The organism is Actinoplanes couchii, from assembly GCF_016862075.1.
GTDB classification, from domain to species: domain Bacteria; phylum Actinomycetota; class Actinomycetes; order Mycobacteriales; family Micromonosporaceae; genus Actinoplanes; species Actinoplanes couchii.
The window spans coordinates 115,344-165,707 of record NZ_BOMG01000055.1 but is presented as its reverse complement, the minus strand read 5'-3'; the positions used below and the strand labels follow the sequence as shown (position 1 = coordinate 165,707).

The following is a 50,364-nucleotide window of genomic DNA, read 5'->3' as shown; positions in this document are numbered from 1 at the left end:
CGTTTCCGCTCGCCGCGTTTCCGCTCGCCGCGTTTCCGCTCGCCGCGTTTCCGCTCGCCGCGTTTCCGCTCGCCGCGTTTCCGGCCTGGCTTTCCGGCTCGTCGTTCGGTTCGCTTTTCGGCCGCCGGGCTTTTCAGGTCATGGGGTCATGGCTTCTCTCCCAGGGTTATCCGGGCCATGGCGTCCAGGGCGGGGCGGTCCTCGTCCCAGTAGCCCAGGTGGCCCGCGTCGGGCTGGCTGGCGAACACGCGGCCGCCGAAACTCGGATGGCTCGGGTTGCGGCCGAACCAGAGCTCCCGGTCGGGGCCGAACAGCTGGTTCGGGACGATGCCGCCGGGCAGGAAACCCTTCGGCTCCTTCGCGAACTGGATCACGTCGGTCCGGGACGTGGTGGACCAGACCTGGTCCGGTGGCACCCCCAACAGGGTGGCCGAGTCCACACCGACCCCCGGCGAACCGACGAAGACCAGGCCGTCGGCCTCCAACCGGCCACCGGCAGCCGCCGAACCGACCACCAGCGAGCCGTAACTGTGGCCGAGCACCGTCTGCCGGGCCGGATCACCCTCGTGTGTGGCCCGCAACCCCTCCTGGAACCGCCGCAGCTCGCCCGCACCGTCCCGCGCCTGCTTCGGTGACCACGCCTCGTGCAGGAAATCGGGAGCGTCGTAGTCCAGCCACAGCACCGTGCTCGTCGAACCGGCCGGTCCCAGCTCACCGGACCGGACCGCCACCCGCTCGGCCCGGGACAACTCGCCACCCAGCGACCGCAGATCCGACGTCATCCCGGGAACGTGGGTGAGGACACTCGAGGCCCGGTCCGGATCGCCGAGCGCCACCACGGCCCGGCCCTCACCGTCGAGACCCAGGCCCACCAGATAGGCGCGCGGTCCGGAGTCGTCGGCCAGCCGGGAGCTCAACCGGTCGATGCCCTCCCGCAGGTCCCGGATCCGGTCCGGGTCGGCGCCGCTCGCGGCCATCGCCTCCAGCCCTCGCCGCTGCTCCTCCAGCAGCAGCCGGTTGGCGATGTCCCGGTCGGCGATCGGGATCCCCTCGGCCCCGGCCAGCGCCCGCGCGTCGGTGACCAGCAGCCAGTCGCGCTGCGCCGGGGTGAAGCCGGCCCACCAGCGCCGGACGTCGCCCGGATCAGCGGTGCACGCCGGGAAGGAGGAGACGGCCGGCACCTCGGGAACGTCAGCGAGAGCCGCAAGCCGCGCCGACGCAGCCGCGTCAGCACCGGCGGCCACCTCCAACGCCGCGGCCAGCACCGCCGCGACCTCGGCCGCGGCCTGCGCCTGGGCTTGGGCCTGAGCTTGAGTTTGGGTCCGGGCCTGCGTTTGGGTCTGCGCCGAGGACGTGCTGCCTCGCGATGCCGAGGACATGCTGCCTCCCGACGCTGAGGGCGCGTTGCCGCCCGAGGCCGAGGGCGCGCCGGCTGCCGGCACCGAGGAGGCGCCGCCGGCAGAAGACAGGCCGCCGGCCGAGGACGGGCCGGTGACGGCTGCTCCGGGCGTGGTGGCAGCCCGCACCACACCGTCGTCGTCGATGATCAGGCCTGCGCTGCGGGCCGCGGCTCGCGCCTGGTCGAGCAGTGCTCGGGCCCGGGTCATGGCCGCCGCGAACTCGCTCAATGCCTGGTCGGCCCGCCAGCAGAAGACGCGGAAGTACGTCAACCGGCGGCCGAGTGCGGTCAGCCGGGTCACCGCGGCCTCGGCGGCTGAACCGGACCACGACGTTCTCAGCCTGGTCAGGAGCGGGCCGACCTCGGCGCCGAGCACGCCGGCCAGGGCCGCCAACCGGCGCCAGGTCAGGGCGGTGGCCAGCCAATGGGCCGGGTCGGTGACACGCAGCCGGGAGTAGACGACGGCGGTCGCGTTCATCGTGTCGCCCGGAGACGGCCGGCCACACGGACGTCGGCCTCCGCGTAGTCGTCGGCGACGGCCCGGATCCGGTCGCCGGTGTCGGCGATGTCCTGCCCCAGCCCGGTGAGAAGCCGCCGCGCGGTGTCAGCGGCCAGGGTCGCGGCCCCGGTGGTCGCCCACCGTGGCGCCGGGTTGGGCCGTGGCATGCGCCCCGCCACGGCGGAGACCCGCCCCGCGAACTCGGTGACAGCGCCCGAGTCACCACGGAGCCCCTCACCGTCGACCCGAAACCCGGCCCCACCATCGGCCACCGATCCATTACCGGCTGAACCGCTGGCAGCCGCTCCACCGGCTGCTGAACCGTTGGGCATCGAACTTCCGGCCACTGGTCCGCCGGCCGCTGAGCCGCTAGCCGTCGAACCGCCTGCCTTCGAGCCATCGGTCACTGAACCGCCAGCCGTTGAGCTGCCTGCCGTCGAAGCGGCGGAGTTGGTCGGTGGGCTGGACGTGCTGCTCAGCGGGGTGGGTGAGGTGAGGGGGCTCGGGATTTTGGTGGTCAGGGCTGATGAGTTGGGCGCGTCGGCGTGGGGTGTGGGCTTTGGGGTTGTGGCGCTGGGTTGGGGGCTGGGGACGCTTGTCTGGGGAACGGGATTCATGGGCGCGACCTCCGAGCTGACGACGGGGATGCGCTGACGTTAGAGGTCCGGAAGCGGTCGTGGGCGGGCCTGTGGACAGGCTGTCCACAGGGCTTGCCGGAGGTGTGGTGAGGGTGCTGGAGTTGGTGGGCGTACCGGCGGAAGGGGGTTGACCTTGACCTTGGGGTGGTGACCGCGTGCACCGATAGGGTGACCGTTGTGATCGTGTCTGTCGGCATCGACGTCGTCCTGGTGGAGCGCTTCGGCCGGGCTCTGGAGCGGACTCCGCTGCTTGCGAACCGGCTCTTTACCGAGGAGGAGCGGCTGACCGGGTCCGGGAATCCGCGTTCGCCGGAGTCGCTGGCTGCCCGGTTCGCGGCCAAGGAGGCGGTGGCGAAAGCGCTCGGGGCGCCGGCGGGGCTGCGCTGGCACGACTGCGAGATCGTCGCCGATCCGGACGGGCGGCCGTGGTTGACCGTCTCCGGTACGGTCGCCGCCGCGGCGACCGCTCGTGGCATCGCCCGATGGCATCTCTCGCTGTCCCACGACGGCGGCATCGCATCGGCGATGGTCGTCGCCGAAGCGGGCACATGAGCCGAAGCGGGCACGCGAGCCGAAGCGGCACATGAGAAGCGGGCACATGAACGGACACGCCACCGGCCCGATACCGACGCGGCGACGGGCGTGTGGTCGGTGATGGGCTAGGGACGGAGAGAGTATGCGGCGGGCTTGGCGGGTCAGTGATGTGCGGTCGGCGGAGAAGAGCCTGATGGCGACTCTTCCGGAGGGCACTCTGATGCAGCGGGCGGCGGCCGGTCTGGCCCGGCGGTGTGCCCTGTTGCTGGATGGGTCCGGTGGGGTCTACGGCGCCCGGGTGCTGCTGCTCGTCGGTAGTGGGGACAACGGTGGGGACACGCTGTTCGCGGGGGCCGCTCTGGCTCGGCGTGGGGCCCAGGTCCGGGCTCTGCTGCTGACTCCGGAACGGGTGCACCTGGCCGGTCTGACCGCGCTGCGCCAAGCCGGCGGGTTCACCACCCGGGAGCTTCCGGAGCGCTCCGACCTGGTGCTGGACGGCATCGTGGGGATCGGGGCCAGCGGCGGGTTGCGGCCGGCGGCAGCGTCCGTCGTGCGTCGCCTCCCAGACCTTAGCGGTCGTACGGGGGAGCGCCCGCCGATCGTCGCCGTCGACGTCCCGAGCGGAGTGACCGTGGACACCGGTGACGTTCCGGGGGACGCGGTGACCGCGGATGTGACGGTCACGTTCGGGTGTCTCAAACCGGCGCATCTGGTCGGCGCGGCGGCAACCCGCTGCGGTCTGGTGGATCTGATCGACATCGGTCTCGGGCCCGCCCTGGTGACCGATCCGGCGGTGCGGGTGGCGGAGGCTTCCGACATCGCCGAATGGTGGCCGCGGCCGGGCGCTGCCTCGGACAAGTACACCCGTGGCGTGGTCGGCCTGGCCACCGGCTCGGCGTTCTATCCGGGCGCCGCGCTGCTCTCCACCGCCGGTGCGCTGGCCGGGCCGTCCGGCATGGTGCGTTATGCCGGTAGTGCCCATCGTGAGGTGGTCCGGGCGCATCCGTCGGTGGTGGTGGCCGACCGGGTCGCCGATTCCGGCCGGGTGCAGGCATGGGTGTGCGGCTCGGGGCTGGGCACGAGTGACGAGGCTCGCACCGAACTACGTAGTGTGCTGGCCACCTCGCTGCCGGTACTGCTGGACGCGGATGCGATCAACCTGCTGGTCGGCGGGGAGCACGCCGAGGACCTGCGCCGGGACGCGCCGCTGGTGCTGACGCCGCACGACGGTGAGTTCAAGCGGCTGGCCGGGGAGGCACCGGGCGCGGACCGGGCCGGGGCGGCCGCCCGCCTGGCCGCCTGGACGAACGCGGTGGTGCTGCTCAAGGGCGACCGGACCATCGTGGCCACCCCTTCGGGGGAGATCTGGGTCAATCCCACCGGCAGCCCCGCGCTGGCCACCGCGGGCAGCGGGGACGTGCTGGCCGGACTGCTCGGGTCGCTGCTGGCCGCCGGGGTGCCGGCGGTGCGTGCCGCGGTCACCGCCGCCTACGTGCACGGTCTCGCCGGGCGGTGGGCCGCGGAGGACGGCCCGGTCACCGCACCGGACATTGCGTCCGCGCTACGCCCGGTGGTAGCCGACCTCCTGGCCTGACCGGCGAGGGCGATCTCCCGGGCTGACGGACGAGGCCGACTGGCGGAAGAGAACGGCTGACGGACGAGGGCGACTGGCGGAAGAGAGCGGCTGACGGTAGAGGCCGACTGGCGCAAGAGAGCGGCCGACGGTAAAGGCCGACTGACGGAAGGGGCTGACCGTCAGAAATTGTCATACGCCTCAGTAGGGTGGAGGCATGTGGCAGGCCGAAGTCCGCGTCGATCTGGACGCGATCAGGGACAACGTCGCGACGCTGCGCGCCCGCACCTCCGCCGAGGTGCTGGTGGCGGTCAAGGCCGACGGTTACGGGCACGGGCTGGTGCCGTCCGCCCGGGCGGCGCTGGCCGGCGGGGCGACCTGGCTCGGCGTCGCCACTCTCGACGAGGCGCTCACGCTGCGCCGGGCGGGTGTCGACGCGCCGGTTCTGGCCTGGCTGATCACTCCCGGTCTGCCGCTCCATGAGGGGGTCCGGGCCGGGGTCGACCTGAGCGCCGCGACCCCGGAGCTGGTCGACGAGCTGGCCGCCGCGGCCCGGCTGGCCGGCCGTCCGGCCCGGGTGCATCTGAAACTGGACACCGGCCTGTCCCGGGGCGGCGCGGTCGCCGACGACTGGCCGATCCTGCTGGAGGCGGCGGCGAAGGCCCAGGCCGGCGGGGACATCGAGGTGGCCGGGGTGTGGAGCCACTTCGCCTGCGCCGACGACCCCGGTCACGAGTCGGTGGACCGGCAGCTCGCCGCGTTCCACGCCGGCCTGGCGGTCGCGACGGGCTTCGGCATCACCCCGCGTTACCGGCACATCGCCAATTCGGCGGCCACTTTGACCAGGCCCGACACCCATTTCGATCTGGTCCGGGTGGGTATCGCGGCCTATGGCCTGTCGCCGATCGCGGGCGAGCGTTACGGCCTGCGTCCCGCGATGACGGCCCGGGCCCGGATCATGCTGACCAAGCGGGTTCCGGCAGGTCAGGGTGTGTCGTACGGGTTGACCTACGTGACCCCGCGGGAGACCACCCTGGCCGTGGTCCCGCTGGGTTACGGCGACGGGGTGCCCCGGCACGCGTCGAGCACCGGCCCGATCCGGGTCGGCGGCACGACCGCGCGGATCGCCGGCCGGGTCTGCATGGACCAGGTGGTCATCGACGTGGGCAACGAGCCGGTGTCAGCAGGCGACGTGGCGATCCTTTTCGGTCCCGGATCATCCGGCGAGCCGACCGCAGACGACTGGGCCGCAGCGACCGGCACGATCAACTACGAGATCGTCACCCGGTTCGGCAGCAGTCGCGTGCCCCGGCACTACGACGGTGAGGTGGCCCGGTGAACAGGTCGAAGGTCGCCAAGGGAGCCGGCATATTCGGGGCCGCGGTCGGTGTGGCCGCGGCCGGTCTGGCCACCGCGTTCGCCGTCGAGCGGGCGCTGGTGCGCCGGTCCGTCAACGAGCCCGGTGATCCGTACACCGAGGAGCCGTTCGGTGATCAGCCCTTCGACGAGGAGCGGATCGTCACCGCGGCCGACGGTACCGACATGCACGTGGAGATCATCGAGCCGGAGAGCGCGACCGACGAGCCGACGATCGTGTTCGTGCACGGGTTCGCCCTGGACATGGGCACGTTCTACTTCCAGCGCAAGGAGCTGGCCGAGCGCGGCACCCACCGGATGGTCTTCTACGACCAGCCCGGCCACGGGAAATCGAGCAGGCTCAAGTCCGGGACGTACGATCTGGCGGCTCTCGGCCGTTCGCTGGCCGCCGTGCTGGAGGAGACGGTGCCGCACGGCCGGATAATCCTCGTCGGTCACTCGATGGGCGGCATGACGATCATGGCGTTCGCCGAGCAGTTCCCGGCCTGGTTCGGCAACCGGGTCACCGGCGCGGTGCTGATCTCCACCTCGGCCGGGCTCTTCGACAAGGCGAAACTCGGCATCACCAACCTGGTGGCCCGGGTGAGCTCGCCGTTCTTCCCGCTCTGGGACAAGGCGGCCCAGCTCGGCGGCGGCACCATCGACCGGGCCCGGGTGGTCTCCACCGACCTGGCCTGGCTGCTCACCCGGCGGTACGGGTTCGGTGAGCCCAAGCCCAGCCCGTCGCTGGTCACCTTCGTCGAGAGCATGAACTCGAAGACGTCGGCCGAGACGCTCACCAAATACCTGCAGACCCTCTACACCCACAACCGGGTTCCGGCGCTGACCGCGCTGCGCGGCGTTCCGGTGCTGGTCGTGGTCGGTGACCGGGACTATCTGACCCCGCTGAGCCACTCCCAGCAGATCATCGAGAACCTGCCCGAGGCCGAGCTGATCACCATCGAGAACAGCGGTCACGTGGTGATGCTGGAGAAAGCCGATCAGGTCAACGCGGCACTGATCCCCTTCCTGGAGAAACTGACGTGAAACTGGAGACGGTCGAGGACACCAAGGAGTTCGGGAAACGGCTCGCCGGTGTGCTGCGGGCCGGCGACCTGGTCCTGCTCACCGGGCCCCTCGGCGCCGGCAAGACCGCCCTGGTCCAGGGCATCGGCGCCGGCCTGGGCGTGCAGGGGCCGATCACCTCGCCGACCTTCGTGATCGCCCGGGTGCACCGCGGCCCGCTGCCACTGGTGCACGCCGACGCGTACCGGCTGGGTGATCGTCCCGACCCCCGCGCCGAGATCGACGACCTCGACCTGGACGCCTCCTCCGACGACGCGGTCACCGTGATCGAGTGGGGCGCCGGGATGGTCGAGCAACTGAACGACGAATATCTGCAGATCCGCATCGACCGGCTGGACGACGACACCCGGGTCGTCGACCTCCGGCCGCACGGCGGCGACTGGGCACACCGACTGGAGAGCATGTGAACCTGACCGAGCTGCTTCCCGCCGAGTGGCGCGACGAGCTGACCCCCCACCTCGACGCCGCCGCCACCACCGCCCTGGGCACGTGGGTGGCCGAGGAGTACGCGACACAGACGATCTACCCGCCGGTGGAGGACCTGTTCACGGCCTACCGGCTGTGCTCCCCGGCGCAGACCCGGGTGCTCATTCTCGGACAGGATCCGTACCACGGGCCCGGTCAGGCGCACGGCCTCAGCTTCAGCGCCCGGGACGGGGTGCGCCGCCCGCCGTCGCTGAGCAACATCTTCAAGGAGCTCAACGAGGACCTCGACGTCCCGAAGCCGAAGGGCAGCGACCTCACCGGCTGGGCGCGGCAGGGTGTGCTGCTGCTCAACTCGGTGCTGACGGTCCGCGCGGGCAAGGCCGGATCGCACGGCAACAAGGGGTGGGAGGCGTTCACCGACGCCACCATCAAGGCGCTGAACGCGCGCGGCGAGCGGGTCGTCTTCCTGCTCTGGGGCAGCTATGCGAAGAAGAAGGCGGTGCTGGTCACCAACCCGGTGCACGCGGTGCTGGAAGCCGGGCACCCGAGCCCGCTGAACCGGGTCGGATTCCTCGGCAGCCGGCCGTTCAGCGCCGCCAACAAGGCGCTCGCCGACGGTGGGCGGCCGGTCATCGACTGGAACCCGGCGGCCACGGTCTAGGGTTTCGCTGTGCTGGTACTCGCTCTGGACACCGCAACCCCCGCGTCGACCGCGGCTCTCGTCGAGGTGACCGCGGACGGTCTGTTCGGCGTGACGGAACGGCGGACCGTCGACCCGCGTGCGCACGGGGAGAAACTCGCCCCCGAGATCGCCGCGGTCCTCGCCGACGCCGGGGTCCGGCCCCGTGATCTGACCGCGATCGTGGCTGGCCTCGGGCCCGGGCCGTTCACCGGTCTGCGGGTCGGGCTGGCCACCGCGGCGAGCATGGGGCAGGCGCTGGACATTCCGACGTACGGGGTGTGCTCGCTGGACGCCCTCGGGCGTGCGGCGGGTCCGGGGCGGGTGCTGATCGCCACCGACGCGCGGCGGCGCGAGGTCTACTTCGGAACGTATGCGGACGGCGCGCGGGTCTTCGGCCCCGAGGTCGCCAAGCCGGCCGAGGTCGCCGGAATCGTCGCCGCCGCGTCCGGAAACGATGTCGCTACCGCATCCGGAAGTGATGCCGCTGCGGTGACCGGAAACGATCAGGAGGCCGGCGGGATCTCGCTGGCCGGGTTCGTTGATCGGGCCGCCGGTGAAGGCGCTTTGAAATATGGGGATGTCTTCGGCCTCCCGGTGGAGGAGCACCTGCTCTATCCGCCGGGAGCGGCGCTGGTGGCGATCGCCGCCGAGCGGATCCGCGCCGGCGCGCCGAGCGAGATCCTCACCCCGCTCTATCTGCGCCGCCCCGACGCGGTGGAGCCGACGGCCCGGAAGCCGGTGCTGACCTGATGAGCGAGGCAGCCGAGTTCACCAAAGAAGACGATAAATCTGGTCAAAATACACAGGAAAACGAGAAAGGCCCGCTCGGGTACGTCATCGAGAGGTTCCGCTGGTGGCACATCGACGAGGTGATGCCCATCGAGGAGGACCTGTTCGGCCCGGAGAAGTGGTCCCCGGCGATGTTCTGGAACGAGCTGGCGACCCGCCAGTTCTACCTGGTGGCACTGAGCGGCCCGGGTGAGAGCGCGGTGAGCGGGGCCGGGCGGCGGGCCGACGACCGTGCGGGCGCGGTGGGTGAGGTCGGGGCCGGGCAGCGGGTCGACGGGGCCGGCGGCTCGGTGGTCGGTTACGCGGGGCTTTCGGTGGTGGATGAGCACGAGTCGTGGGTTCAGAACATCGCTGTCCGGCGGGAGGCTCAGCGGCTCGGGATCGGGCGTGGGCTCCTGGAGGCTCTGCTCGGTGAGGCCGCCCGGCGCGGCACCCGGAAGACCCTGCTCGAGGTGGCGGTGGACAACGCGCCCGCCCAGAAGCTCTACGCGACGTACGGATTCGAGCCGGTCGGGATCCGGCGCGGCTACTACCAACCCAGCAACACGGACGCCCTGGTGATGATGCGAGATGCCTGACGAACCCCTGGTCCTCGGGATCGAGACCTCCTGCGACGAGACCGGCATCGGCATCGTCCGCGGCCACACCCTGCTCGCCGACGCGCTGGCGTCCAGTGTGGAGCAGCACGCCCGGTTCGGCGGAGTGGTGCCGGAGGTGGCCAGCCGCGCCCACCTGGAGGCGCTGGTCCCGACGATGAAACGGGCCCTGGACGACGCGGGGGTGACGCTGGCCGACGTGGACGCGATCGCGGTGACCAGCGGCCCGGGTCTGGCCGGTGCGCTGCTGGTCGGGGTGGCGGCGGCGAAGGGCTGGGCGCTGGCCGCGGAGAAGCCGATCTACGGCGTCAACCACCTGGCCGCGCACGTGGCGGTGGACACCCTGGAGCACGGTCCGCTGCCGGAGCCGGCGGTGGCGATGCTGGTGTCCGGCGGGCACTCGTCGTTGCTGCTGGTGGACGACCTGACGGCGGGGGTGACCCCGCTGGGCGCGACGATCGACGACGCGGCCGGTGAGGCGTTCGACAAGGTGGCCCGGCTGCTGGGCCTGGGGTTCCCGGGTGGCCCGATCATCGACCGGTCGGCTCGCGAGGGCGATCCGAGGTCGATCGCCTTCCCGCGTGGCCTGACCGCGCCGAAGGATCAGGCGGCGCACCGCTTCGACTTCTCGTTCTCCGGGCTGAAGACGGCGGTGGCACGCTGGGTGGAGGCCCGGGAGCGGGCCGGCGAGCCGGTGCCGGTGGCCGACGTGTCGGCGAGTTTCCAGGAGGCGGTCTGCGACGTGCTGACCGCGAAGGCGATCGACGCGTGCCGCACGAACGGGGTGGACACCCTGGTGATCGGCGGCGGGGTGGCGGCGAACTCGCGGCTGCGGGTGCTGGCCGAGGAGCGCGCGGCGAAACACGGCATCCGGGTACGCGTACCGCGGCCGGCTCTCTGCACCGACAACGGCGCCATGGTCGCCGCGCTGGGGTCGCACTTGGTGGCGGCCGGGGTGGCGCCGAGTCGTCTCGATCTGCCCGCGGATTCCGCCATGGGTTTGACCGCGGTGAGTGTGCCAGGGTAGGAAGCGTTCATGATCGCGCGGATGTGGGAGGTACGGGCCTCGCGCAGTGGCTTCGACGAGCTGCTGGCCTGGGTCTGCGACACGGCGGTGCCTGCCTTGGAGGTACTGCCACAACATGTGTCGAGTGACGTCTATTCGTCCACCGATCATCGCATCGTCGTCATCACCAAATGGCGCAACTCTCCGGAGAGCATGCGTACCCCGCCGGAGAACCTGGTGGCACGCGCTCCGCACGTCTGGGATTTCAACCCCGTCGATCGCTGATCAGTCGCACCACGCGCATCCCGGCTTTACCGTCGGGGCCTGATGCGAAGACTGCCCGTCACCGATCCCGGCACTCCCGACTCCCGGTCCGCCACCCGCTATCTGCTCTGGCTGATCCGCCGTTCCCGCCTGACGATCGTCGCCGCGGCGCTGCTGGCGATCCTCTGGATGTGGTGTCAGGCGCTGGTTCCGGCGGTGGTCGGACGGGCGGTGGACGCCGCCGTGGCGGGGAACGGCGGCGGTCTGCTCGGCTGGGGTCTGCTGCTGTTCGGGCTGGGCCAGTCGCAGGCGCTGATCGGCATCTCCCGGCACCGGTTCGCGGTGACCAACTGGCTGGGCGCCGCGTTCCGGACGGTGCAGGTGGTGGTCCGGCAGGCGAACCTGCTCGGGTCGGCTCTGCCGCGCCGGATGGACGCCGGTGAGGTGGTCGCGATCGGCACCTCGGACATCGCCCACATCGGCGGCGCCCTGGACATCACCTCACGCGGCATCGGCTCGCTGCTGGCGGTGATCACCGTCACCGTGCTGCTGTTGCACACGTCGGTGCCGCTGGGGCTGGTGGTGCTGGTCGGGGTGCCGGTGATGATGCTGACGGTGGGGGTGCTGATCCCGCCGTTGCACGAGCGGCAGCGGGCCTACCGGGAGCGGCAGGGGCGGCTGACCGGCCGGGCCGCGGATCTGGTCGGCGGGCTGCGGGTGCTGCGCGGGGTGGGCGGCGAGGCGACGGTGGCGGCCCGGTACCGGGCGGAGTCGCGGGCGCTGGGCGCGGCCGGGGTGCGGACCGCCCGGGTGGAGTCGCTGCTGGAGGCGGCGCAGGCCCTGCTGCCGGGGGTGTTCCTGGTGCTGGTGACGTGGCTGGGCGCCCGGTTCGCGGCCGCCGACCGGATCACCGTGGGCCAGTTGGTGGCCTTCTACGCGTACGCCGCCTTCCTGGTCGCGCCGTTGCGCCAGTTGACCGAGGCGGTGGACAAGCTGACCCGCGGTCACGTCTCCGGCCGGCGGGTGGTGGCGATGGTGCGGGAGCGCACCGACCTCGCGGTGCCCGAGGTCGCCGTGCCACTCCCGGCCGGTGATCTGGAGGATCCCACTTCGGGGGTACGGGTGATCCCCGGCCGTTTCACCGCGATCGCCGCCACCACACCCGCCGACGCGTCCCGGATCGCGGATCGCCTCGGCCGGTACGCCGACGGCGCCACGCTCGGCGGGATCCCGCTCGCCGCGGCCGCCCTGTCCGAGGTCCGGGCCCGGATCCTGGTGTCGGACAACGATTCCCGCCTGTTCTCCGGGCGGCTACGGGCGGATCTGGACCCGTACCGCCGCGGGAAGTTGATCGAGGCCTTGATCGCCGCCGACGCGACAGGGATCGTGGCGGCGCTGCCGGACGGCCCGGACACCGTGGTGACCGGCGCGGGGCGGGCCTTCTCCGGCGGCCAGCAGCAACGATTGCGGCTGGCCCGGGCCCTGATCGCCGATCCGGACACGCTGATCCTGGTGGAGCCGACGAACGCGGTGGACGCCTGGACCGAGGCCCGGATCGCGGACCGGCTGCGGGCGGCCCGGCTCGGGCGGACCACGGTGGTCTGCACGTCCAGCCCGCTGCTGCTGTCCCGCGCCGACCGGGTCTGTTTTGTCGAGCACGGCCGGGTGGTGGCGACCGGCCCGCACGCCGACCTGATGGAGTCGGTACCCGGCTACGCCCGGCTGGTGAGCCGCGAGGAGAAGCCGTGAACCGGCTGCTCCCGGTGGCGAGCACGGCGCAGGCCCGCCGGTACGCCGGTGAACTGATCCGCCTGTACCCGGGACTGTTCCGGGCCGTGGTCGGTCTGCACGTGGCCGCCGCGCTGGCCGGGCTGGCCGGTCCGCGACTGCTCGGCGAGCTGGTGCAGGGGGTCCACGAGCACGTTCCGGTGTCCGAACTGGATCACATCGCGCTGGCCATCGCCGGGTTCGTGGCGGTGCAGGCGGTGCTGGTCCGGTGCGCGCATCTGGCGTCGGCCCGGCTCGGCGAGCGGGTGCTGCACCGGCTGCGGACCGAGTTCGTCTCCCGGGTGCTGGCGTTGCCACTGTCCAGGGTGGAGGCGGCCGGGTCGGGTGACCTGCTGACCCGGGCCACCCGGGACGTCGACGCGCTGACCCAGTGTGTCCGGTTCGCCGTGCCGGAGACCGTCATCGCGCTGATCACTCTCGGTCTGGTGATCGGGGCGCTGGCCCTGGTCAGCCCGATCTTCCTGCTGCCGCTGCTGCTCGGGGTGCCGTTCCTGGTGGTGGGCACCCGGTGGTACCTGCGGCGGGCGCCGGCCGGATATCTGCGGCAGAACGCGGCCTGGTCGGACGTCACCGAAGGGCTGGCCGAGACGGTGGCGAGCGCGCGGACCGTGGAGGCGCTCGGCCGGGGCCGCCAGCGGATCCGGCGTACCGACACCGGCCTGCGGCACTCCTGGCGGGCCGAGCGGTACACGCTGCGGCTGCGGACCGTCTGGTGGCCGCTGATCGAGACCGGGTACGTGCTGCCGATGGCGGTCACCGTGCTGGCCGGCGGCTGGCTGCACCTGCACGGCCGGGTCTCGCTGGGCGCCCTGACCGCCGCCGTGATCTACGTGCAGCAGCTTGTCGATCCGCTGGACCGGCTGGTCGGCTGGCTCGACGAGCTGCAGGTCGGCGCGGCGGCCCTGGCCCGGCTGCTGGGTGTCGCCGCGGTACCGGCCCCGCGCACCACGACCGAGGCGCCCGGAACCAGCGGCAACCAGGTCGAGGTCCGCGGCGTACGGTTCGGCTACGAGCCGGGCCGGGAGGTGCTGCACGGCGTCGACCTGGTGCTGGAGCCCGGTGAACGGCTCGCCGTCGTCGGGGTCTCCGGCGCCGGCAAGTCCACCCTCGGCCGGCTGCTCGCCGGGGTGCACCGGCCGAGCGAGGGCAGTGTCACGGTCGGCGGGGTGCCGCTGGCCGAGCTGCCGCCGGAACGGATGCGCGCCGAGGTCGCCCTGGTCACCCAGGAACACCACGTCTTCATCGGGACGCTCCGGGACAACGTGGCCCTGGTCCGCCCGGCCGCCCCGGAGGGGTCGATCCGGGCCGCGCTCACCGCGGTCCAGGCCCTGAACTGGGTGGACGAGCTGCCGGACGGGCTGGACACGGTGGTCGGCGCCGGCGGGTTCCCGCTCTCGCCCGCTCAGGCGCAGCAGGTGGCGCTGGCCCGGCTGGTGATCGCCGACCCGCACACGCTGGTGCTCGACGAGGCGACCGCGATGCTCGACCCGCGGGCCGCCCGTGATCTGGAACGGTCACTGGCCGCGGTGGTCAGCGGCCGGACCGTGGTGGCGATCGCGCACCGGCTCTTCTCCGCGCACGACGCGGACCGGGTCGCCGTGGTGGAGGATGGCCGGATCGTCGAGATCGGCCCGCACGACGAGCTGGTGGCGGCCGGCGGGGTCTACGCGGCGCTGTGGCGATCGTGGCAGGGCGAAACCGAAGAAGGCGCGCCCGGTGCGGGGCGCGCCTTCTCCTGAGAACCGAGCGATCAGAAGCCCGGACCGTGCTGGTGTCCGTGCCCGTGCCCGCCGTGGCTGTGCCCACCGGCGGCGGCCGGGGCCGCCTCGGCCGGCTTCTCCACCACGAGGCTCTCGGTGGTCAGCAGGAGGCCGGCGATCGAGACGGCGTTGGAGACCGCGTTACGGGTCACCTTCACCGGGTCGATGATGCCGGCCGCGGCCAGGTCGACGTACTCGTCGGTGGCGGCGTTGAGGCCGTGGCCCCAGCCCAGCTCGTTGACCTTGCCCACCACGACGTAGCCGTCGTGACCGGCGTTCTGCGCGATCCAGCGCAGCGGCTCGACGAGCGCCTTGCGGACGATGCCGACGCCGAGCGCCTCCTCGCCGGAGAGGCCGAGGTTGCCCTCGAGCTCCTTGGCGACCTGCGCCAGAGCGGCGCCGCCACCGGGGACGGTGCCCTCCTGGACCGCGGCCTTGGTCGCCGAGATGGCGTCCTCGATGCGGTGCTTGCGCTCCTTCATCTCGACCTCGGTGGCCGCGCCGACCTTGATCACCGCGATGCCGCCGGAGAGCTTCGCCAGCCGCTCCTGGAGCTTCTCGCGGTCCCAGTCGGAGTCGGACGCCTCGATCTCCTTGCGGATCTGCGAGACCCGGTCGGCGACGTCGGAGGAGTTGCCGCCACCGTCGACGATGGTGGTGTTCTCCTTGTCGACCACGATCCGCCGGGCGCTGCCCAGCGACTCGAGACCGACCTGGTCGAGCTTGTAACCGAGCTCGGGCGCGATCAGCTCACCGCCGGTGGCGATCGCCAGGTCCTGCAGGATCGCCTTGCGGCGGTCCCCGAAACCGGGCGCCTTCACCGCGGCGACCTTGACGGTCTTGCGCAGCGAGTTGACCACCAGGGTGGACAGGGCCTGGCCCTCGACGTCCTCCGCGACGATCAGCAGCGGCTTGCCGGTCTGCAGCACCTTCTCCAGCAGCGGGAGCAGCTCCTCGATGCTGGAGATCTTCTGGGTGGTGAGGAGGATGTGCGCGTCCTCCAGCACCGCCTCCTGCGACTCGGCGTCGGTCACGAAGTTCGGCGAGATGAAGCCCTTGTCGAACTGCAGACCCTCGGTCACCTCGAGCTCGGTCTGCAGCGCAGAACCCTCTTCGATGGTGATGACGCCGTCGCGGCCGACCCGGTCCATCGCCTCGGCGATCAGCTCGCCGATCGTCGCGTCCTGGGCCGAGATGGTGGCCACGTTGGCGATCGCCTTGTGGTCGGCCACCTCGACGGCCTTGGCCAGCAGAGCCTTGGAGACAACCTCGGAGGCCTGGTCCATGCCCCGCTTGAGACCGATCGGGTTGGCGCCCGCGGTCACGTTGCGCAGGCCCTCACGGACCAGCGCCTGCGCGAGCACGGTCGCGGTGGTGGTCCCGTCGCCGGCGACGTCGTTGGTCTTGGTCGCCACCTCCTTGACGAGCTGCGCGCCGAGGTTCTCGTACGGGTCGGTGAGCTCGATCTCCTTGGCGATGGTGACACCGTCGTTGGTGATCGTGGGAGCGCCGAACTTCTTGTCCAGGACGACGTTCCGGCCGCGCGGTCCGAGGGTGACCTTGACCGTGTCGGCGAGGGTGTTGACGCCGTGCTCCAGCAGGTGCCGGGCGTCGTCAGAGAAGCTGAGAATCTTCGCCATTTATGGTCCCTTCACGCACCAGCGCCCTGCCCCGAGCTATCGGAACAGGGCGCAGGCGCAATCAGTTAGGTCTTACTTCTCGATGACCGCGAGGACGTCGCGGGCGGAGAGCACCAGGTACTCCTCGCCGGCGTACTTGACCTCGGTGCCGCCGTACTTCGAGTACAGGACCACGTCGCCGACATTCACGTCGAGCGGGACGCGGTTGCCCTTGTCGTCGATCCGGCCGGGGCCGACAGCCAGGACGGTGCCCTCCTGGGGCTTCTCCTTGGCGGTGTCGGGGATCACGATGCCGGAAGCGGTCGTGGTCTCGGCCTCGTTCGCCTGGACCACGATGCGGTCCTCGAGCGGCTTGATCGCAACCTTTGTCGCGGTAGTCACGGGCATACCCTCCTGGGTATCAGGTTTCGCCGACCTCGGATCAGGCCGGTCAATGCCTCATGCCACCGGGCGGGGCCGTCGTCGCGGGTGCCGGTCCGCCTGGTGCCTAACCGCCACGGAGGACCCGGGCGATTGGCACCCTCGTGGTGAGAGTGCTAATCGGAGACTATGCCGGAACTAGCACTCCGTCAACCAGAGTGCCAACCTGTCACGCCAGGGAGAATGCCTGTCGTGACCCCTGAGCTGTTGCATCTGTTGCGGACCCCGGAAGGGGTGGAAGCCCTGGCCGTGGCGGCCGAGGTGGCCGGCGGTGAGCCGCTCGCCGCGGCCTCGGCCATGCGGGCCCGGGGCTTCGGCGCCGAACTCTCCGCGGCCGCCTTGACCCAGGCTAGTTTGCGCGAGCGCGCTGCGATGAAGTTCGGCCCGCACGCCTCCGGGATGTTCTTCACCCGGGCCGGCCTGGAGCAGGCGACCCGCTCGGTGGTCGCCGACCGGCGCGCCGCCCGGCTGGTCGCGGCCGGCGTCGAGACCCTCGCCGACCTGGGGTGCGGGCTGGGCTCGGACGCCCTCGCCGCGGCCCGGCACGGCATCACCGTGCACGCCGTCGACGCCGATCCCGTCACCGCGGCGCTGGCCGCCGCGAACGCCGCGGCCGCCGGGCTGGCCGGCCGGATCACCGCCGAGTGCGCCGACGCCACCACGGTGCCGGTGGAGAGATTCGACGCGGTCTTCGCCGACCCGGCCCGGCGCAAGGCCGGCCGGGGCCGGGTGTTCGACCCCCGGTCGTACTCGCCGCCCTGGGATTTTGTCGCCGGGCTGGCCGATCGGGTGCCGCGGACGGTGCTGAAGCTGGCCCCCGGGATCGACCACGCCCTGCTGCCACCCGGTGCCGAGGGGGAGTGGGTGAGCGTCGGCGGCGACCTGGTCGAGGCCGCGTTCTGGTGCGGGCCGCTGGCCCGGGAACCGCGCCGGGCCACGCTGCTCGGCCCGGACGCCGAACTGGCCGGGTCCGGCGTCGAGGCGGCGCCGGTCGGGACGGTCGGTAAGTGGATCTACGACCCGGACTCCGCGGTGATCCGGTCGCATCTGGTGGCCGAGTTCGCCGCCACGGTGGGCGGGCGGCTGGCCGATCCGGACATCGCCTACGTCTACACCGACGAGCCGGTGGACACCCCGTTCGCCCGGCGGCTGGCGGTGACCGACGTGCTGCCGTTCTCCCTGAAGCGGCTGCGGGCGCTGCTGCGCGAGCGCGGGATCGGGGTGCTGGAGATCCGGAAACGGGGCTCGGCGCTGGTCCCCGAGCAGCTCCGCAAGGACCTCCGGCTGTCCGGGCCGAACAGCGCCGGACTGGTGCTGACCCGGGTGGCCGGCGCACCGGTCGCCCTTCTGACGTCGGCCGCCTGACGACGGGTAGCGTGCCCGCATGGCCAAGAAAGCGGCGGGCACGCCGGCCACCGTCCTGCTGACCTCCGAGCGGGTGGCACACACCCTGCATCCGTACGAGGTGTCGCCGGATGCCCCGAATTACGGCGCCCTGGTCGCCGAGGCGCTGTCCGTCGCGCCGGAGCGGATGTTCAAGACGCTGATCGCCGAGGTGGACGGCCGGCTGGTGGTCGGGGTGGTGCCGGTGACCGGCGATCTCGACCTGAAAGCGCTGGCCGCGGCCGCCGGCGGGAAACGGGCGGTGCTGGCCGACCGGGCCGCCGCCGAGCGCAGCAGCGGTTACGTCCGCGGTGGCATCAGCCCGCTGGGCCAGCGCAAAAGGCTGCCGACGGTGATCGACGAGACGGCCTCCGGGCTGGACCTGATGTACGTGTCGGCGGGCCGCCGCGGCCTGCAGGTAGCGCTGGCCCCGGCCGACCTGATCCGGCTCACCGGCGCGACCCTGGCACCCCTGCGCACCTGATCGTCACCCCTTGTTTCCAAATAGATCGTCATGGTCCCTTGTGTTCTCCGCCACCGGCAAATACGGTCCCGTGCGCCGGATTTCCCGCGAAAGGACACCAGGATGCGTAAGGGATTCTTCGCCCTTGCCACGATCGGTCTGCTGGCCACCGGCGGTATCGCCGCCTGCACCGGCGAGAAGGCGGAGAAGGTGACAGCCCCGGCCACGAAGGTGGGCGTCATCCTGCCCGACATCAGGAGTTCGGTGCGCTGGGCGACCGCCGACTCCAAATATCTGGCCGAGGCTTTCGAGGCGGCCGGTGTCGAGGCCGTCATCCAGAACGCCGAAGGGGACACCACCCGCTTCACCACCATCGCCGACGGCATGATCGCGAGCGGCGTCAAGGTCCTGATCATCGCGAATCTCGACTCCGGGTCCGGCAAGGCCGTCCTGGAGAAGGCGAAGGCCGCGGGCATCGCGACCATCGACTACGACCGGCTCACCGTCGGCGGCGGCGCGGACTACTACGTGTCGTTCGACAACACCGAGGTCGGCCGGCTCCAGGCGCAGGGGCTGGTGGACTGCCTGGCTCAGCGGAAAGTGAGCACGCCTGTCGTCTCCTACCTGAACGGCCCGTCCACCGACAACAACTCGCTGCTGCTCCGGGAGGGCTACGACCGGGTGCTCCAGCCGAAGTTCGACTCCGGTGAGTACCTCAAGGGCCCGGATCAGGACGTCCCGGACTGGGACAGCGCGCAGGGCGGCACGATCTTCGAGCAGCAGCTCACCCAGGACCGGGACATCGCCGGGGTGCTCGCCGCCAACGACGGCCTGGGCAACGCGGTGATCCAGGTGCTGCGCAAGAACAAGCTGAACGGGACGGTCCCGGTCACCGGGCAGGACGCCACCATCCTGGGGTTGCAGAACATCCTCGTCGGTGATCAGTGCATGACCGTCCACAAACCGGCCCGGGAGGAGGCCGGCGCGGCCGCCGGACTGGCGATCGCGCTGGTCAAGGGAGAACCCGTCGCGCCGACCGAGGCGGTCGCCGGCACCGGGACCAAAGCCATCCTGCTGACCCCACGGGCAATCACCGCCGCCCAGGTCAAGGACGTGGTCACCGAGGGTTACGCGACCCGGGAAGAGCTGTGCAGTGCCGCGTATGCCGACGCCTGCGCCGCGGTCGGTATCGGCTGAGCCCGAAGGAGAACCAAGGCAGTGGCCGCGACACCCCTTCTGGAGCTGCGCGGGATCGGCAAGAGCTTCGGTCCCGTCCAGGTCCTGCGCGACGTCGGCCTGAGTGTCTGGCCGGGTGAGGTGACCGCCCTGGTCGGCGACAACGGGGCGGGCAAGTCCACGCTGGTCAAGTGCATCAGCGGGATCCACACCCCGGACGCGGGCACGGTGCTCTTCGACGGCCGGGAGGTGTCGATCGGCTCGCCGCGGGACGCCGCCGGGCTGGGTATCGAGGTGCTCTACCAGGACCTGGCGCTCTGTGACAATCTGGACATCGTTCAGAACATGTTCCTGGGCCGGGAGATCAGGTGGGGCGGCGTCCTCGACGAGGCGACGATGGAGGAGATGGCCGGCGAGACGCTGCGGAACCTGTCCATCCGTACCGTCGCCTCGCTCCGGCAACCGGTCTCCCGTCTCTCCGGCGGCCAGCGGCAGACCGTGGCCATCGCCAAGGCCGTGCTCTGGAAGAGCCGGGTGGTGATCCTGGACGAGCCGACCGCGGCCCTCGGTGTCGCGCAGACCGCCCAGGTGCTGGAGGTGGTCCGGCGGCTCGCCGACAGCGGTCTCGGCGTGGTGCTGATCTCGCACAACATGAACGACGTCTTCGCCGTCTCGGACCGGATCGCGGCGCTCTACCTGGGCCGGACGGCGGCGCAGGTGAAGGTCACCGACGTGAGCCACGCCCAGGTCGTCGAGCTGATCACCAGCGGCACCAGCGGCCGCAGCGGCGCACCGTCATGAGCCGGCCGACGGTCGGCGGGCATCTGCGGGACTACTGGGCCGGGCTGCGCGGCGGTGATCTCGGGACTCTCCCGGCCGTACTCGGGCTGCTGGTCCTGATCCTGATCTTCGGGTCGGCTCGCGGCGAGACCTTCCTCAGCGCGCTCAACTTCGCGAACCTGTTCAACCAGAGCGCGCAGATCGTCTTCATCGCGATGGGCCTGGTCTTCGTCCTGTTGCTGGGCGAGATCGACCTGTCCGCCGGGTTCGGCAGCGGTGTCTGCGGCGCGGTGATGGCGATCCTGCTGACCGACCACGGTCTGCCGTGGACGGTGGCGATCCCGGCGGCGATGTGCACCGGCGTGGTGATCGGCATCGTGCTCGGCCTGCTGGTGGCGAAACTGGGTATCCCGTCGTTCGTGGTGACCCTCGCCGCGTTCCTCGGCTTCCAGGGGGTGCTGCTGACCCTGCTCGGCGGCGGCCGGAACGTCGCGATCAACGACGAGTTCGTGACGTCGCTGAACAACGGCACCCTGTCGGTACGCGCCAGCTGGCTCCTCGCGGTCGCCGGTGTCGCCGGGTTCGCCCTGGTCCGGCTGCTGCGCTGGCGCGGGCGGGTGGCCCGGGGCCTGGTCGCGGAACCGATCGGCCTGGTGCTGGCCCGGATCGTCGGGCTCGCCGCCCTGGTGCTGCCGGCCACCTGGGTGCTGACCCTGGAGCGGGCGGTGAACACCCAGATCACCTCGCTCAAGGGCACGCCGATCGTGGTGCCGGTGATCGTGACGTTCCTGGTGATCGGTACGTTCGTGCTGAACCGCACCACCTTCGGGCGGCACGTCCACGCGGTCGGCGGCAACGTCGAGGCGGCGCGCCGGGCCGGTATCGCGGTGGACCGGATCCGGGTCGCGGTCTTCGCCATCGCGTCGTTCATGGCCTCGATCGGTGGAATCCTGGTGGTCAGCCGACAGAGCTCTGTCGATCCGAACACCGGCGGCAGTAACATCCTGCTCTATTCGGTCGGCGCCGCGGTCATCGGCGGGACCAGCCTCTTCGGCGGCAAAGGCAAGATCATCCATGCGGTCATCGGCGGTGCGGTGATCATCGTCATCGAGAACGGTATGACCCTGTTGGGCCTCAACTCCGGCGTCAAGTTCATCTTCACCGGCCTCGTGCTGCTGGCCGCCGCGAGCGTCGACGCGCTGGCCCGGCGCAGAGCAGCGGCATCGGGCGGCTGACCATGCGCAATCCCGTGCGGGGGACGGGACGCTGATGAGGGCCGGACCCAGCCAGGACGACGTCCGCCGGAACAACCTCGGCGGCCTCCTGCGATACGTGCACGTCAACGGCGCCACCACCCGGGCCGAACTCACCACCCGGCTGGGGCTCAACCGCAGCACCATCGGGGCGCTCACCGCCGACCTGATCGGGGCCGGACTGGTCAGCGAGGCGGCGCCCCGCTCGGCCGGCCGGGCCGGGCGGCCCTCCCTGGTCGTCCGGCCCGAATCCGGCCGGGTGTACGCCTACGCCCTCAGCATCGAGGTCGACCGGTTGCGCGCCGCCCGGATCGGGCTCGGCGGCCGCGTCCTGGAGCAGTACGAGGCCGAGCGCCCGCCCGGAATGACCGCCGACGAGGCGATCCAGCCGTTGGCCCGGTTCGTCGCCACCATGCGTACCGGGGTGCCGGACGGCGCCCGGTGCGTGGGCAGCGGGGTGGCCGTGGCCGGCATGGTCCGGCAGAGCGACGGCATGGTCCGGCTGGCCCCGACGATCGGCTGGGTCGACGAGCCGATCGGTGAGGCGCTGCGCTCCGAACTCGGCGGGTACGGGCGGATCAGCGTCGGCAACCACGCCGACGTGTGCGCGCTCGCCGAACACGCCCGTGGCGCCGCGGCCGGCTCCGACCATGTCGTCTACCTCTACGGCGACGTCGGCATCGGCGCCGGGATCATCGCCGGGGGACGCCGGGTCACCGGGCACGGTGGATACGGCGGCGAGGTCGGGCACATGGTCGTCAACCCGTACGGCCGGCCCTGCAGTTGTGGGTCCCGGGGTTGCTGGGAGACCGAGATCGGTGAGCACGCGCTGCTGCGGCTGGCCGGGCGGGCCGACCGCACCGGCCGCGACGAGGTGCTGGCGGTGGTGGACGCCGCGATGCGCGGGGACAGTCAGGCCCAGCACGCGTTGCGGCAGGTCGGCGACTGGATCGGCTTCGGTGTCGGCAACCTGGTCAACATCTTCAACCCGGAGGTGGTGATCTTCGGGGGCACGCTGCGGGACGTCTATCTGGGCGCCGCCGCGCAGATCCGCAGCCGCCTCAACGCGATCGGTCTGCCGGCTTGCCGCGAGCACGTCCGGTTGCGCACTCCGGAGCTCGGCACCGACGCCGCCCTGATCGGAGCGGCCGAACTCGCCTTCGACCACCTGCTGGAAGATCCCCTGGTGTCCTAAATATACGATCACCCGGAAACAGCATGTAATTTTGGAAGATCTATGCTGCCGCCCATGCTCCTGGATCCGGCCGCGGCGTACCCGAAAGTGGCTGTTCTGCGCGCGGCTCTGGACTCCGGCGACTGGCCGGCCTGCCGGGAGACCCTCGACGGCGCGGAACCGGTGGAACGGACCTGCCTCACCACCGTCGCCGCCGAGACCGAGGGCATCACGGACTTCCTGCGCGGCGTGCTCTCCGGCGACCCGTCGGACGGCGCCGCCGGGGCCCTGCTGGGCCGGCATCTGGCCGGTTCCGGCGACTTCACCGCCGCCGAGCGGGTCCTGGTCGACGCGGCCGCCCGCAGCCCGCTCGATCCGGCGATCTGGACCGTCCGCCTGCGCACCGCCCGTGGCCTGCGGCTCGGCCCCTCCGAAGCGCGCCGCCGCTACGACCGGCTCGCCGAGATCGACAGGCACCACGTGCCCGGCCAGTCCCAGTACCTGCGGTACCTCGGCGGCCACGATCCGGACGCCGCGTACGATTTCGCCCGTACCGCCGCGGCCGAGGCCACGCCCGGCTCGTTGAGTCCGGTGCTGGTCGCCGAGTACCACATCGACCGGCACATCGCCGCCGGCCACCTCGACGACGCGACCGTCCACACCGAACTGGACGAGGCCGCCGACCGCTCGGTGCACCACCCCGACTACCGGCACACGCACGGCTGGGTGCGCGTGACCAGTACCTTCGCCATGGCGTACGCCCTGATCGGCGACGACCGGGCGGCGGCCGGACTGTTCGGGGCGCTCGGCGATCATCACTCGGCACAGCCGTGGGATCTCCTGGGCGACCCGGCCACGGTGATCAGCAGGTACCGCAAGCGGGCGACGGGAGGCGAGCAGTGATCACGCGACTCGAGGTCGACGGAGTGCCGGCCCTGCACGCCCCCGCGGACGGCCCGATGCACGCCGGCCTGGTCTTCCGGGTCGGTACCGCCGACGAGACGCTGCCGCTGCGGGGCATCACCCGGCTGATCGAGCACCTGGTCACCGGCGCGCCGGGCAGCACCGGACCGGAGCACACCTACTTCCACACCCGCGGTACGCCCACCGAGATCGCCGATTTCCTCAGCGGCGTCTGCACGGCGCTGCGGAACCCGTCCGCCGACCGGATCGCCGAGGCCCGCGAGCGGATGACCGCGCCCCGGGACCGCGACCCGCTGCCGATGTGGCGGTACGGCGCCCGCTCGTACGGAGTCGCCAGCTACCCCGAATGGGCCCTGCCCGGGCTCACCACCGACCAGGTCGGTGACTGGATCGCCCGCTGGTTCACCAGGGCGAACGCTGCCCTCTGGGTGGCTGGCGACGAGGTGCCCGGCGGTCTGAGCCTGGACCTGGCGGACGGCACCCGGCAGCCCGCGCCCCGCGCCGTCACCGTCCTGCCGGCCACCCCGGCCTGGTTCACCGGCCCGGACGGCACGGCCGGCTGGGACACCGTGGTGCACCGCGACGCCGGCGCCGCCGTCTTCGCCACCGTCCTGGAACGCCGTCTCCAGCACGAGCTGCGCGACCGTGCCGGGGTCGCCGAGGACGCCCGCACCGAGTACGAACCCCGCGCCGACGGCACCGCCCGCATCCTGGCCCTCGCCGAGGCCGTCCCCGGCGGGCAGGACGGCGCCCTCGGCGGGCTGATCGACGTGCTCGCCGAGCTGCGGGCCGGGCGGATCGACGAGGACGAGGTCGGCACCGTCGTCAAACACACCGGAGTCGGGCTGCGCGACGCCGAGAGCCGGGGCGCCCGCCTGCCCGGGCAGGCGTTCAACCTGCTCGCCGGGCGGGCCGTGCAGACCCTGGACGAGGCGCTCGCCGAGGTGCGCGCGGTCACCGCCGGTGACGTGGCAGCCGTCGCGACCGCCGCGTACGACGCCGGGCTGCTGATGGCGCCGGGCACCGGTGGCGCCGACTGGGCCGGGTACACCGCCGCGCCGACGATGTCCGAGACGGTGCTCGACGGGCGTACCCACCGGGGCCGGGGTGACCGCAACCTGCGCCTGATCAGCGGCGCCGACGGGATCAGCGTGGTCGAGGGCGACGTGGTCGGCACCGTCCGGTACGACGCCTGCGCGGCCGTGCTGGCCTGGCCGGACGGTGCCCGGCAGCTGATCGGCGAGGACGCCGTGATGGCCCGGGTGGAACCCACCCTCTACCGGGACGCCGAGCAGGTGGTCCACGACGTCGACCAGTGGATCCCGGAGCGGCTGCGGATCGGCATGCCGCCCCGCGACCGCGACCGGATCCCGCAGCCCCGCCCGGCCACCGAGCGCGAGGAGGAGCCGGTGGACACCCGCCGGCCGCTGATCACCCTGCTCGTCGCCGGGATGGCCACCCTCTTCGTGGTGGCCGGCGGTCTGGGCGTCCTCACCATGATGCTCACCCAGGGCCCCAGCGGAGGGGTGCTGGGCGATGTCGGCGAGTACGGCCTGGTCGCCTCGGCGAGTGTCCTCTTCGGAACCTTCACCGGCCGGATCGCCCTGGACTCCGCCGTCGAGCTGCGCAGACAGCAGCACGCCCGGAACCCGGCCCGTTCGGACTGATCATCGTCACAGTGCGGATCCGGCCAGGTCACCTATGCTGCCCGCCATGTCTGCACACCCGCTGCACACGGCCGTCAGCGCCCAGGACTGGCCGGGATGCCGTGCCGTGCTCGATGCCGCCGGCCCGATGGAGCGGACCGCGCTGATCCGGGCCGTCGCCGGCCTGCCGGACATCGAGGGGTTCCTGACCGCGGTGCTGCGCGCCGATCCGGCCGACGGGACCGCGTCGGCGCTGCTCGGCGAGCACCTGCTCCACCGGGTCCGGGCGATCCGGGCCGAGGACCGGCCCTGGTACGAGCTGGACGACCGGGCCACCCTCACCCGGGAGCTGCTGTGCCGGGCCGAGCAGACGCTGATCGACGGCGCGGTGCAGAACCCGGCCGACCCGGCGATCTGGAGCGCCCGGCTGGTCTCCGCCCACGGGCTGGACCTGGGCCCGGCCGAGACCCGCCGCCGCTACCAGCGGCTGCTCGCCGCCGCCCCCGATCACCTGCCCGGACAGTTCGACATGCTGCGCAGCCTCTACCCGGGACGGGACGGCTCCTGGGAACCGGCGCACGAGTTCGCCCGCGAGACGGCGGCCGCGGCGCCGCCCGGTGGTGCGCACGGCGCCCTGGTCGCGGCAGCCCACATCGACCACGGGCTCGTCGACCCGGACCGCGGGCTGAGCCACACCGAAGTACTGACCGCCTACCTCGTCCAGGAGCCGGTCCGGGCGGAGATCCAGCGGGCCGCCGAACGGTCCGGTGTCCCCACCGGCTACGGCCGGCTCGGGTTCCTGAACCTGTTCGCCCTGTGTTTCACGCTGCTCGGCGACCAGCCGGCCGCGGCCCGGATGTTCGATCACATGGGCGACCGGGCCGCCGAGGACCCGGAAGCACTGGACGACCTGGGTGCGGGCAACCCCTGGGCGCGACTGGGCGACGCCGTCCATGAGTTCGGCGAGGCCCGCGAGCGGGCGCTCGGAGGTGCGAAATGATCAACCGGTCCGAGATCGGCGGCATTCCGGTCCTGCACACGCCCACCACCGGCCCGTTGCACGCCGGGCTGGTGTTCCGGGTCGGCCAGGTGGACGAGCCCCTGGCCCGGCGCGGCGTCACCCACCTGATCGAGCATCTCGCCCTGCACTCGTTCGGGGCGGCCGACCACCACTACAACGCCGCCACCGGCGCCGAATTCACCTGGTTCCACATGCGGGGCACCGAGGCCGAGGTGGTCGCCTTCCTCAACGGCGTCTGCGCGGCATTGCGGAATCTGCCGGAGCAGCGCCTCGCGGCGGAGAAGGAGATCCTGCGGACCGAGGGGAACAGCCGCGACACCGGGCCGGGCGAGGCGCTGGCCCTGTGGCGGCACGGCGCCGAGAGCTACGGATCGGTCGCCTACCCGGAGTGGGGACTCGCCGATCTCACCATCGACGACCTGCGGTCCTGGACGGCCCGGTACTTCAACCGGCAGAACGCAGCCCTGTGGATCGCCGGCGCCGGGGTGCCCGCCGGGCTCGACCTGGACCTGCCGGACGGTGACCGGCAGCCGGTTCCGCCCGTGTCGTCGGCGTTGCCGGTGCGCCCGGCCTGGTTCCCCGGCGGGGCCGACCTCGTCGCATGGGACACCGTGGTGCCGCGCGGGGCACCGGCGCTGGTGTTCGCGGGTGTGCTGGAACGTGTGCTGTTCCGTTCGCTGCGCCAGGAGGGCGGCCTCTCCTACACCGTCCGGGCCGACGTCTCCGCCCGCGCCGACGGCACCGCCGTGATCACCGCGCTCGCCGACTCGTTGCCGGAGAAACAGGGCGCGGTCCTCGGCGCCTTCGTCGACGTGCTGGCCGCCATGCGACTCGGCGTGATCGACGAGGCCGACGTCGCCGCGGTGGTCAAGAACCGGGCCGACGAGATCACCGGCGCCGGCTCTCTTCCCGGCGAAGTGTTCAACCTGCTCACCGGGCAGCGGGTGCGGACCACCGCCGAGGAGATCCAGGCCGAGTTGCGGGCGGTCGGCCGGGACGACGTCGTCGCGGTCGCCGCCGTGGCCGTCGCGGAGGGGCTGCTGATGACCCCGGGCCGCACCCGCGCCGACTGGGCCGGGTACGCCGAGGCCCCGGCCGGCTCGGACGCCGCCGTCGACGGCCGGGTGCACGCGGCGCTGGGGTACCGGCCGGACGGCGCCACCCTGACCGTCGCCGCCGACGGGGTGACCCTGACCCGCGGCGACGACCTGGCCACCGTCCGGTTCGACAGTTGCGCGGCGGTGCTGGCCTGGCCGGACGGGGCCCGCCGGCTGATCGGCCACGACGGCATCCAGGTGCACGCCGAGCCCACACTCTTCGCGGACGGCCCGGCCGTCACGGCGGCGATCGACACCGCGGTGGATCCGGGCGCACGGGTCACCATGCCGGCCCGTGAACCGGAGTCGATCCCGGTCCCGCAGCGCCGGCCGGGCCTGCTCACCCGGGTGCGCTGGGCGTACATCCGGAACCGGCGGCTCACCTGGGCCGTCCTGAACGGGCTGGGCGCGGTGGCCCTCGGTGTGTTCGGCTGCTACGCGATCGGCAGTGTGCTCTTCGGCGACGAGACCTGGAACGTGCTGGGTGGCGGCTTCTTCGCGGTGCTGATCAGCGCGGCGTGGCTGGGCTCGGTGCGCCGGCGGTTCCGCGAGTTGATGCGGGACTGAGCCGGCGAGAGAGGATGGTCCGGTGAAACCTTCGATACGGGCCGGGCTGGCCGGTGTGGTGGCGGCCGGTGCGGCGCTCGGGATCGCCGAGGTGGTCGCCGCGCTCACCGGGAACCGGTCGTCCCCGCTGGTCGCGGTCGGTGGCGTGGTGGTGGACCACGTGCCCGCGCCGGTCAAGGACTTCGGGATCGCCGTCTTCGGGGTGCACGACAAGACCGCGCTGCTGGTCGGCACCGCGCTGCTGCTGGCCGGCTACGCGTTCGGCACCGGTCTGCTGGCCCGCCGGCGCTGGTGGTTCGCGGTCGCCGGGGTCGCGCTGTTCGGCCTGGTCGGCGCGGTGGCGGCGGTGACCCGGCCGGGCGCCGGAACGGTGGCCGCGGTGCCGTCGCTGGTGGGCGCCGCGGTGGCGGTCCTGGTTCTCCGGCAGTTGACGACGCTGTCCGCGCGGGAGAGCCCGGAGCGGCGGCGGTTCCTGCGCGATCTGGGTGTCATCGCGGCGGTGTCGGTGGTCGCCGGGGCCGGCGGGCGGATGCTGACGTCCCGGCGGGCGGTGACCGCGGCCCGGGAGGACGTGGTGCTGCCGGCGCCGGCCGAGCGGGCGCCCGCGTTGTCGCCCGGAGTACAGGCGGACGGGGCGGTGCCGTACGTGACGCCGAACCGGGAGTTCTACCGGATCGATACCGCCATCGTCACTCCACAGGTGGACCCCTTCTCCTGGGAACTTCGCATCCACGGAATGGTTCGCCATCCGATCACGATCACCTGGGCGGATCTGCTGCGCCTGCCGATGGTCGAGCGATACGTGACGATCGCCTGTGTGTCGAACGAAGTGGGCAGTGATCTGATCGGCAACGCGCTCTGGCTGGGCACCCCGATCAAGGCGCTGCTGGATCTGGCCGACCCGCTGCCCGAAGCGGATCAGGCGGTGCAGCGGTCGGCGGACGGCTGGACCTGCGGCACCCCGACGGCGGTGCTGCGGGACGGCCGGGACGCTCTGCTGGCGGTCGGGATGAACGGTGAGCCGCTCCCGGTCGAGCACGGGTTCCCGGTCCGGATGATCGTTCCCGGTCTGTACGGCTACGTCTCCGCCTGCAAGTGGATCACCGAGATCGAGCTGACCCGATTCACTGATTTCGACGCGTACTGGGTGCCCCGTGGCTGGTCGGCACAGGCGCCGGTGAAGACGCAGTCAAGAATCGACAGCCCCCGCGAGGGTGCGGTCAAGCCCGCCGGGACGGTCACGGTGGCCGGAGTCGCATGGGCGACACATCGCGGGATCGGCAAGGTCGAGGTGCAGGTCGACGAGGGGCCCTGGCGGGCCGCCGAACTGGCCGCGGCGGTCTCCGCGGACACGTGGCACCAATGGAGCCTGAGCTGGAAGGCCACGGCGGGCCGGCACACGTTGCGGGTCCGCGCGACCGATCTCGACGGGATGACACAGGTCAAGGACGAGGCGCCACCCGCCCCGGACGGGGCGACCGGATGGCATCAGGTCAGCATCGAGATCGAGTAGGGAAAAGCCGCACTTTCGGTCCGACTCGGGAAAGCAAGTCGCTCATACGGTGGCTTGCATGTCCACCAATGCGGTTGAAGAACCGCTGAACCACTCGACTCGGCCCTCCGGGGAGGACCGTGTCGGAAGTCGTGTGGTGCTCCGTGCCGGCCGGCGTCAGGCAGCCGGCGCCTGTCGTTGCGCGGGAACCGCTGATTTGTGGGGCCGGCCGAGGCGTGCCTCGAGCCGGAGCAGGTCGACCCGTCCGTGACGATCGGCAAGGTCCTCCCAGCCGACCGCGAGCAGCCGCAGCCGCTCCGATTCGCTGAAACCTCCCCAGACTCCGTACGGCTCGCGAACCGCGAGAGCGTGTGCGGCACACTCCGCCCGGACCGGGCAGGCGCCGCACATGGTCTTGGCTTTGGCCTCGCGGCGATTGCGGGACGACCCGCGCTCGCCGTCGGGGTGGAAGAACTGCGCACTGTCCCGGCCCCGGCAGAGACCGAGTCTCTGCCAGTCCCAGATATCGGCGATGGGACCGGGCAGCCTGCGAACGTTCGACATCTACACCCTCCTCCTGCGCGGCACCGCGGAGCTTCGTCGTGGGGGGCCCGGCACAGGCCTGTCGCCGGGTTTACCCCGGCACCGCCCGGCTCACACGTAACAGGTCGATGTCTTCGCGAGCGGTATGGCAAAGGGGTGGCAAGTCATACCTTTCTTTCCCGTTTTTTCCATCTAAAGCGCGTAATGCTGCGGCCCTCGCGTGATCTCCTCTGAGAGAGAAGGAGGATCACTGTGCGTACCGTCCTCGTGTGCGTCCGAACCCCGCTGGCGGCCCAGACCGTCGCGTCCACCGCGGCCCGGCTCGGCATGACCGGTGTCGTCCGGACCGCGGTCAGCGAGACCGAGGCCATGATCCGACTGGCGGAACGGCCCGCCGAAGTGGTCCTGGCCGACACCGCCGTGACCCGGCCCGACAGCGTCGGTTTCACCCGGCGTGTACTGGCACGAGCCCCGCAGGCACAAGTGGTGCTCTTCGGTGCGGAAGATCCACGGGTGGCGGCGGCAGCGGTCGCCGCCGGTGCCCGCGGCGTCATTCGTGGCGTCGAGCACGACCTGGTCAGCGTCGTGGCGAAGGCGCTGCTCCTACTGCTGTTGCCGGTACGCCCGCAGGGCATGCCGATAAACGGCGCGAACGCTCAGCCGGCCGGAGTGGCCGGCGGTATCCGGAACAACAACTCCCCGGCCGCCCGGGGTCAATATCAGCAGGGCCCCGGAGGTATCGGGGTGCACAACGCGGCGGCGGTCCCGGCGATGCTCGGGCCCAACGCTCCGATGGTCCCGGCGCAGCGTGGCGACGCACCCATCGATCCGGCGACCGGCCGGCCGATGGTGGCCTGGCCGGGCAACGAGGCAGGCGTCGGGATGGGGGAGGCCCAACCCGCCGGGCGACGGCTCACCCTCACGGAGCGTGAGCTTCAGGTCCTGCGGGGGATGGCCGACGGCAAGAGCAACGCCGAGATCGGGCGGGAACTCTTCGTCTCCGAGGACACCGTCAAAACCCACGCCAGGCGGCTCTTCCGCAAACTCGGCGCCCGCGACCGGGCGCATGCGGTGGCCGCGGGGTTCAGAGCGGGGTTGGTCGCTTAACTCGCGACGGGGTGGGTGGTGAAAACCATCCACCCCATTTTTTTGTACGCCCGATCACGGTGACCGTGGCTACGACGCGAGGCGGTCCCGGGTCGATGTCACCCCGCGACCGCCGGGCTCATGCGGGCTCGTCGTCACTGCCCTCGGTCAGGGTGTCGTGCACACCATCGGCATATCCCCGCGCGTACTCCCAGGTGACGTAGTGGTCCGGGTCCGGGTCGTAAGCGGGCTCGTGCACCCGGGGCCGGCCACTGGTCAGCAGGTGACGCAGGTTGCCCCGGAGCAGATCCCAGTCGAAGTAGTGCGGCTCGTGGCAGTCCTCACACTCGATCACCAGCCCGCGGATGCCCGTCGGACTCAGCAGCGCCTGGTAGATCTCCAGGTCGGAGAGGTCTTCCAGGACGTCCTGCCGCTCGTCCTCGGTCAGCGGTTCGGACTCGGCATCCTCGTTGAGGTCGTTGAGTCCGGCGGCCGGGTCGGTCGGGTCGCCGTTGAACGGGTCGATCGGCTCATCTTGCACCCCCATACCGTACTCACCTCTCCCGCATGTGTGCTGGCCCGCACGTTCTGTCCGCCGCCTGAGTGCTCCGTCCGGGATGGGTAGGATGATTGGACTCCGCCTCTTCTCTAGGGATGATTTGTGGAAACTGACAGCGCTCGTACCGTTCCTCTCGGCCTCACCTTCGACGACGTGCTGCTGCAGCCCGGTGAGTCGGACGTGGTCCCCAGCCGGGTCAACACGGTCACGCGACTGACCCGCAACGTCGAGCTCTCCATTCCGCTGCTCTCCGCCGGCATGGACACGGTCACCGAGGCGCGGATGGCGATCGCCATGGCACGTCAGGGCGGCATCGGCGTGCTGCACCGCAATCTCTCCGTGGAGGACCAGGCGAACCAGGTCGACCTGGTGAAGCGGTCCGAGTCCGGCATGATCACCAACCCGATCACCTGCGGGCCCGACGACACCCTGCACCAGGTCGACGCGCTCTGCGCGCGGTACCGCATCTCCGGCGCCCCGGTGGTGGACAGCGAGGGCACCCTGGTCGGCATCGTCACCAACCGGGACATGCGCTTCGTCAGCGACCACGACGCCAAGGTGCGCGACGTGATGACCAAGACGCCGCTGATCACCGCGCCGGTCGGTGTCACCAAGGACGAGGCGCTGGCCCTGCTCAGCCGCCACAAGGTGGAGAAGCTGCCGCTCGTCGACGAGAGCGGCCACCTGCGCGGCCTGATCACCGTTAAGGACTTCACCAAGTCCGAGCAGTACCCGAACGCCGCGAAGGACGCGCAGGGCCGCCTCCGGGTCGCCGCCGCCGTCGGGGTCGGCGACGACTCCTACAAGCGGGCCCGCGCCCTGGTCGACGCCGGTGTGGACGTGGTCATCGTCGACACCGCGCACGGTCACCAGCGGGCCGTGCTGGAGATGGTCGCCCGCCTGAAAAAGGACGTCGCCATCGACATCGTGGGTGGCAACATCGCCACCTACGCGGGTGCCAAGGCGCTTGTCGAGGCGGGTGCGGACGCGGTCAAGGTCGGTGTCGGCCCCGGCGCGATCTGCACCACCCGGATCGTCGCGGGTGTCGGCGTCCCGCAGATCACCGCGATCATGGAGGCGAACCGGGCCTGTGCCCCGGCCGGTGTCCCGGTGATCGGTGACGGCGGCATCCAGTACAGCGGTGACATCGCCAAGGCGATCGTGGCCGGCGCCAGCACCGTGATGCTCGGCAGCCTGCTGGCCGGCTCCGAGGAGAGCCCCGGCGAGCTGATCTTCATGAACGGCAAGCAGTTCAAGTCCTACCGCGGGATGGGTTCGCTCGGGGCCATGCAGTCGCGCGGTCAGGCGAAGTCGTACTCCAAGGACCGGTATTTCCAGCAGGATGTGAACGAGGACAAGCTGGTCCCGGAGGGCGTCGAGGGTCAGGTGCCCTATCGTGGTCCTCTGTCCAGGGTGGCGCACCAGCTCATCGGCGGGCTGCGCGCGGCCATGGGCTACGTGGGCGCGGAGACCATCCCCGACCTGCAGGAGCGTGGACAGCTCATCCGGATCACCGCGGCCGGCCTCAAGGAGAGCCACCCGCACGACATCCAGATGACCGTCGAGGCTCCGAACTACCACTCCCGCTGAACCATCGAACCGCCCCACCCGCCGCCCGTGAAGATGAATGAAGGCAGCCCCTGCCATGCGTGACGTAGTGGAGATCGGCCTAGGCAAGACCGCCCAGCGCGGCTACCACCTGGACGACATCGCCATCGTTCCGAGCCGTCGCACCCGCGACGTGGACGACGTGTCGACCGAGTGGAAGCTCGACGCGTACCCCTTCAAGATCCCCTGTGTCGCGCACCCGTCGGACGCCACCCAGAGCCCGGAGTCGGTGATCGCCCTGGGTCGCCTCGGTGGCCTGGGGATACTCAACGCCGAAGGCCTCTGGACGCGGTACGAGGACCCCACCAAGATCCTCGAAGAGCTCGCCTCGCTCGACGAGGACGCCGACGCCACCAAGCGTCTGCAGGAGGTCTACGCCGAGCCGATCAAGCCGGAGCTGATCGCCGAGCGGGTCAAGCAGATCCGGGCGTCCGGCGTGACCACGGCGGTCCGGGTGTCGCCGCAGCACACCCTGGCGCTCGCCCCGGTGGTGCTGGACGCCGGCGTCGACATCCTGGTCATCCAGGGCACCCTGGTCTCGGCGGAGCACGTGTCCACCACGGACGAGCCGCTGAACCTGAAGGAGTTCATCGCCGACCTCGACCTGCCGGTCATCGTCGGCGGCTGCACCGACTACAAGACGGCTCTGCACCTGATGCGTACCGGCGCGGCCGGCGTGATCGTGGGTGTCGGCGCCGACGAGTGGTCCACCACCGACACGGTTCTCGGCATCCGGGTGCCGATGGCGACCGCGATCGCCGACGCCGCGGCCGCCCGCCGCGACTACCTGGACGAGACCGGTGGCCGTTACGTGCACCTGATCGCCGACGGCGGGGTGGCCACCTCCGGTGACATCGCCAAGGCCATCGGCTGCGGCGCCGACGCGGTGATGCTCGGCGAGCCGCTGTCGCTGGCCGAGGGTGCCCCCGCGGGCGGCGCCTGGTGGCACTCGTCAGCGTCGCACCCGGCCCTGCCGCGCGGTGGCTTCTGCATCGCCGGCGAGCCCGACGGCACCCTGGAAGAGGTCCTCTACGGCCCAGCGGCCAGCGCCGACGGCCAGCTCAACCTCTTCGGTGGCCTGAAGCGCGCGATGGCCAAGTGCGGCTACCGCGACGTCAAGGAGTTCCAGAAGGTCTCCCTGGTCCTGGACCGCTGAGACCGGTCCTGGACCTGAGACCGGTCCTGGACCTGAGACCGGTCCTGGACCGCTGAGACCGAACCGGCCGATGAATCGGCGGGCCCCCCCGCACGGGGAGCCCGCCGATTTCCGTCTCGAGGTCGACCGATGCCTGTCGACAGCGGGCGGTCCGGCACGGTGAGAGCCGCATCCGGCCCGGCGGTCGCCGGGCGGTCCGGTGCGGGGATCACCTCGCGTGACGAGGCAGAGCGGGCCGCTGCTCCTGTGGAGCCGCCGACCGTACTAAATGGCGGGTCTGGTCGTGCCGTTGAGCCAGGCTTCGAAGAAGCTGTCCAAGGGCTTTCCGGCGGCGGCGGACGCTGCGGTGATGAACTGGGCCGTGGTGACGTTGCCGTCGCGGTGGGTGGCCGTCCAGTCCTTGACGAGTGTGAAGAACGCCTCGTCGCCCATCGTCTTGCGCAGCGCGTGGACGGTCATGCCGCCGCGCTGGTAGACGGCGTCGCCGAAGAGTCGTTGCGGGGTGGGGTCGCCGGGGGTCTCGGACCAGTCGAAGGCCTTGTAGCGCAGGTCGAAGAGTTCCTGCGCGGTGTCCTCGCCGATGTGTTCGGACCAGAGCCACTCGGCGTAGGTGGCGAAACCCTCGTTGAGCCAGATGTCCTGCCAGCGGGTCAGCGCGACGCTGTCGCCGAACCACTGGTGGGCCAGCTCGTGCGCGACCACCCCGGTGTTCTCGCCGCTGAGGAAGAACGTGTTGCCGTAGACCGGGCGGGACTGGGTCTCCAGCGCGTAGCGGATCTGGTCCTCGTCGACGACCACACCGCCGTTGGCCTGGAACGGGTACGGCCCGAACTGTGTCTCCAGGAAGTCGGTGATCTCGCCGGTGCGGGCCAGCGACTTGGCCGCCGGGCCGTCGGCGGGCAGCGACTCGGGGATCGCGGTGACCATCGGGCGGCCCTTGTGGGTGCCGCTGGTGATCCGGTACTGACCGATCACGACGGTGGAGAGGTAGCTGGCCATCGGCGAGTCCTCGGTCCAGCGCCAGGTGGTCCGGCCGCCGGCCGTCTCGTGCTCGCCGGGCACACCGTTGCTGAGCACCTCGACCCCGTCGGGGACGCTCATCGCCAGTGTGAAGGTGGCCTTGTCGGCCGGGTGGTCGTTGACCGGGAACCAGGTGCTCGCCGACTCCGGCTGACCGAGAGCGATCGCTCCGTTCTTACCGGAGCGAAGCCAGCCGGAGGTGCCGAGCGTCTCGTTCTCGATCGGGCCGGGTGTGCCGCCGTAGGTGACCACGACGGTGAACGGACGGCCACGGACCAGACCGGCCGCCGGAGTGATCACCAGCTCGGCGCCCTCGGCGGCCGATGTCGCCGCGGCGCCGTCCACGGTCACCGCGGACGCGGCCAGGCCGGACAGGTCCAGATTGAACCGGGACAGATCCTGGGTGGCGGTCGCGGTGATGGTCGCGGTGCCGTCCAGGCGGTTGGTGCCGGGCTCGTACCTCAGGTTCAGGTCGTAGCCGGCGACGTCGTAGCCACCGTTGCCGTATTTCGGGAAATACGGATCACCGGCGCCGGCGGCGCCCGGGGCGAAGACGGGCTTCGCGGCCGGCTTCTCGGCACAGCCGGAGAGCACCAGCAGCAGAACCAGTGCGTACGCCCGTCGTCTCATACCCCCGAGGTTACTTGTCGACCAGTTTGGGATGTGCTGCGAGATATGCGACATGGGTACGGCCGGCCACCGCCTTGACGAACGCCTTGCCCTCGGGCTCGAGCTGTTCGCCCAGGTAGTTGCCACCGCTGCCGACCCCTTCGCCGGGCAGCGAGACGGTGGTGATGTTCTCGGTGGTGAGGTCACGGAGGGCGTAGGCGTACTCGATCGGCGTACGCCCGCCCACGTACTCGAGCGTCTCGCCGAGCGCGGTGATCACCCCGGTGAGCTTGGCCGGGTCGGACAGCCCCTGGGACAGCCCCTTGTCGAAGATCGCCTCGACCAGCTGCCGGTGGTGACGCTGCCGGTCGTAGTCGCCGTTGGGCAGCCCGTACCGCTGCCGGGCGTAGTCGAGCGCCTGCCAGCCGACCAGGTGCTGATTGCCGGGGTTGTAGGTGGCCTGCGGCCCGCTGTAGTTCGTGCCGGACAACGGTCGCATCGAACCGTCCGGTTTGCGGTGCCGTGACTTGACCTTCTGGTCGACGACGATGTCGATACCGCCGAGCTGATCGACCAGTTTATCCAGACCGCCGAAATTGAGAATTGCGCCGCCCTGGAATGTTTTGATCCCGGTATACGCACTGAGAGTTTTCGTGAGCAGTTCGTAACCCTGCTGCACGTCCTTCTTCTCCGATCCGGGAATCGCGGCGCCCCGGCTCATCGCCTCGGTGATCTTGTGTCGGCCGCCCTTGAAACCGGACTTCGGGAAAGCCGGGATGTCCACCCGGAGATCACGCGGTAACGAGTAGAGGTACGCCGACTTCAGATCGGCCTCCACGTGCATGAGCATGAGCGTGTCGGCGTGCGGCGGGTAGCCGGGGATGCTGACCCGGGTGTCCACACCGATCAGTACCAGGTCGAGCGGCCCTTTGATGTCGGCGCCGGCCGACGGCGACGGTGACGGCGGGATGCTCGGTGTGACGCTGATCTCGGGAGCCGCGGTGGGCGCTTTCTCCGGACCCCGGTTGACCGCCACGGCCACACTCACACCGGCGATCAGAGCGAGTGCGGCGCCACCGGCGATCGACCAAGTGATCCTGCTGTTCCGCATGGCGAAACAGTAATTGAGATCGTGGTGACCCTCAATGGCTGGGGCTATTGCCAAATTCAAGATCGCCGGTACTCTGTCCCGGCGATTCATCGGTCCGCGATGTGTCGCTCCACGGGGAGGCAGTCACAGAATGAAATCCCTCCATCGGCGGATCGTCGTCGGTCTGTCCGCCGCTGCGCTGCTCGCCGGAGGCGGTGTCGCGGCGGTGTCCGCGAGCGCCTCGGTGACCGGGAAGGCGGCGGCTCAGGACCTGCCGGTCCGCCTGCTGGTCGGCCTGCGTTCGGGTGTCGCCGAGACCACCGAACTTCCCACCATGAAGCGTTTCGGTCTGTCCGAGGCCGGCGCGATGTCGAAGTCGCTGCTCGGTGAGGTCCGGACCAAGTCGGTCGCGGTGCCCAGCGGTCGCGCCAAGGAGGTCACCGCGGCGCTGAAGCTCGACCCGAACGTCTCCTATGTGGAGGTCGACCCGGTCGCCACCAAGTCCGACTTCCGGCCGAACGATCCGCTTTTCACCGCCGGCCGTCAGCCGGAACTGGCGAAGATCAAGGTGCCGACCGCGTGGGACACCACCAAGGGCAACGCGATCAAGGTCGCCGTCATCGACACCGGCGTCACCCCGGTCGGCGACCTGGCCACGTCCGGCAAGGTCCTGTCCGGTTTCAACTTCGTCAACGACACGGCCAACGCCCGGGACAACAATGGGCACGGCACCATCGTGTCCTCGCTGATCGCGGCGACGCCGAACAACGGCGCCGGCATGGCCGGTGTCTGCTCGGCGTGCCAGATCATCCCGGTGAAGGTGCTCAACGCGAAGGGCGCCGGCTACCACTCGGACATCGCCGAGGGTGTCATCTACGCGGTCAAGGCCGGCGCCAAGGTCATCAACATGTCGCTCGGCGGCTACGACTCCTCGACCGTCCTGAAGAACGCGGTGGCCTGGGCCAACGCCAAGGGCGTGCTGGTCGTCGCGGCGGCCGGCAACGAGAACACCTCGAAGTTCAGTTACCCGGCCGCGTACGCCGACGTGCTCTCGGTCGGTGCGACGAACACCCGCAGCGCCGCCAACGCGCGTGCCTCGTTCTCGAACTACGGCAGCTGGGTCGACGTGGCCGCGCCCGGCATCACCGCGGGCCTGTCCACCGGTGGCGGGTACTTCTACGACAACCGCGCCGCCAACTACCCGGTGCAGGGCACGTCGTTCTCCTCGCCGCTGGTCGCCGGGGTCGCCGCGCTGGTCGCGTCGAAGAACCCGGGGTACACCAACTGGGGTCTCCAGCGGGCGATCACCAGCTCGGCCCGGAAGAACACCTGGACCAAGTTCGGTCTGGTCGACGCGGCCGCCGCACTGACCAAGGGCAACGACACCATCGCGCCGACCGCCACCGGCTTCAGCCCGGCGGCCAACGCGAAGGTGCGCAACGGCGCCGTGGTGACGGCCGCCGGTGTGAAGGACGACTGGTCCGGGGTCGGCAAGGTCGACCTGTACCTGGACGGCAAGTGGCACAGCTGGGACTACACCGCCCCGTTCGCTCCGGCGCTGAAGATCCCGGGCCGCAACGGTGCGATCAAGGTCCAGCTGAAGGTCTCCGACAAGGCCGGTAACGCCAAGTGGCTGCCGGTCCGCACGCTGATCGCCGACAACGTCGCCCCGACCGTGTCGATCACCAAGGCCCCGGCCAACAAGGCCAAGGTCAAGGGCACGGTCAAGGTGACCGCGAAGGCCGCTGACAAGTCCGGCATCAGCAAGGTCCAGCTGCTGGTGAACGGCAAGGTGGTCGGTACCGCGGCCAAGGCCTCGGCCGTGCTCAGCTTCAAGGTGGCGAGCCAGAGCAAGACGATGAAGATCCGGCTCCGGGCGTACGACAAGGCGGGGAACGTCAAGTACACCTCCGTCCTCCGTACGTACTACCGAGCCTGACCGATCCGGGGTGCTCGCCCGGTGAGTAAACTCGCCGGGTGAGTACCCCGCGTCCCGTGCTCGTCGTCGACTTCGGCGCCCAGTACGCACAGTTGATCGCCCGCCGGGTCCGCGAGGCCCGTGTCTACTCGGAGATCGTCCCGCACTCGATGCCGGTGGCCGAGATGCTGGCGAAGGATCCCGCCGCGATCATCCTCTCCGGCGGCCCGTCCAGCGTCTACGAGCCCGGTGCTCCGACCCTGGACGCCGGCCTGTTCGACAGCGATGTCCCGGTCTTCGGCATCTGTTACGGCTTCCAGGCGATGGCCCAGGCCCTCGGTGGCACGGTGGCACACACCGGCTCCCGGGAGTACGGCCGGACCCTTCTCGAGTCCCGTGGCGGAACCCTGCTCCGTGAGCTGCCCGCCGACCTGCCGGTCTGGATGAGCCACGGTGACAGCGTCTCGGTCGCTCCGGCCGGTTTCGAGGTCACCGCCTCCACCCCCGGTGCTCCGGTCGCCGCCTTCGAGGACCTGACCTCCAAGCGTGCCGGTGTGCAGTTCCACCCCGAGGTGGCGCACACCGAGCAGGGGCAGGAGATGCTCAAGCGGTTCCTGTACGACATCGCCGGTCTCGAGCCCACCTGGACTCCCAGCAACATCATCGAGGAGCAGGTCGCCCGCATCCGCGAGCAGGTCGGCGACAAGCAGGTGCTCTGCGCGCTCTCCGGTGGTGTCGACTCGGCTGTTGCCGCCGCTCTGGTGCAGAAGGCGATCGGCGACCAGTTGACCTGTGTGTTCGTCGACCACGGTCTGCTGCGGGCCGGCGAGGCCTCGCAGGTCGAGAAGGACTATGTCGGCGTGACCAACGTCCGACTTGTCACGAAAAATGTTGAAGAACAGTTCTTGGGGCATTTGTCGGGCGTCACCGACCCCGAGCAGAAGCGCAAGATCATCGGGCGTGAGTTCATCCGCACGTTCGAAGAGGCCGCCCGCGAGCTCGACGCCGAGCGGCACATCGAGTTCCTGGTGCAGGGCACGCTCTACCCCGACGTGGTCGAGTCCGGCGGCGGCACCGGCACCGCCAACATCAAGTCGCACCACAACGTCGGTGGTCTCCCCGACGACCTCCAGTTCTCCCTCATCGAGCCGCTGCGCACCCTGTTCAAGGACGAGGTCCGCGCGATCGGCAAGGAACTGGGCCTGCCCGACGAGATCGTGCAGCGGCACCCGTTCCCGGGGCCCGGCCTGGCGATCCGGATCATCGGCGCGATCGACCGGGAGCGGCTGGACATCCTGCGCGCCGCCGACCTGATCGCCCGCGAGGAGCTGGCCGCCTCCGGGCTGGACCGGGAGGTCTGGCAGTTCCCGGTGGTGCTGCTCGCCGACGTGCGCAGCGTGGGTGTGCAGGGCGACGGGCGGACCTACGGGCACCCGATCGTGCTCCGCCCGGTCTCCTCCGAGGACGCCATGACCGCGGACTGGTCCCGGTTGCCGTACGACCTGATCGCCAAGATCTCGAACCGGATCACCAACGAGGTTCGGGAGATCAACAGGGTGGTTCTGGACGTCACGAGCAAGCCGCCGGGCACCATTGAGTGGGAGTAACGCCCAGTAGTGGATCAATCGCCCAGGGCGGCGCAAGCTGCCCTGAGCTGCGATTACAGGCCGTTATCCTACTGTCAGGAACCCGACAGAAGTTCTGGAGAGGTAACATAATCCGGGCAGAATTGCCGCCCGTGACCCCCGCACTGGAACCGCTCCGCAGGATCGCCGCCTACGCCGTCGCCCGCGACGACGAAGGACGCGTCCTCCTGGTCCGGGCATCGTCCAGATCCGGCACTCCCGGAGTCTGGTCGCTACCCGGCGGCGCCGTCGATCACGGCGAAGATCCGAACCACACCGTCGTCCGCGAGACCGCGGCGGAGACCGGGCTCTCCGTCGCCGTCTCCGGGCTGCACGACGTCCTGGCCGACATGCGCTCCATGCCGCACCGTGGCGTCACCATCCACACCGACCGGCTGATCTACGCCGTCTCGGTGCGCGGTGGCAACCTCGTCGACCGGGTCGGCCGTCCCACCGACCTGGCCCGATGGCACACCCTGGAAGAGGCCGAGAAACTCAAACTCCGGCCGTTCACCGCCGCCGCGCTCGGGCTCTCCCGCAACGCCGGCGACCTGCGGCCCGAGGAAGCCCCGGTCTTCCCGTCGTTCTACGCCTACGAGGGGCCGGACGGGCTGCACCGGGCACAGCGCTTCGCGGCGTACGCGATCGCCACCGACCCGTACGAGAACCTGCTGCTCACCCGGATCTCCGAGGGCTATCCCGGAGCCGGCTGCTGGCACCTGCCCGGCGGCGGCACCGACTACGGCGAGCAGCCCGGCACCGCCCTGATCCGGGAACTCGTCGAGGAGACCGGCCAGGAGGGCCGCCTCGTCGAGTTGCTCGGCGTGGCCAGCCACCGGGACGCCGCCTCGCTCGGCCCGGAGGGCTACCCGATCGACTGGCACGGCGTCCGGGCGTTCTACCGGGTCGTCGTGGACGCGCCGACCGAGGTGGTCATCCACGACGTCGGCGGCTCGACCTGCGAGGCGCGGTGGATGCCGCTCAAGGAGGTCGCCGAGCTGGCCGGCGAGCAGCTCACCGAGGTGACCGCCGATGCGCTCCGGGCGGCGAAGCTAATCTAGGCCCGGTGAAGATCAGGAGACGAGCGGCGGCGTACGGCGTCTGCCGGTCCACCGACGGTGGTGTGCTGCTCACCCGGGGCTCGGAGGCCTGCGCCTTCCCCGGGGTGTGGTCGCTGCCCGGTGGCGGCATCGACCAGGGCGAGCACCCGGATGACACGGTGGTCCGGGAGTTCGTCGAGGAGACCGGCCTCGACGTCCGGATCGTCGGCGTCCGGGCCGTCCTCGCCGACCTGGCCCGGCTGCCCGACGACTCGATCGAGCACACCGACCGGATCATCTACGACGTCGAGGTGACCGGCGGCACCCTGCGCCCGGAGGCCGACGGCACCAGCGATCTCGTCGAGTGGGCCGACCCGGCCGACCGGCCGCTGCTGCCGTTCGTGGCGGGTGTCCTCGGCGTCCCGTTCGAGGCGACCGCCATCGACGGCCCGTTCGCTGCACCCGAGCGGACCGGCCCGGTGCAGCGTTTCGGCGCGTACGCGCTCGCCACCGACCCGGCCGGGCGGATCCTGCTGACCCTGATCGCGGACGGTTACCCCGGCGGCGGCCACTGGCACCTGGCCGGCGGCGGCACAGATTTCGGGGAGACCCCGGAGCAGGGCCTGGCCCGCGAACTCTACGAGGAGACGTCTCAGCAGGGCCGGATCACCGGACTCGCCGGAATCTCGCACCGCTACGACCCGGCCGCGGTCGGACCTGAGGGAGTACCCCTCGACTGGCATGTGATTCGCGTCGTCTACCGGGTAAGTGTGGAGCAACCGGTCGCCGCGGCGGTCACAGAGTCGGCCGGTGGGTCCACCGCACAAGCCGCCTGGTTCACCGCCGATGAGGCACGCAACCTGCCGCTCACCGAACTGGCGCGGGATGCGCTGGCCCAGGCGGGCTAAAATCGTCACACGGAAGGCCACTGGCGATTGATCGGACGTACCGTTCGCCTCTCGCCAAGGCCGTCCGGCTGTGCGATGGTGTAACCCGCAATTTCGCTGGGCTCGTCAGACTCCGGCGGAACACCCGAGCTCCATGGAGGAAGCACGTGCCGAGTACCCCTTGGCGCCGGCGTCGAACGACGGATAGTCCCCGTCCCGCCGGGCGTCGTTGGGCAGGCCGTTTGCGCCGCAGCGGAACCATCGCGCGGCAAGCCCTGATGGTCCGGGTGGGCCGCCGTTCCGGCGAGACCGGCCGGGCCGCCACCGCGACCCGGGCGGAGGTGCTGCACGTCGGGTCCGACCCGGTGCGCACCTTCGCGATCCCTGCCCCCGGCGTTCCGGCGGACACCGTCGAGGCCGAGGCGACCGCGTCGTCCATCCCGCTGCTGCCCGGCGAGCACACCATGTCCCGCCGGATGAGCTTCGCGCTCGTCAACGGCTGCACCCTGGCCAGCCTCGGTCTCGGCCTGCTGGCGATCTTCCTGGCCATGGACGGTCAGGTGCAGCTCGCCGCCGCCTGCCTGGTCGCCTGCGTCGTCTTCGACGGCCTGGACGGCGCGCTGGCCCGCAAGCTCGGGGTTTCCAGCCCGTTCGGCGCGCAGATGGACTCGCTCGCCGACATGTGCTCGTTCGGCCTGGCCGCGCCGGTCGTGGTCTACGCGTCGCTGGCCGGCCAGGTCCCGCCGGCGGCCGCCGCGATCGCCACCGCACTGGTCGCCGGGTGCGCCGCCATCCGCCTGGCCCGTTTCAACGTGTCACCGAAGGACGGCCGGTTCTTCTGCGGCGTCCCCACCACGATGGCCGCCGCGGTCCTGGCCCTGACGGTGCTGATCGGCCTGCCACTGCCCGGCTTCGTCATGCTCGCTGGTGTGACGCTGCTCGCTTTCGCGATGGTGTCGAGCTTCCCGTACGCGAAGCTCGCCCGCCTGCTGAAACTCCCGCCGTGGCTGTGGCTGCTCCCGATCGTCAGCGCCCTGATCGACCCGCGCATGACGTTCGTCCTGATCGTCGCCGCCTACCTGTTCAGCGGCCCGATCCTGTGGATGAGGGCCAAACGGGCCTGACAAACCCGCCCGCTCAAGGAAAACCGCTTCTCTCCGGAGAGGCGGTTTTCCTTTTTTGTACGCCCGTCAAAAGCCCCGCCCCGTCACGCGAGGAGGCCCGGAGTGGGGCCTGGCTTGCGTGGACGGGGCGGGACTTCGGACGGGCGTACCAGAAAAAGGGTCAGTTCTTCCAGCGGGCGATTACCGTCGCACCGCCGACCACCCGCTCGTCCACCGTGACCAGGGACTCTGCCTTGTCTGCCGGGAGGTAGACGTCGGTGCGGGAGCCGAAGCGGATCAGGCCGTAGCGCTCGCCCTTGGCCAGCAGGGTGCCGACGGGGGCGCGCTGGACGATGCGGCGGGCGATCAGGCCGGTGCGCTGGGCCACGACCACCGTGCCGTGGTCGGTGTCCAGGACCGTGTAGGCGGCCACGTTGTGCTCGGCGGCGGCGGTGGCCGCGTTGGCGTAGCCGCCCTCCTCGACGAAGTAGTCGGCCACCCGGCCGGCCACCGGAGCACGGTTGACGTGCACGTCGAAGACCGACAGGAAGACCGCGATGCGCAGGAACTCGCCCTCGCCGAAACGCTCGTCGCGGAGGCGCTCCACCGACAGGACCTTGCCGTCGGCGGCGGCGATCACCGCGGACGGGTCGCCGGGGACGTCGCGGACCGGGTCGCGGAAGAACGCGGCGACCGGGGCGGCGGCGATCGCCGGGAGCAGCCACAGCTTCGACTTCGGGCGGGCGCGGCGAGCCAGGACGGCCAGGCCGAGCGCGATGCCGGCGGCGGCGACACCGTTGGAGTCGATGTGCATGGTGCTGGTCACCGGGACGCTCGACGTCCGGTACGCCGGGGCCAGCTTCGTCGCGGACGACACCTCGGCGGGCGTGAAACGCAGCTTGTGCACGCGCAGCGGCGGCTGGTTACGGACCACCAGGTCGGAGCCGACACCGAAGAGCGCGCCCTGCCGGAACAGCTCGGCGGCGGCACCCTGGGTGCGGCCGGGGCCGGCCGGGACGGCGACGGAGAGCACGGCGCCGTCGGCGAGATATTTGGTGAGCTGCTCGATCCGGGTGCGGGCCTCGTCGGCGGTGCCGGTCAGCGGCTCGCCGACGATCAGCACGTCGGCGGGCTGGGCCTCGTCGAGGGACTCGACGACCTTGACCCGGTCGGCGACCCAGCTGCCCAGGCCGGTGATGTGCCCACGGAGCAGGTCACTGCTGCTGTTGACGCCGGGGACCAGGGTGAGGGTGTCGCCGGGAAGCAGGGCCTCGACGGCGGCGGCCACCACGGCCGAGGCGTGATCGGCGCCGACCAGCAGAGCGGACGTTGCCGCGTTCTGCCGGGCGAACTCGGCGGTCAGGGCGCGGGCGGCCCGGGCACCCACGCCGGGGACGGGCGCGACGGAGACGGTCGGAAACGCGGTCATCCGTCGAGCATATTGCCCCGCCCGGGGTGGTCGTTCCCTCGGGCGGGGCAATGGTGGTGCTCAGCTCTCGGCGGGGCGGTCCTTGGCCGGGTGCTCGCGGGTGAACTTCTCGGACGGATCGTCCATCAGCTCGCGGACGATCGAGGCGTGCATCTCCGGCGGCAGATCGCCGGGGGTCGGCTCGACGGTGGCGGCGGCCGGAACCGGCGCCGGGGTCTCGCGACGACCGGAACGGATCGCCCCGAGCAGGCCCGCCACCCCGAAGAAGATCAGCCCGCCGGCCACGATCCAGCCCACTGCCGGAAGCTGGAGCGTGATCACCTGGGAGACCGCCCACCAGAGCGCGACCAGCAGGAACAGCAGGCCGAAGCTGAGCGATACGCCGTCCATGCGATGCGGTTTCATCGGATCACCTCCAGGTTGCCGGCTTCCATGCGGATGTTGAGCTGGACCTTGCCGTCCTTCTCGCCCTGCGCTCCGGCGTCGGTCACCTCGCGGACCGCGCTGTCGTTGAACTCGGTGTTGAACAGGACCATCCGGCCGCCCTCGACACCGGCGTCGACGGTCGCGTCCACCGAGTCCGGGAGCAGGACCCGGAGCTGGCCGAGTTTCATGGTGACCGCGATGTCCTGGCTCTGCCCGTCGAAGTCGACGCCCCGCAGGTCCAGGGTGACGTTGCCGACGTTGAAGTCGTACTCGTCGGCGACGGCGGCGAGCGTGGCCGGGCGGTAGACGCTCGGGGTCAGGTCCCGGCCGAACCGTTCCAGACCGGACGAGACGCCCAGGGCGAAGCTGAGGACCAGGGCGAGCGCGATCAGGCCGCGGGCCCGGCCGAACCAGGTGCCGACGATCAGGCCGAGCGCGGTGGTCACCAGAGCCGCCGCGAAGTAGGTCGAGAAGCTCACGTCGGCGCCGCTCATGTCGATCGCGCCGACCAGACCGGTCACCATCACGACCGCGAAGAACGTCAGCCGGCCGAGGATCGAGCGCTCCTTCGGCGGTTTCGGCGGCCGGGGCGGCACGGGCGGGGGAGGCGGCGGCGGGGTCGGGCCGGCGAACGGGCCGTGCGGCGCGAACGGCGGGCGGTAGCCGGTGGCGGGCGGCGGCGGGGTGTACGCCGGAGGAGGCGTCGTCACCTGTTCAGCGGCCGGTGCGGCCGTGGGCGGCGCCACGAACGCCACCGTCGGCTCCTCGGGGGCCGGCGCCGGACCGGGCGGCGGCGGGGGTGCCGGTGGCGCGCCGGCCGGTGCTCCCGGAAAGGACGGCGCCCCGCCCTTTTTGATCAGCAGGAAGGCGCCGATCACCACGACCGCGGCGAGCATGCTGGCCCGGGTGCCGGAGTTGACGATGAAGGCGAACGTCAGCAGGGCGCCGCTGCCGAGCAGGACCACCGAGAGCGGCGCCATGCCGGACTGGCCCTTGCCGAGCAGGGACTCGACGGGCGAGGCGGTGTCACCCTCGGACGGGATGACCAGCCAGCCGATGAGGTAGAGCAGGACGCCGGTGCCACCGAGGACACCGAGCACGGCGAGCAGGACCCGCCAGAGCACCGGGTCGGTGTTGGTCGCCCGGGCGATGGCCCCGCAGACACCGGCAACGTAACGCCCCTGCTGGGGGCGGACCAGTTGCTGACGGGCCCAGGCCGCGGAGGCCGCGGAGACCCAGGGCGGCACGTTGGAGCCGGGCGGGAAGCCGCCGGGCTGCTGGTCGGAAGGTGCCTGGTCGCCCTTCACGGGACCGGCACCGGGTGCTTCGTCGTTCATGGCTTCGATCCTGCTCGGCCCGGCACCCGATCCGCTTCCGGAACCGACCCTGAGGCCACCCTGAGATATCCGGTCCCGGATACCGGGGGACTTTCCCCGTGGTCCGGGCCCGCCGTACGTGTGACGATCGAAGGGTGACCACCGCTGCCGTGAAACCACCGCGCCGCCTCTACCGGCCACGCGATCAGCGCATCGTCGCCGGCGTCGCGACCGGTCTGGCCCGCCACCTGGGCATCCCGGTGCTGGCCGTGCGGATCACGCTCGTGGTCATGCTCGGTTTCAACGCCCTGGGCCTGCTGCTCTACGCGGCCTACTGGGCAGTGCTGCCGCAGGAGGCCCGGGCCGACGAGGAGCCGGCCAGCCGCGATCTGGGCGCCATCCTGCCGTTCGCGGCGATCGGCATGGGCGTGATCCTGTTGCAGGCCCTGGTCTTCGAGGACCAGGTGGCCACCACGGTCGGCTGGATGATCGCGGTGATCGCGGTCGGCGCCGGCGTGATCTGGCACCAGTCCGACCCGAGCCGCCGTGACCTGCGCTCGGAGAATCTGGCCTCCACCCCGTGGTTCACCGCGATCGTGTCGGAGAACGACAGGCGCTCGTTCATGTTCCGGTTCATCGGCGGCGGCATCCTGGTCGCGGTCGGCATCATCGGTGTGGTCGCGGTCTACTCGCCGTCCGAGTCGATCGGCGCGGTGTTCAACGGCGTGATCTTCGCCTTCGTCGGCCTGCTCGGTGTCGGCGTGGTGGTCGCCCCGCTGGTCTGGCGCACGTTCGGGCAGCTGCGGGCCGAGCGCGAGGGCCGCATCCGCGAGCAGGAGCGGGCCGAGCTGGCCGCGATGATCCACGACCAGGTGCTGCACACGCTGGCCCTGATCCAGCGCAACTCCACCGACATCAAGGAGGTGCAGCGCCTCGCCCGCGGGCAGGAGCGCAGCCTCCGCAACTGGCTCTACCGGCCGACCTCCTCGCCGACCGAGCGGTTCGCCGCCGCGCTGGAGCAGGCCGCCGCCGAGGTGGAGGACACCTACGCGATCTCGGTGGAGACGGTGGTGGTGGGCGACACCCAGTGCGACGACAAGGTGGCGGCTCTGGTCGCGGCGGCCCGCGAGGCTCTGGTGAACGCGGCCCGGCACGCCGGGGTGCAGACGGTTTCGCTCTATGCCGAGGTGGAGGAGGATGAGTTGAGCGTCTTCGTCCGTGACCGCGGCGCGGGCTTCGACATCGGCGGCGTGGCGGAGAGCCGGCACGGGGTCCGGGGGTCGATCATCGGGCGGATGCAGCGCCACGGTGGGCGCGCCGAGATCCGGAGCGCCCCCGGAGACGGTACGGAGGTGCGGCTCATGCTTCCCATGGCGAGGGAGAGCGTGTCCGCCGGTAAGGAGTCTGTGCGATGACCGAACCCGTGATCGAGCCCGAGGCCCGGAGGCTGAACGTCTTCCTGGTCGACGACCACGCGATGTTCCGCGCCGGTGTGCGCGCCGAGCTGGGAGCCCACGTCGACGTGGTGGGGGAGGCGAGCACCGTGAGCGAGGCGATCAGCCGGATCGGCGCGGTGCAGCCCGATGTGGTCCTGCTCGACGTGCACATGCCGGACGGCGGCGGCCGTGCCGTGCTGGAGTCGGTGCGCCGCACCCATCCGCAGGTGAAATTCCTGGCCCTGTCGGTGTCGGACGCCGCGGAGGACGTGATCGGTCTCATCCGGGCCGGCGCCCGGGGCTATGTGACGAAGACGATCTCGCCGGACGAGCTGGCCGGGGCGGTGCTGCGGGTGGCCGACGGTGACGCCGTCTTCAGTCCGCGGTTGGCCGGTTTTGTGCTCGACGCGTTCGCCTCCCGGCCGGATGTGCCGGTGGCCGACCCGGAGCTGGACCAGCTCACCAACCGCGAGCGGGAGGTGCTGCGGCTGCTGGCGCGGGGGTACGCATACAAGGAGATCGCTAAAGAGTTGTACATCTCCATCAAAACCGTTGAGACGCACGTCTCGAATGTTCTGCGAAAATTGCAGATGAGTAACCGTTACGAACTGTCACGATGGGCAGCCGATCGGCGTCTTGTCTGACCCCGCAACGGTTGATCGTCAAGGCTTTTCGGCTAGGCTGCGCTCCGTGCCGTAACGGAAGCCCCTTGGAGTTTTCCCAGCTCAGAGGCCTCGAAAACGACTGGATCGGGCGTAAGCGGCTAATATCGGCTTGATAACGGGGCTCCGGGTTTACGTGTCTCTGTGTCACAGTGGCAGCTACTCACACACCCCCTCGTGAGCGCCCCTGAAGGAGGCACCCCCGATGCTCGGGAAACGCCCGTGGAAGATGGCGGCCGGACTGGCCGCCATCTCTCTGCTGATCGCCGGTTGTGGCGGTGGTGACTCGGACGGTGAGTCCGCCAACTCCAACACTGTCGTGATCGGTCTATCCGAGCCGTCGGACCTCCTGCCCTCGAACGTCACGGATGTCAACGGCACCACGATCCTCAGCTCGCTGTTCTACCCCCTGCTGGAGTTCAACGCCCGCAAGGAGCCGGTGGAGGCCGCGGCCCAGTCGATCACGCCGGACAAGTCCAACCGGATCTGGACGATCAAGCTCAAGCCGGGCTTCACCTTCCACAACGGCGAGCCGGTCACGTCGCAGAACTACATCGACGCGTGGAACTACGGCGCTTACGGGCCGAACGCGCAGACCGGCAGCAACTTCTACGCGCGGATCGCCGGCTACGACGATCTGAACCCGGAGGACCCGGACAAGGAGGGCCCGCAGAAGGCCCCGACGCCGACGACCAACAAGATGTCCGGTCTGAAGGCGATCGACGACCTGACCCTCCAGGTGACCCTGTCCGCGCCGTTCTCCAGCTTCAAGACGGTGCTCGCCTACTCGGTCTTCTACCCGCTGCCGAAGGCCGCGTTCGCCTCGGACGGGGTGATCGTCGAGGGCTTCGCCGAGTCGATCATCGGAAACGGCCCGTTCAAGATGGTCGGCAAGTGGGTCCACGACGACAAGGTGGTCGTGGAGAAGGTCGCGAACTTCAAGGGCAAGGTCCCGAAGATCGACGGCGTCACCTGGAAGATCTACCAGGACGAGCTGACCGAGTACGCGGACCTGGTCACCGGCAGCCTGGACGTGCAGACCAGCATCCCGATCGAGGCGCTCTCCAGTGCCCCCGCGGACCTGGGTGAGCGGTTCCAGCGCAGTGAGAACTCGGGCTTCGACGCCCTGGGCTTCCCGGTCTACGACACGACGTGGAGCAACCCGAACGTCCGCAAGGCGATCTCGATGGCGATCAACCGGGACGAGATCGCCGAGCAGATCTTCCTCGGTTCCCGTTCGGCGGCGCACGCGTTCGTCTCGCCGGTGGTCGCCGGTTACCGGGAGAACAGCTGCGGCGAGGCCTGCCAGTACAACCCGAACAAGGCCAAGGAGCTGTACCAGGCCGGCAAGGGCCCGTCCGAGATCAAGATCACGTACAACGTCGACGGTGGCCACAAGGCCTGGGTCGACGCCACCTG

General features: G+C 70.9%; 46 protein-coding genes and 1 pseudogene (1 of these 47 cut by a window edge). 36 read left to right on the top strand and 11 right to left on the bottom strand.

Going from position 1 to position 50,364, the window contains the following annotated elements; genetic code table 11:
* Positions 1 to 146: 146 nt before the first annotated feature.
* Together Aco03nite_RS22345 and Aco03nite_RS22340 are read right to left on the bottom strand one after the other, a co-directional pair.
* Positions 147 to 1,877: an alpha/beta hydrolase gene (locus tag Aco03nite_RS22345; protein ID WP_239145339.1), complete on the bottom strand. Its 1,731-nt coding sequence runs from the start codon at positions 1,875 to 1,877 to the stop codon at positions 147 to 149.
* A complete protein-coding gene (locus tag Aco03nite_RS22340; protein ID WP_203797510.1) occupies positions 1,874 to 2,170 on the bottom strand; it encodes a hypothetical protein in 297 nt (98 codons plus the stop codon). Before Aco03nite_RS22340 ends, Aco03nite_RS22345 begins: the two co-directional genes overlap by 4 nt.
* Positions 2,171 to 2,222: 52 nt before the next feature.
* Here Aco03nite_RS22340 and Aco03nite_RS22335 point away from each other — a divergent pair, with 52 nt between their 5' ends.
* From Aco03nite_RS22335 to Aco03nite_RS22275, 14 genes and pseudogenes are all read left to right on the top strand, one after another.
* Complete coding sequence (locus tag Aco03nite_RS22335; protein WP_203797508.1) at positions 2,223 to 2,552, top strand: hypothetical protein; 330 nt, start codon at positions 2,223 to 2,225, stop codon at positions 2,550 to 2,552.
* Positions 2,553 to 2,713: 161 nt separating this feature from the next.
* Positions 2,714 to 3,088 carry a holo-ACP synthase gene (locus Aco03nite_RS22330; RefSeq protein WP_203797506.1) on the top strand — a complete coding sequence of 125 codons (375 nt, stop codon included), beginning with the start codon at positions 2,714 to 2,716 and terminating at the stop codon, positions 3,086 to 3,088.
* A 124-nt stretch (positions 3,089 to 3,212) separates the two neighbouring features.
* On the top strand, positions 3,213 to 4,664 hold the full coding sequence (locus Aco03nite_RS22325) for an NAD(P)H-hydrate dehydratase (protein WP_203797504.1): 1,452 nt from the start codon (positions 3,213 to 3,215) through the stop codon (positions 4,662 to 4,664).
* A 196-nt stretch (positions 4,665 to 4,860) separates the two neighbouring features.
* Positions 4,861 to 5,982, top strand: a complete 1,122-nt coding sequence (gene alr, locus Aco03nite_RS22320; RefSeq protein ID WP_203797503.1) for an alanine racemase — start codon at positions 4,861 to 4,863, stop codon at positions 5,980 to 5,982.
* Positions 5,979 to 7,046 (top strand): alpha/beta fold hydrolase, encoded by a 1,068-nt coding sequence (locus tag Aco03nite_RS22315; protein WP_203797502.1) that lies wholly within the window; start codon positions 5,979 to 5,981, stop codon positions 7,044 to 7,046. Before alr ends, Aco03nite_RS22315 begins: the two co-directional genes overlap by 4 nt.
* Positions 7,043 to 7,492 (top strand): tRNA (adenosine(37)-N6)-threonylcarbamoyltransferase complex ATPase subunit type 1 TsaE, encoded by a 450-nt coding sequence (tsaE, locus tag Aco03nite_RS22310; protein ID WP_203797501.1) that lies wholly within the window; start codon positions 7,043 to 7,045, stop codon positions 7,490 to 7,492. The genes Aco03nite_RS22315 and tsaE overlap by 4 nt, the downstream gene beginning before the upstream one ends.
* On the top strand, positions 7,489 to 8,172 hold the full coding sequence (locus tag Aco03nite_RS22305; RefSeq protein WP_203797500.1) for a uracil-DNA glycosylase: 684 nt from the start codon (positions 7,489 to 7,491) through the stop codon (positions 8,170 to 8,172). The genes tsaE and Aco03nite_RS22305 overlap by 4 nt, the downstream gene beginning before the upstream one ends.
* Positions 8,173 to 8,181: 9 nt before the next feature.
* Complete coding sequence (tsaB, locus tag Aco03nite_RS22300) at positions 8,182 to 8,943, top strand: tRNA (adenosine(37)-N6)-threonylcarbamoyltransferase complex dimerization subunit type 1 TsaB (protein ID WP_203797499.1); 762 nt, start codon at positions 8,182 to 8,184, stop codon at positions 8,941 to 8,943.
* Positions 8,944 to 9,065: 122 nt separating this feature from the next.
* Positions 9,066 to 9,560, top strand: a complete 495-nt coding sequence (gene rimI, locus Aco03nite_RS22295) for a ribosomal protein S18-alanine N-acetyltransferase (RefSeq protein ID WP_239145342.1) — start codon at positions 9,066 to 9,068, stop codon at positions 9,558 to 9,560.
* Positions 9,553 to 10,605 carry a tRNA (adenosine(37)-N6)-threonylcarbamoyltransferase complex transferase subunit TsaD gene (tsaD, locus tag Aco03nite_RS22290; protein WP_203797495.1) on the top strand — a complete coding sequence of 351 codons (1,053 nt, stop codon included), beginning with the start codon at positions 9,553 to 9,555 and terminating at the stop codon, positions 10,603 to 10,605. The genes rimI and tsaD overlap by 8 nt, the downstream gene beginning before the upstream one ends.
* Before the next feature lie 9 nt (positions 10,606 to 10,614).
* Complete coding sequence (locus tag Aco03nite_RS22285) at positions 10,615 to 10,869, top strand: hypothetical protein (protein ID WP_203797493.1); 255 nt, start codon at positions 10,615 to 10,617, stop codon at positions 10,867 to 10,869.
* A 42-nt stretch (positions 10,870 to 10,911) separates the two neighbouring features.
* Positions 10,912 to 11,754 (top strand): annotated as a pseudogene (locus tag Aco03nite_RS54725) (ABC transporter transmembrane domain-containing protein); the annotation flags it as partial.
* 126 nt (positions 11,755 to 11,880) lie between these two features.
* Positions 11,881 to 12,597 (top strand): ATP-binding cassette domain-containing protein, encoded by a 717-nt coding sequence (locus tag Aco03nite_RS54720; RefSeq protein WP_373872624.1) that lies wholly within the window; start codon positions 11,881 to 11,883, stop codon positions 12,595 to 12,597.
* The gene (locus tag Aco03nite_RS22275; protein WP_203797488.1) at positions 12,594 to 14,375 is read left to right on the top strand and encodes an ABC transporter ATP-binding protein; all 1,782 of its coding nucleotides are present in this window, start codon (positions 12,594 to 12,596) and stop codon (positions 14,373 to 14,375) included. The genes Aco03nite_RS54720 and Aco03nite_RS22275 overlap by 4 nt, the downstream gene beginning before the upstream one ends.
* An 11-nt stretch (positions 14,376 to 14,386) precedes the next feature.
* On the opposite strand, the gene groL is transcribed toward Aco03nite_RS22275, so the two are convergent.
* Both groL and groES read right to left on the bottom strand, forming a co-directional pair.
* The gene (gene groL / locus Aco03nite_RS22270) at positions 14,387 to 16,036 is read right to left on the bottom strand and encodes a chaperonin GroEL (RefSeq protein WP_203797486.1); all 1,650 of its coding nucleotides are present in this window, start codon (positions 16,034 to 16,036) and stop codon (positions 14,387 to 14,389) included.
* Between the two features lie 72 nt (positions 16,037 to 16,108).
* Positions 16,109 to 16,417, bottom strand: coding sequence for a co-chaperone GroES (gene groES, locus Aco03nite_RS22265; RefSeq protein ID WP_507762614.1), 309 nt, complete (start codon positions 16,415 to 16,417; stop codon positions 16,109 to 16,111).
* A 222-nt stretch (positions 16,418 to 16,639) separates the two neighbouring features.
* Between groES and Aco03nite_RS22260 the strand changes: the two genes are divergently transcribed.
* From Aco03nite_RS22260 to Aco03nite_RS22210, 11 genes are all read left to right on the top strand, one after another.
* Positions 16,640 to 17,821, top strand: a complete 1,182-nt coding sequence (locus Aco03nite_RS22260; protein ID WP_203797485.1) for a class I SAM-dependent methyltransferase — start codon at positions 16,640 to 16,642, stop codon at positions 17,819 to 17,821.
* Between the two features lie 19 nt (positions 17,822 to 17,840).
* Positions 17,841 to 18,323 (top strand): Cys-tRNA(Pro) deacylase, encoded by a 483-nt coding sequence (ybaK, locus tag Aco03nite_RS22255; protein WP_203797484.1) that lies wholly within the window; start codon positions 17,841 to 17,843, stop codon positions 18,321 to 18,323.
* Positions 18,324 to 18,425: 102 nt separating this feature from the next.
* Positions 18,426 to 19,499, top strand: a complete 1,074-nt coding sequence (locus Aco03nite_RS22250) for a sugar ABC transporter substrate-binding protein (RefSeq protein ID WP_203797483.1) — start codon at positions 18,426 to 18,428, stop codon at positions 19,497 to 19,499.
* Between the two features lie 21 nt (positions 19,500 to 19,520).
* Positions 19,521 to 20,279 (top strand): ATP-binding cassette domain-containing protein, encoded by a 759-nt coding sequence (locus tag Aco03nite_RS22245; RefSeq protein ID WP_203797482.1) that lies wholly within the window; start codon positions 19,521 to 19,523, stop codon positions 20,277 to 20,279.
* Positions 20,276 to 21,493: a sugar ABC transporter permease gene (locus Aco03nite_RS22240; protein WP_203797481.1), complete on the top strand. Its 1,218-nt coding sequence runs from the start codon at positions 20,276 to 20,278 to the stop codon at positions 21,491 to 21,493. Before Aco03nite_RS22245 ends, Aco03nite_RS22240 begins: the two co-directional genes overlap by 4 nt.
* Positions 21,494 to 21,527: 34 nt before the next feature.
* Positions 21,528 to 22,706: an ROK family transcriptional regulator gene (locus Aco03nite_RS22235; protein ID WP_203797480.1), complete on the top strand. Its 1,179-nt coding sequence runs from the start codon at positions 21,528 to 21,530 to the stop codon at positions 22,704 to 22,706.
* Between the two features lie 54 nt (positions 22,707 to 22,760).
* Entirely contained in the window at positions 22,761 to 23,588 is an 828-nt protein-coding gene (locus Aco03nite_RS22230; RefSeq protein ID WP_239145338.1) for a tetratricopeptide repeat protein, read from the top strand.
* On the top strand, positions 23,585 to 25,276 hold the full coding sequence (locus Aco03nite_RS22225; protein WP_203797477.1) for a peptidase M16 family protein: 1,692 nt from the start codon (positions 23,585 to 23,587) through the stop codon (positions 25,274 to 25,276). Before Aco03nite_RS22230 ends, Aco03nite_RS22225 begins: the two co-directional genes overlap by 4 nt.
* Positions 25,277 to 25,322: 46 nt before the next feature.
* Entirely contained in the window at positions 25,323 to 26,255 is a 933-nt protein-coding gene (locus tag Aco03nite_RS22220; protein WP_203797475.1) for a hypothetical protein, read from the top strand.
* Positions 26,252 to 27,940: a peptidase M16 family protein gene (locus tag Aco03nite_RS22215; RefSeq protein WP_203797473.1), complete on the top strand. Its 1,689-nt coding sequence runs from the start codon at positions 26,252 to 26,254 to the stop codon at positions 27,938 to 27,940. Before Aco03nite_RS22220 ends, Aco03nite_RS22215 begins: the two co-directional genes overlap by 4 nt.
* A 22-nt stretch (positions 27,941 to 27,962) precedes the next feature.
* A complete protein-coding gene (locus Aco03nite_RS22210; RefSeq protein ID WP_239145337.1) occupies positions 27,963 to 29,453 on the top strand; it encodes a molybdopterin-dependent oxidoreductase in 1,491 nt (496 codons plus the stop codon).
* Positions 29,454 to 29,609: 156 nt separating this feature from the next.
* Here the strand turns inward: Aco03nite_RS22210 and Aco03nite_RS22205 are convergent, their stop codons facing one another.
* Positions 29,610 to 29,996 carry a WhiB family transcriptional regulator gene (locus Aco03nite_RS22205; protein WP_203797472.1) on the bottom strand — a complete coding sequence of 129 codons (387 nt, stop codon included), beginning with the start codon at positions 29,994 to 29,996 and terminating at the stop codon, positions 29,610 to 29,612.
* 231 nt (positions 29,997 to 30,227) lie between these two features.
* On the opposite strand from Aco03nite_RS22205, the gene Aco03nite_RS22200 reads away from it, so the two are divergent.
* Positions 30,228 to 31,082: a response regulator transcription factor gene (locus tag Aco03nite_RS22200; RefSeq protein ID WP_203797471.1), complete on the top strand. Its 855-nt coding sequence runs from the start codon at positions 30,228 to 30,230 to the stop codon at positions 31,080 to 31,082.
* Between the two features lie 118 nt (positions 31,083 to 31,200).
* On the opposite strand, the gene Aco03nite_RS22195 is transcribed toward Aco03nite_RS22200, so the two are convergent.
* Positions 31,201 to 31,602 carry a DUF5319 domain-containing protein gene (locus Aco03nite_RS22195; RefSeq protein WP_203797533.1) on the bottom strand — a complete coding sequence of 134 codons (402 nt, stop codon included), beginning with the start codon at positions 31,600 to 31,602 and terminating at the stop codon, positions 31,201 to 31,203.
* A 120-nt stretch (positions 31,603 to 31,722) separates the two neighbouring features.
* Here Aco03nite_RS22195 and guaB point away from each other — a divergent pair, with 120 nt between their 5' ends.
* Positions 31,723 to 33,210, top strand: coding sequence for an IMP dehydrogenase (guaB, locus tag Aco03nite_RS22190; protein WP_203797470.1), 1,488 nt, complete (start codon positions 31,723 to 31,725; stop codon positions 33,208 to 33,210).
* Positions 33,211 to 33,265: 55 nt separating this feature from the next.
* Complete coding sequence (locus Aco03nite_RS22185) at positions 33,266 to 34,384, top strand: GuaB3 family IMP dehydrogenase-related protein (RefSeq protein ID WP_203797469.1); 1,119 nt, start codon at positions 33,266 to 33,268, stop codon at positions 34,382 to 34,384.
* Between the two features lie 264 nt (positions 34,385 to 34,648).
* Here Aco03nite_RS22185 and Aco03nite_RS22180 read toward each other — a convergent pair whose 3' ends face one another.
* Positions 34,649 to 36,034, bottom strand: a complete 1,386-nt coding sequence (locus Aco03nite_RS22180) for a M1 family metallopeptidase (protein WP_203797468.1) — start codon at positions 36,032 to 36,034, stop codon at positions 34,649 to 34,651.
* Between the two features lie 10 nt (positions 36,035 to 36,044).
* Positions 36,045 to 37,124, bottom strand: a complete 1,080-nt coding sequence (locus Aco03nite_RS22175) for an LCP family protein (RefSeq protein ID WP_203797466.1) — start codon at positions 37,122 to 37,124, stop codon at positions 36,045 to 36,047.
* A gap of 130 nt (positions 37,125 to 37,254) precedes the next feature.
* On the opposite strand from Aco03nite_RS22175, the gene Aco03nite_RS22170 reads away from it, so the two are divergent.
* The 5 genes from Aco03nite_RS22170 to Aco03nite_RS22150 all read left to right on the top strand — a co-directional run bounded on the left by Aco03nite_RS22170 (position 37,255) and on the right by Aco03nite_RS22150 (position 43,697).
* Positions 37,255 to 39,042: a S8 family serine peptidase gene (locus Aco03nite_RS22170; protein ID WP_203797464.1), complete on the top strand. Its 1,788-nt coding sequence runs from the start codon at positions 37,255 to 37,257 to the stop codon at positions 39,040 to 39,042.
* A gap of 38 nt (positions 39,043 to 39,080) precedes the next feature.
* Complete coding sequence (guaA, locus tag Aco03nite_RS22165) at positions 39,081 to 40,628, top strand: glutamine-hydrolyzing GMP synthase (protein WP_203797462.1); 1,548 nt, start codon at positions 39,081 to 39,083, stop codon at positions 40,626 to 40,628.
* A 131-nt stretch (positions 40,629 to 40,759) separates the two neighbouring features.
* Complete coding sequence (locus Aco03nite_RS22160; protein ID WP_203797460.1) at positions 40,760 to 41,707, top strand: NUDIX domain-containing protein; 948 nt, start codon at positions 40,760 to 40,762, stop codon at positions 41,705 to 41,707.
* 5 nt (positions 41,708 to 41,712) lie between these two features.
* The gene (locus Aco03nite_RS22155) at positions 41,713 to 42,594 is read left to right on the top strand and encodes an NUDIX hydrolase (protein WP_203797458.1); all 882 of its coding nucleotides are present in this window, start codon (positions 41,713 to 41,715) and stop codon (positions 42,592 to 42,594) included.
* A gap of 221 nt (positions 42,595 to 42,815) precedes the next feature.
* Positions 42,816 to 43,697 (top strand): CDP-alcohol phosphatidyltransferase family protein, encoded by an 882-nt coding sequence (locus Aco03nite_RS22150; protein ID WP_203797456.1) that lies wholly within the window; start codon positions 42,816 to 42,818, stop codon positions 43,695 to 43,697.
* A 160-nt stretch (positions 43,698 to 43,857) separates the two neighbouring features.
* Here the strand turns inward: Aco03nite_RS22150 and Aco03nite_RS22145 are convergent, their stop codons facing one another.
* The 3 genes from Aco03nite_RS22145 to Aco03nite_RS22135 are packed head-to-tail and all read right to left on the bottom strand — an operon-like array spanning position 43,858 to position 46,868.
* Positions 43,858 to 45,105 (bottom strand): phosphatidylserine decarboxylase, encoded by a 1,248-nt coding sequence (locus Aco03nite_RS22145; protein ID WP_203797454.1) that lies wholly within the window; start codon positions 45,103 to 45,105, stop codon positions 43,858 to 43,860.
* A gap of 60 nt (positions 45,106 to 45,165) precedes the next feature.
* Entirely contained in the window at positions 45,166 to 45,510 is a 345-nt protein-coding gene (locus Aco03nite_RS22140) for a hypothetical protein (RefSeq protein ID WP_203797452.1), read from the bottom strand.
* The gene (locus Aco03nite_RS22135; RefSeq protein ID WP_203797450.1) at positions 45,507 to 46,868 is read right to left on the bottom strand and encodes a PspC domain-containing protein; all 1,362 of its coding nucleotides are present in this window, start codon (positions 46,866 to 46,868) and stop codon (positions 45,507 to 45,509) included. The genes Aco03nite_RS22140 and Aco03nite_RS22135 overlap by 4 nt, the downstream gene beginning before the upstream one ends.
* A 149-nt stretch (positions 46,869 to 47,017) precedes the next feature.
* Between Aco03nite_RS22135 and Aco03nite_RS22130 the strand changes: the two genes are divergently transcribed.
* From Aco03nite_RS22130 to Aco03nite_RS22120, 3 genes are all read left to right on the top strand, one after another.
* Positions 47,018 to 48,262 (top strand): ATP-binding protein, encoded by a 1,245-nt coding sequence (locus Aco03nite_RS22130; RefSeq protein ID WP_203797530.1) that lies wholly within the window; start codon positions 47,018 to 47,020, stop codon positions 48,260 to 48,262.
* On the top strand, positions 48,259 to 48,927 hold the full coding sequence (locus tag Aco03nite_RS22125; RefSeq protein ID WP_203797449.1) for a response regulator: 669 nt from the start codon (positions 48,259 to 48,261) through the stop codon (positions 48,925 to 48,927). Before Aco03nite_RS22130 ends, Aco03nite_RS22125 begins: the two co-directional genes overlap by 4 nt.
* 223 nt (positions 48,928 to 49,150) lie before the next feature.
* On the top strand, positions 49,151 to 50,364 hold the 5' portion of the coding sequence (locus Aco03nite_RS22120) for a peptide ABC transporter substrate-binding protein (protein ID WP_203797448.1). The gene runs 421 nt beyond the window's last position; the window shows 1,214 of its 1,635 coding nt (coding positions 1-1,214); its start codon is at positions 49,151 to 49,153; the stop codon falls past the right edge of the window.

What these genes read in the sequence shown, in the direction of transcription:
- Aco03nite_RS22240 (WP_203797481.1), top strand. Translation starts at nt 20,276, where the DNA reads ATGAGCCGGCCGACGGTCGGCGGGCATCTGCGGGACTACTGGGCCGGG.
- ybaK (WP_203797484.1), top strand. Translation starts at nt 17,841, where the DNA reads ATGGCCAAGAAAGCGGCGGGCACGCCGGCCACCGTCCTGCTGACCTCC.
- Aco03nite_RS22180 (WP_203797468.1), bottom strand. Translation starts at nt 36,034, where the DNA reads ATGAGACGACGGGCGTACGCACTGGTTCTGCTGCTGGTGCTCTCCGGC.
- Aco03nite_RS22345 (WP_239145339.1), bottom strand. Translation starts at nt 1,877, where the DNA reads ATGAACGCGACCGCCGTCGTCTACTCCCGGCTGCGTGTCACCGACCCG.
- Aco03nite_RS22285 (WP_203797493.1), top strand. Translation starts at nt 10,615, where the DNA reads ATGATCGCGCGGATGTGGGAGGTACGGGCCTCGCGCAGTGGCTTCGAC.
- Aco03nite_RS22140 (WP_203797452.1), bottom strand. Translation starts at nt 45,510, where the DNA reads ATGAAACCGCATCGCATGGACGGCGTATCGCTCAGCTTCGGCCTGCTG.
- Aco03nite_RS22250 (WP_203797483.1), top strand. Translation starts at nt 18,426, where the DNA reads ATGCGTAAGGGATTCTTCGCCCTTGCCACGATCGGTCTGCTGGCCACC.
- Aco03nite_RS22175 (WP_203797466.1), bottom strand. Translation starts at nt 37,124, where the DNA reads ATGCGGAACAGCAGGATCACTTGGTCGATCGCCGGTGGCGCCGCACTC.
- tsaD (WP_203797495.1), top strand. Translation starts at nt 9,553, where the DNA reads ATGCCTGACGAACCCCTGGTCCTCGGGATCGAGACCTCCTGCGACGAG.
- Aco03nite_RS22230 (WP_239145338.1), top strand. Translation starts at nt 22,761, where the DNA reads ATGCTCCTGGATCCGGCCGCGGCGTACCCGAAAGTGGCTGTTCTGCGC.
- Aco03nite_RS22145 (WP_203797454.1), bottom strand. Translation starts at nt 45,105, where the DNA reads ATGACCGCGTTTCCGACCGTCTCCGTCGCGCCCGTCCCCGGCGTGGGT.
- Aco03nite_RS22325 (WP_203797504.1), top strand. Translation starts at nt 3,213, where the DNA reads ATGCGGCGGGCTTGGCGGGTCAGTGATGTGCGGTCGGCGGAGAAGAGC.
- Aco03nite_RS22220 (WP_203797475.1), top strand. Translation starts at nt 25,323, where the DNA reads ATGTCTGCACACCCGCTGCACACGGCCGTCAGCGCCCAGGACTGGCCG.
- Aco03nite_RS22125 (WP_203797449.1), top strand. Translation starts at nt 48,259, where the DNA reads ATGACCGAACCCGTGATCGAGCCCGAGGCCCGGAGGCTGAACGTCTTC.
- alr (WP_203797503.1), top strand. Translation starts at nt 4,861, where the DNA reads ATGTGGCAGGCCGAAGTCCGCGTCGATCTGGACGCGATCAGGGACAAC.
- Aco03nite_RS22205 (WP_203797472.1), bottom strand. Translation starts at nt 29,996, where the DNA reads ATGTCGAACGTTCGCAGGCTGCCCGGTCCCATCGCCGATATCTGGGAC.
- rimI (WP_239145342.1), top strand. Translation starts at nt 9,066, where the DNA reads ATGCCCATCGAGGAGGACCTGTTCGGCCCGGAGAAGTGGTCCCCGGCG.
- Aco03nite_RS22135 (WP_203797450.1), bottom strand. Translation starts at nt 46,868, where the DNA reads ATGAACGACGAAGCACCCGGTGCCGGTCCCGTGAAGGGCGACCAGGCA.
- Aco03nite_RS22215 (WP_203797473.1), top strand. Translation starts at nt 26,252, where the DNA reads ATGATCAACCGGTCCGAGATCGGCGGCATTCCGGTCCTGCACACGCCC.
- Aco03nite_RS22170 (WP_203797464.1), top strand. Translation starts at nt 37,255, where the DNA reads ATGAAATCCCTCCATCGGCGGATCGTCGTCGGTCTGTCCGCCGCTGCG.
- groL (WP_203797486.1), bottom strand. Translation starts at nt 16,036, where the DNA reads ATGGCGAAGATTCTCAGCTTCTCTGACGACGCCCGGCACCTGCTGGAG.
- Aco03nite_RS54720 (WP_373872624.1), top strand. Translation starts at nt 11,881, where the DNA reads ATGGTGCGGGAGCGCACCGACCTCGCGGTGCCCGAGGTCGCCGTGCCA.
- Aco03nite_RS22185 (WP_203797469.1), top strand. Translation starts at nt 33,266, where the DNA reads ATGCGTGACGTAGTGGAGATCGGCCTAGGCAAGACCGCCCAGCGCGGC.
- Aco03nite_RS22235 (WP_203797480.1), top strand. Translation starts at nt 21,528, where the DNA reads ATGAGGGCCGGACCCAGCCAGGACGACGTCCGCCGGAACAACCTCGGC.
- Aco03nite_RS22260 (WP_203797485.1), top strand. Translation starts at nt 16,640, where the DNA reads ATGCCTGTCGTGACCCCTGAGCTGTTGCATCTGTTGCGGACCCCGGAA.